The organism is Cysteiniphilum sp. JM-1, assembly GCF_008711525.1.
GTDB lineage: Bacteria > Pseudomonadota > Gammaproteobacteria > Francisellales > Francisellaceae > Caedibacter.
In genome coordinates, this window is record NZ_VXKS01000002.1 from 115,343 (window position 1) to 162,737 (window position 47,395).

At 35.9% G+C, this 47,395-nt stretch carries 29 protein-coding genes and 1 pseudogene (1 of these 30 only partly in view); 7 read left to right on the forward strand and 23 right to left on the reverse strand.

Features of this window, described 5'->3' with window-relative positions; all coding sequences use genetic code 11:
- Positions 1-2,239: the 5' portion of a hypothetical protein gene (locus tag F3D68_RS01265; RefSeq protein WP_151192721.1), read on the reverse strand. It extends 389 nt beyond the left edge of the window; 2,239 of the gene's 2,628 nt are visible here — the first part of the coding sequence; the start codon lies at positions 2,237-2,239; the stop codon falls past the left edge of the window.
- Positions 2,240-2,354: 115 nt separating this feature from the next.
- Positions 2,355-3,479: a lipase family protein gene (locus F3D68_RS01270; protein WP_151192722.1), complete on the reverse strand. Its 1,125-nt coding sequence runs from the start codon at positions 3,477-3,479 to the stop codon at positions 2,355-2,357.
- Between the two features lie 326 nt (positions 3,480-3,805).
- Between F3D68_RS01270 and F3D68_RS01275 the strand changes: the two genes are divergently transcribed.
- Positions 3,806-5,377: an ATP-binding protein gene (locus F3D68_RS01275; protein WP_151192723.1), complete on the forward strand. Its 1,572-nt coding sequence runs from the start codon at positions 3,806-3,808 to the stop codon at positions 5,375-5,377.
- An 18-nt stretch (positions 5,378-5,395) separates the two neighbouring features.
- Here the strand turns inward: F3D68_RS01275 and F3D68_RS01280 are convergent, their stop codons facing one another.
- From F3D68_RS01280 to F3D68_RS01295, 4 genes are all read right to left on the reverse strand, one after another.
- The gene (locus tag F3D68_RS01280) at positions 5,396-6,697 is read right to left on the reverse strand and encodes a hypothetical protein (protein WP_151192724.1); all 1,302 of its coding nucleotides are present in this window, start codon (positions 6,695-6,697) and stop codon (positions 5,396-5,398) included.
- Between the two features lie 135 nt (positions 6,698-6,832).
- Complete coding sequence (locus F3D68_RS01285; RefSeq protein ID WP_151192725.1) at positions 6,833-7,918, reverse strand: hypothetical protein; 1,086 nt, start codon at positions 7,916-7,918, stop codon at positions 6,833-6,835.
- Positions 7,919-7,940: 22 nt separating this feature from the next.
- Positions 7,941-9,017, reverse strand: coding sequence for a hypothetical protein (locus tag F3D68_RS01290; RefSeq protein ID WP_151192726.1), 1,077 nt, complete (start codon positions 9,015-9,017; stop codon positions 7,941-7,943).
- A gap of 222 nt (positions 9,018-9,239) precedes the next feature.
- Positions 9,240-13,271 (reverse strand): hypothetical protein, encoded by a 4,032-nt coding sequence (locus F3D68_RS01295; protein WP_151192727.1) that lies wholly within the window; start codon positions 13,269-13,271, stop codon positions 9,240-9,242.
- Positions 13,272-13,734: 463 nt separating this feature from the next.
- Between F3D68_RS01295 and F3D68_RS01300 the strand changes: the two genes are divergently transcribed.
- Positions 13,735-16,491, forward strand: coding sequence for a hypothetical protein (locus F3D68_RS01300; RefSeq protein WP_151192728.1), 2,757 nt, complete (start codon positions 13,735-13,737; stop codon positions 16,489-16,491).
- Positions 16,492-16,723: 232 nt separating this feature from the next.
- Positions 16,724-18,280 carry an ATP-binding protein gene (locus F3D68_RS01305; protein WP_151192729.1) on the forward strand — a complete coding sequence of 519 codons (1,557 nt, stop codon included), beginning with the start codon at positions 16,724-16,726 and terminating at the stop codon, positions 18,278-18,280.
- Positions 18,281-18,290: 10 nt separating this feature from the next.
- Here F3D68_RS01305 and F3D68_RS01310 read toward each other — a convergent pair whose 3' ends face one another.
- The 4 genes from F3D68_RS01310 to F3D68_RS11505 form a co-directional block, all read right to left on the reverse strand.
- Positions 18,291-20,195, reverse strand: coding sequence for a hypothetical protein (locus F3D68_RS01310; RefSeq protein WP_151192730.1), 1,905 nt, complete (start codon positions 20,193-20,195; stop codon positions 18,291-18,293).
- Positions 20,196-20,391: 196 nt separating this feature from the next.
- Positions 20,392-22,005 carry a PAS domain-containing sensor histidine kinase gene (locus tag F3D68_RS01315; protein WP_151192731.1) on the reverse strand — a complete coding sequence of 538 codons (1,614 nt, stop codon included), beginning with the start codon at positions 22,003-22,005 and terminating at the stop codon, positions 20,392-20,394.
- A gap of 126 nt (positions 22,006-22,131) precedes the next feature.
- The gene (locus tag F3D68_RS01320) at positions 22,132-28,002 is read right to left on the reverse strand and encodes a non-ribosomal peptide synthetase (RefSeq protein WP_151192732.1); all 5,871 of its coding nucleotides are present in this window, start codon (positions 28,000-28,002) and stop codon (positions 22,132-22,134) included.
- 50 nt (positions 28,003-28,052) lie between these two features.
- On the reverse strand, positions 28,053-28,319 hold the full coding sequence (locus F3D68_RS11505) for a PQ-loop domain-containing transporter (protein ID WP_224728199.1): 267 nt from the start codon (positions 28,317-28,319) through the stop codon (positions 28,053-28,055).
- A 269-nt stretch (positions 28,320-28,588) separates the two neighbouring features.
- Between F3D68_RS11505 and F3D68_RS01330 the strand changes: the two genes are divergently transcribed.
- Positions 28,589-28,768, forward strand: coding sequence for a hypothetical protein (locus F3D68_RS01330; RefSeq protein WP_151192733.1), 180 nt, complete (start codon positions 28,589-28,591; stop codon positions 28,766-28,768).
- Between the two features lie 34 nt (positions 28,769-28,802).
- On the opposite strand, the gene F3D68_RS01335 is transcribed toward F3D68_RS01330, so the two are convergent.
- Entirely contained in the window at positions 28,803-30,224 is a 1,422-nt protein-coding gene (locus tag F3D68_RS01335; RefSeq protein WP_151192734.1) for a response regulator, read from the reverse strand.
- Between the two features lie 438 nt (positions 30,225-30,662).
- Here F3D68_RS01335 and F3D68_RS01340 point away from each other — a divergent pair, with 438 nt between their 5' ends.
- Positions 30,663-31,856: a sensor histidine kinase gene (locus F3D68_RS01340; protein ID WP_191092651.1), complete on the forward strand. Its 1,194-nt coding sequence runs from the start codon at positions 30,663-30,665 to the stop codon at positions 31,854-31,856.
- Positions 31,857-32,018: 162 nt separating this feature from the next.
- On the opposite strand, the gene F3D68_RS01345 is transcribed toward F3D68_RS01340, so the two are convergent.
- The 10 genes from F3D68_RS01345 to F3D68_RS01390 all read right to left on the reverse strand — a co-directional run bounded on the left by F3D68_RS01345 (position 32,019) and on the right by F3D68_RS01390 (position 43,147).
- Complete coding sequence (locus F3D68_RS01345) at positions 32,019-32,555, reverse strand: hypothetical protein (RefSeq protein WP_151192736.1); 537 nt, start codon at positions 32,553-32,555, stop codon at positions 32,019-32,021.
- A complete protein-coding gene (locus F3D68_RS01350) occupies positions 32,545-33,930 on the reverse strand; it encodes a glycoside hydrolase family 26 protein (RefSeq protein WP_191092652.1) in 1,386 nt (461 codons plus the stop codon). Before F3D68_RS01350 ends, F3D68_RS01345 begins: the two co-directional genes overlap by 11 nt.
- 15 nt (positions 33,931-33,945) lie before the next feature.
- Positions 33,946-35,058, reverse strand: coding sequence for a hypothetical protein (locus F3D68_RS01355; RefSeq protein WP_151192738.1), 1,113 nt, complete (start codon positions 35,056-35,058; stop codon positions 33,946-33,948).
- Between the two features lie 72 nt (positions 35,059-35,130).
- The gene (locus F3D68_RS01360; RefSeq protein WP_151192739.1) at positions 35,131-35,574 is read right to left on the reverse strand and encodes a hypothetical protein; all 444 of its coding nucleotides are present in this window, start codon (positions 35,572-35,574) and stop codon (positions 35,131-35,133) included.
- A 96-nt stretch (positions 35,575-35,670) separates the two neighbouring features.
- Complete coding sequence (locus F3D68_RS01365) at positions 35,671-36,288, reverse strand: DotI/IcmL family type IV secretion protein (protein ID WP_151192740.1); 618 nt, start codon at positions 36,286-36,288, stop codon at positions 35,671-35,673.
- Between the two features lie 11 nt (positions 36,289-36,299).
- A complete protein-coding gene (locus F3D68_RS01370) occupies positions 36,300-36,722 on the reverse strand; it encodes a hypothetical protein (RefSeq protein ID WP_151192741.1) in 423 nt (140 codons plus the stop codon).
- Positions 36,712-39,702, reverse strand: a complete 2,991-nt coding sequence (locus tag F3D68_RS01375; protein ID WP_151192742.1) for a hypothetical protein — start codon at positions 39,700-39,702, stop codon at positions 36,712-36,714. Before F3D68_RS01375 ends, F3D68_RS01370 begins: the two co-directional genes overlap by 11 nt.
- A 115-nt stretch (positions 39,703-39,817) precedes the next feature.
- Positions 39,818-41,038, reverse strand: coding sequence for a hypothetical protein (locus F3D68_RS11180; RefSeq protein WP_191092653.1), 1,221 nt, complete (start codon positions 41,036-41,038; stop codon positions 39,818-39,820).
- A 28-nt stretch (positions 41,039-41,066) separates the two neighbouring features.
- On the reverse strand, positions 41,067-42,323 hold the full coding sequence (locus F3D68_RS01385; RefSeq protein ID WP_151192743.1) for a TrbI/VirB10 family protein: 1,257 nt from the start codon (positions 42,321-42,323) through the stop codon (positions 41,067-41,069).
- The gene (locus F3D68_RS01390; RefSeq protein ID WP_191092654.1) at positions 42,320-43,147 is read right to left on the reverse strand and encodes a DotH/IcmK family type IV secretion protein; all 828 of its coding nucleotides are present in this window, start codon (positions 43,145-43,147) and stop codon (positions 42,320-42,322) included. Before F3D68_RS01390 ends, F3D68_RS01385 begins: the two co-directional genes overlap by 4 nt.
- A 366-nt stretch (positions 43,148-43,513) precedes the next feature.
- On the opposite strand from F3D68_RS01390, the gene F3D68_RS01395 reads away from it, so the two are divergent.
- Positions 43,514-44,011 carry a universal stress protein gene (locus F3D68_RS01395; RefSeq protein ID WP_151192745.1) on the forward strand — a complete coding sequence of 166 codons (498 nt, stop codon included), beginning with the start codon at positions 43,514-43,516 and terminating at the stop codon, positions 44,009-44,011.
- Here F3D68_RS01395 and F3D68_RS01400 read toward each other — a convergent pair.
- Positions 44,008-44,775, reverse strand: a complete 768-nt coding sequence (locus F3D68_RS01400; RefSeq protein WP_151192746.1) for a response regulator transcription factor — start codon at positions 44,773-44,775, stop codon at positions 44,008-44,010. The genes F3D68_RS01395 and F3D68_RS01400 overlap by 4 nt on opposite strands.
- A 145-nt stretch (positions 44,776-44,920) precedes the next feature.
- Positions 44,921-46,345: an SGNH/GDSL hydrolase family protein gene (locus F3D68_RS01405; protein WP_151192747.1), complete on the reverse strand. Its 1,425-nt coding sequence runs from the start codon at positions 46,343-46,345 to the stop codon at positions 44,921-44,923.
- A gap of 528 nt (positions 46,346-46,873) precedes the next feature.
- On the opposite strand from F3D68_RS01405, the pseudogene F3D68_RS01410 reads away from it, so the two are divergent.
- Positions 46,874-47,395, forward strand: a pseudogene (locus F3D68_RS01410) (ISNCY family transposase); the annotation flags it as partial.

The following is a 47,395-nucleotide window of genomic DNA, read 5'->3' on the forward strand; positions in this document are numbered from 1 at the left end:
AGAGAATATCATTACTTTTAACGTATTTTTGAACAGCATACGCTAACATCTTCTGTGGTGTATATAATGGTGAAGTATATGCAATATGCTGACGAATGAGATCAGAGATATTATCTAAACTCGCAGTGTCTCCGATTACTAATCTATTTGCAAAAGACTCAGTGAGCAATATCTCAGGGTCGATAAGCAGTCGCTCTTTAAGAAATATACGAATTTTTAATTTTGTCTCCTTATCAATCATTTGATTATTGGGGCCGATACAGTCTGCTAATTGCTTAAGTAATAAGACATGATAAATAGTAAATTCATTGTTATGCTTTATTGATCCTTTGCCCTGACTATTATCATCACCCGAATGAATAACTGGCTTTTGCAATAATGAAAATAGAAAATCAAATGAGTTATTTAAATACTTATCAATATTGTGCTGATTCAACATAGGTGTGTTACCATCTGCGGGCAAGCCCAACGTATCACGAAATTGGCTATCTCCTCTTAGGATAAAAATCTGATCTTCTTTTGATACTTTGGCAAAGGCTATATTAACTTTTCTTGCCTCTGTTTTTAGATTATCGCATCTTAGTACTTTTATTTGTGTTAAATCATTTTCAACCCCACCAAGCTCAACATAAAAATCAATAAGTGCTTGTGGCGCTTGCTTATCCCGAGGTAACCTTGCTGCGATCTCTAATAGTTGATCTTTAATTTTTTCTTTAATATGAAATTTTTGGATAAAGTCATGCTGTTTTGTATCATTTAAGTAAGCTTTCGTCTTAGCAATACACTCTTCAAACGCTTTATTATTAGCCTTTTTGATTAACATCAAAACAAAATCATTCGTCTGTCTTTGTGATGTTTTAGCAATAGGCGCTACAGCATTCTTACCTAAATCAGTCTCAATTCGCTTACTGTGGCGATATCGAGCGGCATATTCTTGCAGCCATGATTGACTTGATCCCACAAAAATATAGGCATTATAAACCATCCCATCACAATGATCCTTATTGTATTTTTCTAGTTCAGCAATATCTACAACAGATGTTGGCTTATTGATATTGATTTGTCCCTTTAACCGTATCGCTTCTTGATCAATCCTTTGTGCGATCTTATCTAAGCCTTGGCGATTATCTTTGCCACGCTTATACTTAATTGACTCAATATTGGACACTGAAAAATAGCTTGTAATAGCAGTAACTGCAGTTGCAACTAAGGCAATAGCCGCAACACCTGCAGTGATTGGTGCACCAATGATTGCTGCCGCACCAAGCGCTATAGCGCCTGCAGTCAACCCTGCAACACTTGCTGTTAAATATGGATGTCTTGCTACAGCTGTCGGTTCATCCATTTGTTTAACGAGGAATCCATTAAATTGCTTTAAAAAATCCACTTGCATTTTTTGAGTATAAGACTCGACTTCAACCTCAACCTTACTGAAATATTGCTGAAATAAGGATGTCCATGAGCAATTGTTTTTTTTCTTTTCAATTTTTTGATCATTATATTTATAGATAGCAGCAAATGCTTCATTAAACAAGTTATCAAGCGCTTCTAGAAAGTACGTTTCAACGGCAATGTTATAGTCTAGCGCGCTTAAATTGTGTTTGTTTTTAAACGTTGCCAACATATCGATATTGACATCGTTACTTCTCCCAAATAGCAAAGACTCTCGGTAATAAAAAAGCTTAATAAACTTTTCAATCAAACTCTCACTAATTGCTAAAAACCCAGATGATTCAAGTGCCTCTTGAAACTTTTTCGAGTCCATTGCTGGCTTATTTTGCTGAGCGAAGATCTCAGACCAAATCTCATAAAAAGTCTTCGCCATAATACTACCAATAGCAAGGCTTATATGAGTTACTGCAAGGTCTTTTCCAGGAATTGAGTCAGGAATAGGCAACGTATTATCAAGCGCATATTTTACTAGGAAGCTTATAGTCAACCCAACCCCTTCAACATCCTTATTTTGGATTTTGATTACAGGCGTTAAATCTTCCATCATATGTTCAATATGATTATCAAATTCATTTTTTAATTGCTTGATTTGCTCAACACTATTTTTTATGCGCTTAAATCTTTCAGACTCATCGACTTCGCCATTGACAAAATTGCCCCCGCTGTGATTTGTCTGCAAATAACTAATCATCACCTTGTCACAATAGTTTCGATGATTGTTGCTTACGGTATTCATCACATCAGCAACTGTTGGTTTGTGTTGACTCGCACTTTTATTAGCTGTCATGTCATGCTCCTTATCAGTCTTACTTATCTGCTTGAATTGCATGATAATAATTTATCTAACAAGGAGTGATCGTTACGATTTTATCACTGCTAAAATGATATAAAAAAAGACTTTATCACTTCCACCATGATGCTGCGTAATTATACATACTGGTTGCTGCAGTTGATGCTTTACCAATATATCCCTGATGATCTAATTGATAACTTACGTTTTCTTGTGAGAATACATCTTGTAACATATATCCTAGTTTATGATTGGTCGATGGTCGATAGGTTTTACTTGATAACTTCAACGATTGACCAACATGCTTATACCCTTGACGCCCCAAAGGAACGGTTGATACCGGATCTTTGTAGCGCCACAGACGAATGATATCATGCCCATATAACTCATTGACTTGTTGCGCAGTATGATAGTCAAAAACACGTGGTGAGTTAAATGTAATAAGGATTACCGTAATATTTTTGCTTGCGGCACTCATTTGCTTAATCGCATCCACTTTATCGGCAAAAGCCAGAGTTGCTGTAGCAGCTCCTAGGCTATGTCCGGTAAATATAACTTTTATCTTTTTACCTTGTTGCAGTAAATTGGTAATCGCTGTTTGCAATTGTGTCCAAAGCTCATTTTTACTATTATCATAATGTTGTTTAAATCCCCTATGCGTTTTGGCGTTTTGAAACTGACCAAGTTCAACATCATCCATAAAAAATTTCATATCCTGGATTACATCAGCACGAAATTGCGTCCCGTGAAAGGCAACAATAATTTCAGCCTGATGACTTTGCGCACTATGATTAATGACCAACATACCATCGCGCTTTTCTTCTTGTTTCTGCGCAGCAGAATAGAAGTATGGGTTAGAATAACCAAAATATTTAAGCTCATAACCATAAATACCTGTTAACACATGATAGTAACTGTCTTGATCAACTTTATAACCCTGTGCATGCTCATTTTCAATACAACCCTTTGCATCGTCTTCCATAATACAATGATGCATTACCGCCTCAACATACGTCGCTTTTTCAGCCATTTCAATATTGTATCCATTATAACTCTGATCAACATACTTAATTTTATCAATTTTATATGATGCATCCGCAACTAGAGCTGCTTTTTTTATATCATTAAGTCTGGAATCCCCTCTTTGCTGATAATTAATTTGCGCATAAGATAACGTTTGTAACCCAATCACCGATAATGTTATTAATGATGTTTTTCTAACAACTTGTCTTAACATTATTTATTCTCCTTACAGAATAGTTTAACTAAACACTCAAGATGAAATCTATCTATCAAACCAATAACTTACCTTGATTAAATCCCCGATAAATTAAGTAATATGATCAACATAGACACCACCCACCTTTGCATGCTGCAATACAGCATACTGTGGAAATTCTAGATAAAATCAGCTGCATAAAATATTTAACCAATGTATTAACATGTATCGTTTTGCCGCATATTTACACTAGCAGACATAAGTAAAGATCCTAATATTAGCCATCGCCTTTATGGGTATACTTTGCTAAACTTCAAGCAAATATCAGTGACTGGCACCAACAAATGATAACAAAACGCAAAAACCTGCCCATCGGTGACTCTACCCTTAGTCAGATTAGAACGAGAGATGCCATTTATGTCGATAAAACTCGACATCTATTACAAATGATTAACTCAGGACGGTATTTCTTTTTATCGCGCCCCAGACGCTTTGGCAAAAGCTTAACCCTCGATACGTTAAAACAGCTTTTTCTAGGCAATAAATCGTTATTTAAAGACACCTTTGCTAAGACCAATTGGGATTGGAATGTCACTTATCCTGTTATTCATCTAAGCTTTGGTGGATCAAGTGCTTACAATAGTGAAAAAACAACATTAGATATTATTGAATTCACGCTAGAAGAGCATGCCAAGGCACATGGTCTGTCACTTCCCAAAAGAGACTATGGCGCCCAACTTCATTATCTGATTAGAGCATTACATGACAAATATAATCAGCCTATTGCCTTACTTGTCGATGAATATGACAAACCGATTTTAGATGTCATCACCGATGAAAACAAAGCAACGCGCAATCGTGAAATATTAAAAGGACTCTATAGTGTTATCAAAGACAATGATGCGCACTTAAAATTTGTTTTTCTTACAGGTGTAACCAAGTTCTCCAAAGTTAGCTTATTTTCAGGGTTGAATAATTTAACAGACATTAGCCTTGATCAGCGCTATACCGATATCTGCGGTTATACACAAACCGAACTTGAATCCTCATTCCAAGATTATTTAATCGATGTTGACAAAGATAAACTTAAAAAATGGTATAACGGCTATAACTTTGCCGGCCTTGAGCAACAAAAGGTTTATAACCCTTATGATATATTGCTGTTTATCGATCAAGGTTATAAATACCGTGATTATTGGTTTCAAACGGGCACGCCTTCATTTTTAATTGAGCTATTACAAAAATATCGCTATCGAGTCCCTGACTTTGAGAACTATCAGGTGCAAGCGAGCTTTATCGATAGCATCGATGTAAAAAATATCCCACTTGAAGCATTACTATTCCAAGCAGGCTACTTGACCATCAAAGAAGAAATATCAATTGGTATGCGAATCGGTTATCGCTTGAGTTATCCCAATCTTGAGGTCAAAGCCGCTTTTAATAATTGTGTCTCGCTCATTGGCACGAACTCACACGCCAACGCCGTCAATAATAGTCGCCTAAGTGACAGCTTACTGTCTGATGACTGGCAAGTGTTTTATGATTGCGTGGTAGCCCTTTACGCCTCTATCCCCAATGAGTGGTATCGCAATAATCCCATTCAAGATTATGAAGGTTTTTATTGCACTGTGATCTATAGTTATCTAACCGCACTTGGTTACGATGTGGTTGCTGAGGACTCGACCGCAATTGGACGCATCCATATATCCATTGTCATTCCTGATTACAAAGTGATTATTCTTGAGCTTAAAGTCGCTAATGATAAAGATGTCTCTAAAGAGGCTTTACAACAAATCATCGATAGAAACTATGCCCATAAATTTCTGAATATAGGTTTACCGATTTATCAAGTCGGACTTTCCTTTGATCAGAATACACGCGCAGTCAATGGTTTTATGGTTGAGTTATTTAGCTGATGCTAAAATGGAAAATTGTTAAGTTGTTTGTATATAACATGCTTTTGTCACTTCCCTTAGATAGAGTCCCAATGCATTTAAAAGCTCATCCTCATCCGCTGATGCTGTACCTGAATCAATGGCATTTGCAATATCCATAACTGAGTCACCAGCATCCAAGGCATTGCGCAATTTATCAGCCGAAGCAGTATTAAGCAAACTGTGCACTGTGATAATTTTATCAACCCCAACATTATCTGGATCAATAAACGGATCACCGTTTAGCTGGTCCAGTACTGAAATAATCGTGCTATTACCAGAGGTTGAATTCGTAGTAATCAATTCTCTTAAGCGATCAACATTTTCAGGTCCTGACCAAGTACCATCATGAGCATTGATCTGTGTTGACTGAATAATCGGTGTCGGTCCCTCTTCACGTAACGTGAGCTCACCATTAAGCACTTTTGGATTGCCCGCGACGCCACTTGTAACGCCATCAGCAATCAAGGGATGATATTTAACCGTAACATTGTCGTCATTGTAGGTAGTAGCTAACGCTCGATCTAGCTTTTGTTGAGCAACAAAATAAATCAGCGTATTGCCACAGCGCGTCGCCATCGCAAGAGGTATTTCGATTTTTTCAGTACCATCATAGGTATATATCAGCGGCACATTAAATGGGAAGATGAATCCGTAGTAGTGACTTATGCCGCTATGTGTAAGGCTATTAATCCAAGAGGAACTTATATTCTCCTCACTAATATTTGCAGTATGATAGGCATTATTCAAGAGTGAACCAATATTTGTACTGGTTGCTAATGATACTTGCGTGATCGCAGGTAGACTAATGAGTGAAACTGGAATGGTTTTACTTAGCTTTTGCCCTGTCGCTGTATTGATTGCCTCAATATTCACATTCATTGTCTCAGGTTGGTAATGATTGCTAACATTTGGTGCAGGTCTCGATGCATTATTCGCTTCAACACTAAACTCGCACGTTGCACCATAGTGCAGTGTACTGCCATGGCACGTATTAGTCACAATGGTTAAATCTGACGGTGCTGTGATATTAACCGTATAGCCATCACCTCCAGTCTCCATAACACCTGGTCTGCGAATATCTAAGGTGTATGTGTTTTGATTAATACTAGGGGCTAGCAATGCTGCTTGATTATTAGTATCCGTTGCAATATGAATGATTGCTGCAATCGCTGACGGATCAGCTGCTGGTGAATTATCCTTATTATTAGTGCTACCTCCACCGCCACCACAACCGACCAGCAATAGTAATGGTGTAACAATCACTGATATTTTTTTAATTTTAGTCTTTAAAATAAACACGCTTTGATCTCCTGTATATTGTTTTTTTACAATGCTTAGCTGCACATAAAATTTTAACCTTAATACAAAGCAGAGATCTATTCTGAATAACTGCACAAATGACATAATTTTGACCCGTTTTAACAAATCAATTTTTTAATTCATATTGATGTTATCATCTTGTAGCTGGTTGATATAATGCGCTGAGGTGGTATACGGCGTTATCTGTTTATTTTCAAGATCAATGACCAAACAGCCATTATTATTATACTTAATATTACTTCCGTCACCATAGTAGCCTGCTTGTTTCTTATAGTCATTATAGTATCGTGTATATAGATAGCTTAACGTATGCCCAGTCATATCTTTGTAAGTATTCATACCAAAAGATTCAGGCTTTACCCTAAAATAATACTTCACCTTTTTTTTATCTTTACTATCTTGGTTAGACACGCTACTTTGGAATAAATCAACCGTCTCATCAGTATCTGAAAATAGTGTATCAAGATAATCAAGCTTGCGTTCAGGCTGACCAGAGTTTAAATCATGGTAACTCATATAAGGTTTCGGATATGAAAATACCACATGCCTAAAAGTCTCATGTTGACTTGATATATAATCTTTGGGGTCTAAATAATATCCCCACGTAAGATCTCCATGCGTTGATTTGCGCCCATATACTTTTTTCTCACCACGCAATTTCTCAATATAATCGTAAATAGCTTTTGCCTGACCATAGCTCAATCCCATAATAATCGCAACACCACGTTCAAAGCGACCATACTTCGGCGTGTCAACTCTAGAAACACCTTCAGTTAAATCACTGGCATTAATCACCTCGCTCTCAATACTCTCAATACTCTCAATATCTGTATCTTTATCAATAACATGATCATCAGTTTGCTGACTGAGAGGTTCAACTTCGCGATTAACTAGCTCTTTTATAAAATTTTCAAAGGTATATGCACTTGCATTTCCAATTTGTTTAATAAAATGTTTATCATTTTTCTTAGGTTGATTAATCTCTTCCTTCGCAATATTTTTATCTAAATTAGCGGCTTCAATATGCCAACTATCCCTGCCTTTGATAAATACAAAAGCATCTGGCTCAGAAGCATTATCAACATATGCCATGACGGGAGAAGGCTCTGCACCATCAATAAATACCGCAGCTTCTTGGACATAATCGTATTCTTGCTTGTTAAGTTTTTCTAAAACATCCTTCATACATTGATCACTCATGACAGGAGTGATTCCTAATTGATTATCTTTCTCTAATCGTAATCGACATGACAAATTTATCTTGCGTATCTGCCGCCTTTAGAATTATCGTCTCTTTAACGATCAACGGCTTCGTTTTTGACTGATCTCTTGTTGGTATTGCATTATTATTTGCAGAATAGCCATAGTAGTAGTCATAGTGATCATCAAACTCACTTTGACGCTCAATCATTTTATCTTTACTGCTTACTTTTCTGACGCAGTGACACTCTTGATCATATTCGAGCTTAAGTTGAGCATCATTGCTACAATCACGCTTTTCAGCACATGATCTAGATACATCCTCTATATATTCGTACTCAACAGGCTTTATCTGAGCTAAATCTTTTGAATGATGCACATAACTATACTCATGCTTATTTGCCAAATCCTCTATGCTTCTATAATCAAAGCCAGAAGAAAACTTCTGTTGCTTATCTGTATATATTGGAGATGAATATAGACCCTTATAAACTTTCTTTGCTTCAAAATCCGTGATTTGATTTTTATCCAACTTTATTGGCGTATGGATTTGATACTCCTCACGATTGATAATGAATTTGTCTGGCGTGTTTGATATAGCAACATCTTTCATTGTCACAAGCTCCGTAGCTACCTCACGATCACGAACTTGGGCTTTTTTAGTTTTATTCGCATAATTTTTTGCATAATTTAAGTGATTTTTGCCTGATCCTAGACGATGATCTAGGTTATTAATAAACCGTTTATCTGCTGTCACCACCGCTGGATCTTTTTGAACTTGTTTGTTTTCAACGATATATTCATAACTGAAACGGTGATCTGATACATCATCAGGCGCCTTATATGAGTGTTCATAAATATAAATATTTTTATTCGATTGGTATGCTTTTCCATTATCAACCGTCTGTAGCCTAGGTTGAGTGACAACCGGTGATTTACCTTTATCAGAATCATCTTTTGTATTGTCACTAACAACGTTATCCTCAGTCTCACCATTGGCTGGCTTAGGTAACTCTATAACGCCATTAGATGAATTATTTCCTTTGCAACCCGAGAGTAACAAACAGAAAATGATTAAATATATTGTGTGAAATTTCATATAGTTAAACCAAGTTGAATTTTAAGTTTTGATTTAATTACTAATAACAACCGACGACCACGTGATTGAATGAAGATAAAAATTGCCATAGCAAATTTGAGTTTTTAAAGCAGGTCAATGGGTCGCAATGTTTGAGTGTAAAGAGTTTGCGTAGCATCTGATTTAAAAGCGTTAGGAACTAACGCTCAAAATTAGAGCCGCGCCCCGTTTTACTTTTGTTCATCACTTTTTATCAGATGACATATCTTTTGGCTTAAAAGAATTATTACTATCTTTATTCCCGCTAGATTTAGCTAATACACTTGATGAACTATTATTTCTTGTAACGTATTTCTTTTCATTACCTTGATTAGGATTAAAATCTATAAACTTATGTTTTTTTCCGTCATTGATTTGTAAAACTTCTTTTGGCGAACTTGATCTACTATTTCTTGCTGACAACTTATTAATACTCTGATTTATAATGATATTATTTGTTAGATCAGTTTTATTTTTCATGCTTGCACTATCATTATCTGGACTTAGCTTGGCGTTAGATAAGTTCTGATTGTTATAGGTATTATCATTTTTACCGAAACTAAATTCTGGATTTACAATATTTTTATCATCAGAGTTTTTTCGCGAACTTGTTTTACTACTTCTTTTGTCTCTGATAGCACTTAGCGTTTTAGAAATGTTATTATTTTTTTGGTTTTTATTATCATCGACGAGGTTTCTACTAATAGAATCGTTTATATTTGAATCAAAAGGAAGCTCGCTATTCTGTTTATTATTAGTTTCAGATAAAAGAATCCCCTTCTTATCGTCAATATTGGTTAAATTATCATTACTATGATCTGCATTATTCATACCGGTAGTATCAGTTATTATTTTTTCATCAGCGTTTTTAAAACTAGTTCGATACTTGCTATTCAGACCATCAATCTTTCCATATATTTCTTCTATTGAATAATTATCAAGCACAAATTTAACAACATAATTTACTGCTTTGTCGCCATTATCAATACCAAATGACTTCAATTGATCAGTGAAGTGAGTTTTCCACTTACTAAGCATACTATCAATATCTTTACTGGCATTATCCAAAAGTTTCATAAAATCTGATTGATATTCCTCGTTTTCGATATCCTTCTTATTGTCTGTTATTTGTGCAATTATTCTTTTTTTTGCCTCTTCCAATATATTGTTTATTTTATCACCAGGTGATTCATGAGTAGAAGTTTTATTTTTTAGTGAATGATTGCCATCACTCTTATCAATATTCTCTTCTATTTGATTTCTATCGACAAGCTCATGATTTAGATTATCTGATGAAATTACGCGATTATGTGATCTTTCAATTGAACGTATAAGTGTTTTATTGTTAACTTGATTTTCACGCTCCAATATTCTTGGCTCGAGTAGGCTATTGCTTATGTCCTCAGCCTTTTTTCTCTTTTCAGCTATTTGACTCTTTTTAGCTTCTTCTCTCTCTTTAGCTTTTTTTATCTTTTCAGCTTTTTTGCTCTTTTCAGCAACAAGACGTTTATTTACAGAAATAAAATCATAAATATCTTTGTTTTCCTCAGCATTCGTTATTTTGTTTCGTTTCTCTAATAAAATCGCTTGATTTTTTTGATATTCTTGCGTTAACTGTGATCTATATTCGCCTTTTTCTTTTGAACTTTGACCATTACTCTCGACTAGAAAGTGAGGCTTTTTGTGTGATTTGCTTAATAATTGAGTATCGATACGAGATAATTCTTCAGCAACAGCCTTTCTGCGATTCAATACATCATTAATTTTAGCAATATCTTTATTACGTAAACAGTCTAAATTATTCTGTTGAATTTCATCTCCCATCTTGAGTAGATTATTTCTTTGTACAAAAAGCTGATCAATAGTAGAAGCTTTTTCATTATGACCTAGGTCAGCTAAACTAGCTATAATTTCTTGCTTTTTCTCTGAATAAAGATGCTCTAAATGCCTAACATCTTTAGTGGCTTTATCAAGCGAGTGCTGTATTTGTGAAACTAAAGACTTAATTTCGACAATTGAATTCAGTAATGCATTTTTTTCATCCTTTTTTTCATCCTTGTCTTTGATTCTTTTCAAAGAGCCTCTCTTATCATTTAATTCACGAGCTAATTCCCCTTCACGGAGCTTAAAATTCTTTACAGAACAACTAGTATCTTTCAATTTTTCTTCAATGATCCAAAAGCTTTCAGCTAGTGATCGAAGACTTTTATAATCTTGAAATATATTTTTGATTTCAGAAGTATTATTATTATATTCTTCTTTAAAAAATATGCTATTTTTTTCTTGATTTCGATATTTTGGATCATTCATAGATGATGATAATTCTGATTTCACATATTCTCTGATATAAATATTACCTTTATCAACTTCAGCCTCATTTAGAACAGAGTCAATCATTTTCTCAACATCAGCTAGTTTAGACTCTTCAACCTTATGTTGATGTTTTTTAGATGCTTCTGCCCTGTTTTTATAAGATTCTAAAATACGCTTAGATTTGTTTTCTTTATTCTCTTTAATACCTTTTTTCTCTGCTTTTATCCTATTCGTAAAGATATCAACGCCGCCCTCAGCTGCAATCATTTTCTCAAAAGCATTTATTGCAATACTCATGCTTTTATTCTTTTCGATTAATCTCTTTAAAATAACATTAAGTTTTACGCTATCATCATTATCATGCTGCTGAAAATTCTCCATTTTTTCTCTGCTACTTTTATTTTCATAGATTGAGCTAAAGGCTTTGCCATCCTCTAGCTCAGCATTCTCCGCGTCTCTTAGAATTTTTTTGAGCTTTTCAGCATGCTGACGTTGTAAACCTAACAACTGATATCGTAATTCATCAAAATCATTTCTCTCTAAAAGCATTCCAATAAAATATACACGACCAGAAATGCTGCTACCATTAACTTTTATATTTTGAAGCTCAGCAGCAATTAGATTATCTTTATCTAACTGCACTTTATTATCTTCTTGCTGGTCTTTAGTTATACTGACTAGTTTCAGTGAGCTGCTTTCTTCACCATGAAAGTTTACTTGCGATTTTTGAGTGTATTGAATCTCGTCAATAGTTGGAATGCCTTGATCTTTCAAAATTGAGTCTAAGGCATATTCAAATTTAAGATTAAACTTATTATCATCACTTACTTTTTGTTGTACTGCAAAATAGTAATCAGATTCATCAACACTCAGTTTAAAAAGCAATGGCTGATCTAAATTACCTTTTATACTGTCTTTCATGCCATATGCATCACCATACTCTGGAATCAACAAAGGCGCATAAAAAGGAGAATCCATCTTGTAACCAAGGATGGTAGTTTTATATTCTAACTTCTCTTCTACCTGATACTTTTGATTTTTTTTATCATCAACACCATCTGGGACTAATTTTTTTGAAATTGGTAGTTCAAGGTTAATCGAATGTGAAAAGATATTGCCACTATACATCTTGCTAAAACCATTTAAATCAAACTGATTGCTGTATTGACTAATATCTGTCAGCTTAATCAGTTGATTCTCTAGTGAAACTGCATTTAATAAATGAACCTGTTCCGCTCCAATTTTTTCCCCCTTATACAACACACTAACAGATACCAATACTTTAAATAATCCTGGCGTCTTAATCAGCTCAGGGTTCAAATGTAATTCAAAGCCTGCTTCATAACTTGCTTGATCACGCTCATCAACACTAAGCCTGTATAACCCGCCACCCAATTTAAAGACCTTATCACTATGAACTTGTACGGCAGAAACATTGTCGCCCGCTTCAATCTTAATAACCAATTGTAAATCTTCTGCTTTAATAGATTTATCTAAGTCAAATTCAACAGCATATCGCTTGCCGAAGTTATCAGTTAGTACTTTTACATCATTTGTATCAGTCACAAAGTTCTGAATACTTGGCAAATTGATCGAAGGGCTTTTTTCATTTACACTTTTATTTCCTTCACTTCGAGGCATAACTATAGTATTAGCATCGTTAACATTAACATCGCCATTATCTTTCAACTCAGATTGACCTTTTTGACCTTTTTCAAGTTGTTCAGAGACACTACCTGTACCGGGCTGTGATATCGATGGCGAGTGCTGTGCTGGTAACTGTACGCCATTGCCACTACTACCCCCTCCGCATGCACCTAGCAACATACTCATCGTAACGATGCTGATTGTTTTATATTTCTTGGCAATAGTGACTAGCATTTGTTGTTTCTCCTTTATCATATAGATTGTTTTTTCTTTCATTTTGGTTTATTTAACTTTGCTAAAAGCTTGCTCTTTATAAGGGATGCCCCACGAATCAAACCTGCGTCCATATTAGCGATCAATGAATGCAGTTTTATATGCATTAAATGAATGAACAAGAATCGAAAAATAAACAAAATGTATCACAGTGTTTCAGTAAATATATGGCTTCGACTAGCGCTCAGCCAACGGGTTAATCGTTCCCTAAGCTAAGTCGAAGGGAAGTGGTGCAAAACTTTAATGGGCACCAAGACGGTAATTCAAGAAATCTATTTCGTGATTTTGGGGATGAAATCACATCAAAAATCACTTTGAGCGCTTTTAAATTATTGATATAGCAATGCTTTGAATGACATATATTAAGCAGTCACAATTTTCAATTCATTTGTATTTTTTTGCTCTAATAGCAAAGAAGCTTAATCCTAACGAGTTAGGCTAAAATGTAATAATAAGGAGCTTAATAATGACAACAAGAAACACCCCTAAAAAATCAAGAAAACACGCCATAAAAAGCATACTATTATTAACATTAGGTATGTCAGGTTGTGGCGGCAGTGGTAGCGATGCAATTACACCCACCTCAGAAACTGGACGCAAATCATATAACATGGTTTCTACGAGCTTAACGAACACCATGAAAATTATTCCTTTTGACTATGAAGATCAGGTTGATGTTGTGGTTGAGTCTAGTCAGCGTATTGGCGTTGCGGCTTTGGCAACACCATGGCAGTATCGTGTAACAGGTGATCTTGAAGCTGTTTCAATCACTAAAGATGGCAATAAATTACGCATCAAAAATACCAATAAAACTGGAACTAACCAGCAATGTCGTATTGGCATTACCGTTGCTGGCGAGGAAGTCAGCTCTTTCAAGTTTATCTCATTGGCTGACAAACCTTATGATTATCTGATTAAATCTAGCAGTGGAGATACCAATTACTTTTTAGTTGTAGATCCTTTGTATCAGTTAGAAGCAGATCTACAACACTCATTAGAAAAATCGCTTTATCTAGGCATTGCATCAACACTTAAACAAAGTAATCAAGCAAATCAAAATCGTCTATATCACACTGTTGAAGCCTACCTCACATCACAACACTTTAACCATTTTATTGACTTTGATGGCAATGCCAGTAAACAACAAAGACATCAATTGATTCAATATCTTGCTCATGAGGCTGGCATTGCTAATATTTCAAGTGAGCTTGATACTTTTATGAATCACTACGATATAAAGTATAAGACATTGAAGTTTACAACCAATGCCCCACTTAGATTGGATAAAACCTTTCATCGTGATATCTACTTTAGTGATCAACTAAATGTCACAACGGATATTTCACATCAATCGCCTGACTTTATCATTGGCACATATGAGTATAATAGTAATCCAACTAGGTATTTTTTAATCCAACCGCACGATAGTAGCAATATGGTATCAGAAGACGTAATTGAGCATTATACAGACAGTAGTGATCATAGCATCACTTCGCATAACCCATCTTTAGATGGCGCTTCTTATATTACCTCAAGCCTTAATACACCTAACCCAAGTACTTCTAATAATCACACTGCATTTTCTTATGATACAGTCAATTATGGTCATAGAAAAATGTCAGAAAACAGCAATCATGTTAGTCATCTCGATCAAATCGACACTGATTCACTCCATGCGCTTTCAAATAACTCAAATATTAATCTGCAAAACACTGAAATTAATCACATCGATCCACGTCAAAATCATACACCACGATCCATTGAAACTAATATATCAAATAATATCAGGTCTCAAAATACTCAGATAGATTCAAGGATTTCTGAGACCTCAAATACACAAGCTACTACTACCAAGCTACCTAATATTCCTAATATTCCAAGTACACAAGCTAATACCAACATACCGAAGATTCCTAACATCCCCAATATTCATAATACTGCTAATATACCCAAAATTCCTAACATGCCCAAGATTTCAAATAATACTAATATACCGAAGATTCCTAACATATCTAATAACCAAAGCACTGCAGATATTAGCCAGCAAAAAGCTAATCTGAACAACAATAATCAAGCTGTCAATATTGTTTCTGAGGCTTTTATTGATGTCATATCAAAAGGTGGCAACAATGCTTTTATTAAAAATGCAAAAGGTTTTTATGCAAACCACACCATCAATTTCGAGGAAATGTTAAAAGCTTCTTTCTTAAAGGGTTTGCGTGATGCTTTACATCAGACATCAACTGCTTATTTGCCTATTACAAAGTCAGTCTACAACAAGCTGATTGGTAACCTTAAGTTAGACTCGCTAAATAGCTTTGATAATACACGACTATTCGATAAATTTGTGGATGCTTATATGGTTTTATATAAAGATAGCTCGATCGTGCTACCACGCATGTCAGAAGTCGGCAGTAATGATGCCATTAAATTATCAAGCTATTACGGTGTTGCTAATATGGTTCTTAGCATATATAACAACTTTAGAGTTACTGTTAATAACACAATTACCAATTTAGATTTAATTAATCATCTGGCATTTTATGATGAGTCAAAGCTTTCAGACTATAAGCGCTATGTTTTGCTGCAAATGATCAATAAATTATCACCCGCTAGATTGGCAACGATGGGTATTAAAATGGACATCTCAGAGGATAAACAAAATGATACTTCATTTAATAAGGCACTTGCTGATTTCATCTTTGCCTTAAAGGACGAAAAGTATCTCAACTCGTTAAAAATAAAAGCGCAACAAAATGAATTAAGTCGAGTAGACCAAGAGCGTGAAATTGTCAAAGATATCGTGCGTAAAGCAGACATTCTGAAAAATTATTTACAGCGTAATCTTCTTCAACATATTAAAGATACTGCTTCAATGACAAATTGGCAAAGTCAACTATTTGACGCAATTGATAAGCAGAGCAATGATGCAAGTAAACGCCAAAATTTATTGATTTTAATTGATCGAAACCTAAAAGAAGGTAAAGAAAACAACGCAAATATCTTTGATTTTATTAAAAAGACAATGGATCAAAAAACTCAAGCATCAAAACTTAATCAACTTGCCCAACAGCTTGATAAGCAAAGCCCATTTTATGACTTAGTAAGTAATGTCATACAAGACTACACTAATGAAAAGCGAACTGTTTCACCTGAGCGGATCAAAAATGGTCAGATTACCATTACATCTCTCGATGATATTAAGAAGGAACTAAATTTTTAGATAACAACTAAATACTCAGCCAACAGCCCCAATCGTTCCCTGAGCTAAGTCGAAAGGAAATAGGGAAATATAGCGATAATATATGGATGGCTTCGACTGACGCTCAGCCAACAGCCCCAGTCGTTACTTGAGCCCAATCGAAGAGAAATGCAGTTCATCACTATTTCTAAACACCCTATTCTTTGCTAGACTTTAAAGCAATTATACTTTGACCTAAAGCACCCGTGACCTCATGAAAAATTTACCGATAGGTTATTCAAGCTTAACCGAAATGATCAGCGGCAACACGCTTTATGTTGATAAGACAAAACATCTTTATGACATCACCGCTGAAGGCAAATACTATTTTCTATCACGTCCACGACGATTTGGCAAAACACTGACGCTTGATACGTTGAAGCAATTATTTCTTGGTAAGCGTGAACTTTTTAAAGGCCTATATATTGCAGATAAATGGAATTTTGACGAGACATTTCCAGTGATTCATCTGAGCTTTGGGCGTTCTAAAGCGGTGTTTTCTGAGGAGTCATTGTTACAATGGATCGCGCGCGAGTTAAGTGATCATGCCAAACACTATGGCATTGAGCTGGATACCAGTGCGCATTATGACCTACAACTTGATCAACTGATTAAAGCCCTCTATCAACAACATAAACAACGCGTTGTATTTTTGGTGGATGAATATGACAAACCCATTCTTGATGTGATTACTGACCCTGATCAGGCAATCAGAAATCGTGAGATCTTAAAAGGGCTTTATAGTGTAATTAAAGACAATGACCATTGTTTGCGTTTTGTGTTCCTAACCGGTGTTTCTAAGTTTTCTAAGGTCAGTTTATTTAGTGGTTTAAATAATCTCGAGGATATTTCCTTTCATCAGCGCTACGCAGATTTATGTGGTTACACCCAAAAGGAACTTGAAACAACTTTTGCTGATTATCTCAAAGATGTTGATTTGCTAAAGCTCAAAACCTGGTATAACGGCTACAACTTCGCAGGCAATGAAACACAGAAAGTGTATAACCCCTTTGATATTCTGTTGTTTTTCAGAAATAAGCAATACCAAAGCTATTGGTTTGAAACCGGCACACCCAGCTTTCTCGTGAATCTTATCAGTCAGCGTCGTGATATTATTCCTGATCTTGAGCAGTATAAGGCAACACCTGATGCATTAAACAGCATTGACGTTAATAATATGCCAATTGCTGCCTTGATGTTACAAAGCGGTTATTTAACGATTAAAGAGCAATTCTACTTTGGTCAAGATCTCTGGTATCGCTTGGGTTATCCTAACTTTGAAGTCAAAACGGCTTTAAATAGACAGCTTACTAAAATCGGCATCACACAAGAAGACGCTACCGCTAATCAGCTCGCGATTAATCGCGCTTTATTAACCGATGACTGGCAGCAATTTAAAAAAGCCATTCAAAGCTTTTATAGCAGCATCCCTTATGATTATTATGCTAATACGCCACTAAGCCGTTATGAAGGGTATTATTGCGCGATTATTTATAGCTATTTCGCAGCACTTGGCTATGAGGTTAAACTCGAAGATCACACCTCTGAAGGACGTATTGATATGTCGATTATCATTCCAAACAACAAGGTGATTATTTTTGAGTTTAAAGTGAGCAATGGTGAAGATCTCTCACAAAAAGCTTTGCAGCAAATCATGGATAAAAACTATGCCCTGAAATTCACTCATCTTAAGCTGCCGATATATCAAGTTGGTATTTCATTTGATCATCATCAACGTACCGTTAATGGCTTTGAGGTTGTTAAGGTTTAACTGTTGAGTGTTATTCATAACTTAATCGTTTCTTAGGATTTGATAAACTACGATCATTGATGATCATGCTTTCGGAACGATTACGCTGTTTATATAAGGACTCATAAATACTATTGCGATAGCAAGAGCTAAAAATACTATCTTTAAATCTGTTACTATCACTAAGCATTATTTGCTGAGGTGACTGCTGTGATAGTTGTTTGATTTTTTCATTATATTCGATTTCCTTATAGGCAAATGCTTCTAGTTCGTCTTGATAGACTTGTTTTGTGATGCTAAGTTCATCTTTTAATAAAGAAACTTTACTTTCAAGTTTTATAATTTTATATAGCGCATTCTCAAGATTTTGCTCAATAATGCGACTAGCCTTTTTCACAGCGTCAGCATTTTGTTTCAAGGCATCATATCTGGTTTCGAGACCTTCTAACTCATTATCTTTTCTTTCAAATAGTTGCTCATTATCACTCAATTTTGTTGATAAATTGTTCACATTGGTTATCAGATCATTATTATAAGTTATTAACTCATCATTAAGCTGCTTATAATTGCTATTGTCTTGCTTTAACCGTCTATTTTCATCGCTGATTTGTTGCTCCCTTTCTATGTATTTAGTCTTTTGAAAAGATAACAACTCTAACTTCTTGTTTAACTCAATAATATAGTCATCCGTTGTCTGTACTTGAACATCTGCCACCTCAACTTGAAGCTCTTCTTGATCGATATAAGACGCTTGAGTATTTCTATCACTTGCAAAACTATTATTGTGCGATGAAAAATAATCAACATACTCAATATGATCGTTTGCTGATTGATGATTTTGCTGGATATATTGATAAAATATCTTAAGCTCATCAACTATCTTTGTGCGTAAGTCATTTAGTTGTGATGGCGTCTCCATCACATCAGGCTCTGCTGAATTTGCTATTGATGATCGCTCTTGAAGTTGACCGTTATCTGAACTGGTTAATTGAAAATACAACTCAATCATTTGTAAGATCTTATCCGAAAATTCTTTAACATTAATATTTTCGATCATTATCTGATCTGTCATCTGCTCATTAGGTGCAAATAGCTGTTGTGACTGGTGCAATATCTGTTCCTGTTTTCTTTGCAACTGACGATCCATTTCAAGCAAATCTTTCCTTTTAACTATCGTTTGAGTGTCAAGTTCATCGATTCTATTATTTTTAAGCGTTATGCTGTCATCATACTCTGAAAGCAAGGTATTTTTTTGAGCTAATAACTGACGATTTGAAATAATATCATCGTTTATGTTTGAAAGTTCGCATTGCTTTAAGTCTATCTCCTCATTTATAGCAATATACGACTGTTGTTTGGTATCCAACGCTCTGGTTAACTCAACTAGCGTTGTTTGATATTGACTTAACTGATTATTTTTTTGCTCAAGCTCCTGCTGTTTCAGACTAATCTGATCCATTATTGTTTGTAACCTTTGCTGCTTTGTATCAACTTCGAGCATGACGTCTGCAAGATTTACTTCATATTGGTTTAGCTGATTGGCTTTGTCTTCAAGTTTCTCGCTGTACGCCAATACCGACTCTTCTTTTTGCCGTAAGTCGATATTTAAAAGAGCTAATGAAATATTTTGTTGATTCAAGCGAACATTCTGTTGTTGAGCTAATTGATCAAGTATTTCCAATTGTGATTGCTTATGATGCATTTGCTCGTCCATCTCATTGAGTCTGTTATAAGCTGCTGCAATTTTATACTCAACATGCTGAAGTTCACGCTCTTTTTGTTTCAATGACGGGTTATTACTGCCCTGAGACTCGGGGTTAAAGTCAATACCATTACCAGAAGACTTACAACCTAGTAGCAATGGTGCTAATATCATTAAAGCTGATAGCTTGAAAATAATGGCACTACTGGATGACAGTTTACTTATGGCAGACATTTTAACCACACTTTGTTATGATTTTGACTATCCAAAACACTAATCAATTTAGGGCTTTAAAAATATAGTCACTATGTATAAGAGTGTGTCAAATGCATCATTTATGGGCTAGGCTTAGCTATCTTTAGCCCAAAGCGTAAAAGAAGCAAAGGAAAAAGCGCTATAAATGATTTACGATGGATATATATTTATTTGATCACGCAAGTTTAAGGGGAATATCTACCCATATTTCTGTGCCCTGCCCCAATACGCTCGTTACGCCAAACGTGCCATTTAAAGCTTCAAGATTTTGCTTGACTAAAGCTAAGCCAAACCCTGTACCATGTACAGCACTCTTGCGATGCTTTTCAGCACGAAAACCTATCTCAAATATGCGTTCTTTATCCTCTTTGGCAATGCCCGCTCCCGTATCAGCAACTGTAATTCTTAGCAAAACACCTTCCTTAAGCGGTTTAAGTATTTGAACAATAACCTCAATTTTACCTTCAAACGTATATTTGACTGAGTTTGACAACAGATTACGTAATATTTGCATTAGCCGTATATAGTCCCCCTTGAGTCTAGGGATATGCTTGGGCATGAAGAAATGATCCAGTACAATGTGACGGCTCCCAATCGATACCATCGCGAGATTTAACTCTTGTTGTACTAATTTCTCAATATCAATCGTTACACCGTCACAAGCATTGACCTGAGTAAGGTCTTTGGAGTAGCGATATAGCTGCTCTGTCATCTCAGAAACAGCATATATCCCTTCTGATACAAGCGCTAAACTCCGATGAAACTGATCATCTTTGATCTTAGCAGAGTGGGTTTTCAAAAGTGCTAAATTAGACAATACACCAGTAATAGGCGTCCGCAAATCATGATGAAAGTTATGTATAAACTCTTGAATCCTTACTTTTTCAGCCTCTAACTCAACCGTTTTAGTTGCTAAAGCTTCTTCTTTTTGTTTGCGATCGGTGATATCAATTGCGATCCCTATAACACCACAACAGCCACCATCCGTACTCTTCAATGGAGATTTTGAACTTAAATAAATAAACTCTTTCTGATCTTGTTCTTGTCTGATTATTGTTTCCTCTATCTGTAGAACTCCATAAGAAAACAACGCTTTTTTATCATTTATAGCAAGAGACTCACCATACATACCCCAGTTGATTTCAGTATCTTTTTTACCAATAATCTCACTTACCGACATACCCACCACTGCTGCCATTGATGCATTACAACCTAGATAATACCCATCAAGATCTTTCCAGAAAACATTTGCAGGAATCTGATCAATCAACTGCTGAAGTATGTTATTTGATTGACTCAGTTCCATACCAAGCTTTTCATTTCCATATTTGAGTTGCGCTTCTGCATGTTTTTGCTTAGTAATATCAACAGATACAGCTACCACTCCAATGACTTTGCCGGCATAATCTTTTAAGCAGCTTTTTTTTGATAAAAATACTAAGACATTCCCCGCTGAATCAGGATATTCTTCCTCAAATTCTATTACGCCACCACTTTGTAATACTTTTTTGTCGTTTTCTATAATCTCTGAAGTATACTTATTCGTATGCTCAAAATCCATTTCAGACTTGCCAATAATCGACTCTGCAGAACATTCTTGTCCCAATAATATTTCAACATTTTTCCTATTAGTTCCCAGAATATCTCCATCGGCACTTTTCCAGTAGATGCGCACATCCACTTGATCAATAACCTGTCTTAATAGGGAACTCTCCGCCATCAATTTGGCATTATCTTCTTCCAGTTGTTGGATCCTATTTCTTAGCGAACTATCTATTTCTGTAGTCATATATCAACCTCAATGGCAAATATGGCTTCGACTATGCTCAGCCAACATTCATACAACTAGATAATCTCTCGTCAAGCAATACTTATAAAAAGAATATCTAGAGAACGAATTATACTCATCTTGTCTTTAAACGGTTGCAATAAGATATTCATCAGCACCAATTAAATAAGCTGCAACGGCAACCGCCCCCAATACAAAAATAAGTGTCGGGATTTCTCTTTTTATTTTCTTTATCCAATCCTGTAACTTAGGCGCAAACTTTGTACTCTTATAGCTAAATTCCACCTCATACTTCGACCAATGCTTGTTAACCTCCTCGATAATATTCATATGATTTGCCGCAACCTTAACGAGCTTTAAATATTTTGCATACTTACGCGTATTATTATCTCTAATCTTATAACCAATCTGCTTGGTTGCTTTAAAAAGAACCGTAGTTATATGCTCTAATTTTCCTGTCGGTTTACAATTCCCAATCGCTATGTCATAATCTTTATTCATTAAAATTTTTTGTGCATAATTTGGTTCCAAATTAGCAATCCTTTCATTAATATAATTATCAATTTTTTGACCACCTTTCTCCGGATTAAAATGCGGATGATACCTTAGTGAACGACCATAAGGAATGTGTGAATCCAGAATAATTAATCTGACATTAGTTTGCCCTTGCTGCTCAAGCCAATATGCCATTTCTAAAGCAATAAGCCCCCCTAATGACCAACCAACTAAAGTCAATTTATGGGCATCTTTCACATTAGGACTTAATCTCAGATAACATAAATACTGCTGTGCTATCTCTGACAAAGTTGTGATTTTATTATCATTCCCAAAGTTATAGTTCTCAATACCTAAACAAAGATATGATAACGAAAGTTTATCCACTAATGTTTGATAAACCTCACAACCCGCAAAAGCAGGATGGATAAAACAAAATACATGATCACTCGCTTTTGTTTGAGATAAGACCTTAAGGTGATGTTGCGCATCGGGCGTACAATCCTTAATAATAGTCGATATTGTTTTTAGCCTAAAAACATCTGCAACTCTTATCTCACTTTGCAAAATTTTCGACATTCGATACGCAATCGTAATCGCTAAGACAGAGTTACCCCCTAAGTCAAAAAAGTTATCGTCTACTCCAACTACTTTGATATTTAAAACGCTCTGCCACAACTCACAAAGTGCTTTTTCTATCTTTGAAAGAGGCTCCACATATTGTTGATTAACGAAATGAGGCTCCGGTAGAGCAGATCGATCAAGTTTACCATTAATCGTCAATGGCAAGCTTGGCAATTCTATAAGCATTGATGGTAACATATAATCAGGTAGAAAGAGCTTAAGTTCATTGTGTATAGCCTCATGACTCAAGTCTCTTTGATTGTCCCTATCCAAGACATAATAGCCAACAAGGTAGCAATTGTCTTGATGACTATTCTTTGCTATAACGCAACTTTGCTTAATCCCTACAATTTGAGACAATCTACTTTCAATCTCGCCAAGCTCGACTCGATAACCTCGAATTTTGATTTGAAAATCTGAACGCCCGATATATTCAATACAGCCATCTGCCTGATATCGGCAAATATCACCTGTTTTATATAATCTTTGGCTTACTAGGCTTTTGGATGGCGTTACTTGATTAACTAAGTAATTCTGAAAAAAAGATTTGTCTGTTAGCTCTGGTTTATTTAAATAGCCACGAGCTAATCCAACACCACCAATATAAAGCTCTCCTAATCCTCCCTGTATGACAGGTTTAAGATTGTGATCCAATAAATAGAGTTGCTCATTATCCAAAGGACGACCTATAACTGCATAATCAGACGATTGATTGATTTTATAAATTGCACTCCAAATCACAGTCTCTGTTGGACCATAAACATTATAGACCGCCATAAAACTTGATAATAGCGACTCTATAATCTTTTCATTTGCAAGTTCACCGCCAACTAAGCATATTTTGTTTTTTAATTTATGTTGGTGTTGTTGGCATAACTCATATAAAACTCTTGGCGTTTGCTGCACAATATTGCATCTATCTAAATCTTGATCATTAACATCATGTATTGATGACAAAACAACTGTACCACCATGAGCGATCGCTAGAGCATATTCAAGTCCAAATATATCAAATACATAATTAGTTAGACTGAGTATGTTTATAGTTCCAACGCCCACTAGCTTATGATTGAATCGGGATATAAAAGATACATAAGCTTCATGCTCAATCATGACACCTTTGGGTTTTCCCGTTGTGCCTGAAGTATAAATAACATAGGCAAGATCACTTGAGCTACTATAGCCAATCAAATTATGTGAATCTCCTTTATAACAGTCGCTTTTATCAACTAAAATACACTTAATATCTTCTTTTATTGCGATGTAAAATGGGCAATTGTTCAAAACGTTTGACTGTGTTAATAAAAGCTTGCTCTTAGTGTCTTTAAGGATATACACAATACGCTCTTGTGGAAAATTAGGATCAATTGGAACATAGGCAGCTCCTGCTTTTAATACAGCAAAAATAGAGATGATCATTTCCAGTGAGCGCTCAAGAAATAATGCAATCAATGTATCTGGCATTAATTCATTACCCGTCATCAATAAAAAAGATTCTCTTATATGACGCGCCAATTGATTGCTTTTTATATTGAGTTCTTGATATGTCAACTCCTTTCCCTCATAAACAATCGCAATATTATTCGGTGTTTTCGCGACTTGTTCCTCAAAAAGCTGATATATGGTTTTGTCTTTTGGAAAAGGTGCTTCTGTGCTATTCCAATCATAAACCACCTTCTGATAATCTTTAGCACTTAAAAGGCTGATTTCTGAAATTTTGTGATCAAGTGACTTTTCTAAGCCTTCTAATAATATAGAGTAACTATCCAAAAGTGACTCAACAAAATACCGAGGATATCTGGCAGATTCAAATTCAACTCGACATAAAAGCTGATCTTGCTTTAAATCAAGTTCAAAATACAATCCATGCTTGACATAACCTGAATGTGAATTAATTTGAGTTTGCATATAAGGATAATGCAGTACTTCTTCAGGTTGTAAGTTAAACTGGATATCCGATAACTGCAGTACCTGCTCACGATCGATTGCTAGCAAGCTTTCATAAGGCAATGCCTGTTCAATCGATTCAATGACTTTTTTATGAGTATTTACAAGATGCTCTTTTAGCGTTTTATTTTGTGTGATGTTAGCATCAATAATGACATTATTGATAAAGCATCCTGCTACCGATTGACATTGAGGAACATACATTCGCTCATCAATATTCGTAATCACAGCAAAATGTGTTTGCTGAGATATCTTGGCTAACATCAGTGTAAACAAACCATACAATACAGAATATTCACTGATCTTAAGTGAATTGGCAACATACTTAATTTGATGCCTTAGCTGTGTTGCCCAATTGCAACTTAATTGTTGACCTTTGACATCCTCTGTGGTTTTTGAAAAACCAAGATCAAGCGCTTCGTAGCTATCTAATTTTTGCTGCCAATATTTTATTTTTTGCTGCATATTTCGCTGATAGTGATCATTGATTGACATTGATAATGCAGTAAAATCTGCAATTGGTTGTTTAACCGATGACCTTTTGTCCTCTTGTAAGCAAAGATACAAATCAGGCAATATAATATTAGTTATTGATGTTGCATCTAAAAGTGCGTGAAAAAATGAAATAAATACATATTGTCTAGCATCGACATCAATCAGATAGAAGCGAATGAGCTTATCTTTTTCAATATCAAAAGGTGTTTGATCTATTTGTCTGCAAAACAACTCAAGTTTACTGCCTTTATTAAGTTTAACATGCTGACATACCACAGATTGATCTAAATTTAAACGCCGATATAATTTTCCTTCTTGCTTTTCTTCATAGTAAGAACTATTCAGCAATTCATACTTCATCATCAAATAATCAATTGCAACTTTAAATACCTTAAAACTAATGTGCTCAGCATATTCAATAGTAAAACTTTCGTTATAAATCAAAGGGTTATTTGTTGCTAAGACATGACTTAATATACTTTTTTCAAAGTGATGTAAATCATCTGACTGCATTTGAGCTTGCGATGGATACTGTTCATATTGATTCTCGATGTATTCTAAAGATAACAGCTCCTTGATTGTTTTGCCTTTGATTAAGTCTAAAGCATCAAAATGGCAACCAACTAATTGCTTCATTCGTACAACCACATCAACCGCTAGTACTGAATTGCCGCCAAGGGCTAAAAAGTTATCCATCACACCAACTTTATCGACACTTAAAGCACCTTGCCATATTTGGCAAACTTTATTCTCTCTTTCTGTTGAGGGTGCAACATAGCCAGAAACGTCAACACTTACTTCAGGCAATGCTTTTTTATCTAATTTACCATTTGCCGTTAATGGAAAATCCTCAAGTTTAACAATAAAGTTTGGCACCATATACTCAGGCAAGAAGTTTTGTAAATGTTCTAAAATGGCTGAATGACTCAAATTTATTGCTTTATCCAAAGTGTAATAAGCTACTAATACCTGATGCTGGCTATCTGCCAGACAGGCTTTACTTTTTTCACTCGAGCTATTTACATGATATGTTTTGTTATTTAGCACTCTAACAACAACACAACACTGTCTAATGCCGTTTATTTTAGACAACACCTGCTCAATTTCACTTGTTTCAATTCTAAACCCTCTTATTTTGACCTGTGAATCATTACGTCCTACATATTCAATCTCGCCATTATCAAGTTCGCGTACTAAATCACCTGTTTTATACAAACGATCATATCCTAAGGTTTTCTCTATTGCGCTAGCAAAAGGATTAATAATAAATGCACTATCACTTAGCTTGGTTAAATTTAAATAGCCCCTTGCAAGCCCTATACCAGAAATGCATAATTCACCAACCTGACCTTTTTTACGTGGTTTTAAATCATCATCTAGCACATATAGTTTCATGTTATCAATTGGCTTGCCTATAGTCACTTTCTTATCTTTAGCACAATCATGAAAGCTCACTTCAATCGAGGCCTCAGTTGGTCCATAGAAATTATGTAGCGTACACATGACTCGATGCTCAAAAACTTCATAAAACTGATCTTTTATGCCATCTGAAAGAGCCTCTCCACTACAAAAAATACGCTTTAACTGATATTTAGTAATTGTCTTAGAAGCAATTGAGGATAAAAACACAGATAACATTGAAGGAACAAAATGTAGGACAGTAACCGCTTGATCAATGATTAACTGATGTAAATAATTGGCATCTTTATGACCATCAGGCTTTGCTATAACAATTGCCGCACCGTACCAGTTCGCCCACAATAGCTCCCAAACTGATACATCAAAACTGTAAGGTGTTTTTTGTAATACCCTATCTTCTGGACAAAGTGGATATTGCTTCTGCATGCATTGAATACGATTGACCACACCCTTTTGTGGCACCATCACTCCCTTAGGATGACCGGTTGTACCTGAAGTATAAATGACATAAGCTAAATCATCACCATTAGTGTCAACGTCGAGATTTCGTTTACTGTAGCTCTCAATCTCATGCATTTCATCAGCTTGCACAATCCCATCTTCATAACCCAACTTCTTCAGATTTTCCTTGTGCCATGACTGCGTGACAACCACTTTTGCATTAGTATCTTTCAAAATATAACGCACACGCTCATCTGGAAAAGTTGGGTCAATCGGAACATAAGCACCGCCAAGCTTCAAAACAGCTAATATAGCAATAACCATTTCAAATGATCTATCAAGATAAAGCGGTATCAAAACACCTTTACTGAAACTTTTCCCGACTTGACTTTCATAGTGTACTCTTATTTTTCTTGCCAACTGATTAGATCGACTGTTAAGCATCTCATAGTTGATACTTTTATCGCCAAATATTAATGCTTGTGACGTTGGTGATTTTTCTACTTGACGCTCAAACAACTGGTGAATGACTCTGCGATCATCTACTGACACATTATTTTCTTGACTACTTATCAAAACTTGACTTCCTTTGAAAACTTGAAATTAATACTGATGCGTTATTGGGCTTATACAAATCGATAGTAGATTGCTGTGATAACAACTGTCACACACGTTACCATGCCAAAAATAAATCCCGATGTTAAAATCCAATCTTTGATTAAAAGCCCATACAACACACAAACAAACTGAATCAACAAAAACCCAGCAAATGTTATAATCGATATGTTTTCCGAAGATTTAAGCTTTACTACCTTAATTGTCTGCGGCAAGAAAAGTAACGCATTAACGAATAAACTTAGCGCGAACATGACCTGAATAGTATAGGCATACATTTATTTAATCCTCCATAATAACGCTTTGTTACCACTGTAAATCTAGCACCGAACTGCATGGCATTATATTAAGAGGGAATCAGCAGCTCGGCTGTTTCTCATTATGATCACAGCACCTCATGTTTTATATCCATTTATCATCTCAAAATGAATCAATCTTGATACTATATGATTCAATATTTGGCTTTTTACGCTAGTTTTTCCACGCTACAGTTGCTGCAGCAAAATAACAAGTAACATCACGCAAGATAAAAGGAGATAACAAGATCATGCTAAAGTCCTTGGTTGAATACATAAAAAAAAATCGCAACACACCACTAAGACACTGTAGTAAAAAGACGGTGCAAGAAATTATTGATGCCGACATGCCAGAATCTGTAAAAGTTGACTTGTTAAATAAACTCCCCAAAGAAAATGCAAATTATGTAGTTCGCAAACCAAATATTTAGTTATACCCCTAGCGAAGTGATTTACCAGAGTTCATCAAATCAACATCTCTTCTGGCACAAAATCTCTAATCACCCTATTAATATCAATAGCGAGTTCAGGTTTGAGAAAAACCCAATCAACGCCACAAGCTTGGTAGTTTAATTCCTCAGCCTCAATCAAATGCCCAGTGTAGCCATAGATAGGGCAAGCGATATTGTTCTGCTGCCACTGTAACTGGCGTATTTGTACTGCTAATTCGAAGCCATCCATTTCAGGTAAGCCTATATCAACGACAATAATATCAAAAACATTATGCTTCACAGCAGTAAGTGCTTCTACAGGCGTGCTGACACTAATGCACTCTCCTTTTTGTGCATCACCAACATAAGGGCAAATTGAAATCAATCTTTCAAAACTCACTCTTGAATTTTCATCATCTTCTACATATAGAATTTTTAAATACTTTTCTTTGGCAATCCGCGCTTTAATCATCTGAACAATATATTCACGCCACGGCTTAAATACATTGTCATCAATACTACTAACCAACTCGTCCATACGTAATTTTTTGACAATTTCAATCTCTTTTGTTGTTGCCAAGCTAGGATGTATTGCGTTTGATTCTGTTCTTATACCAAAGTAACAAGACGATGTGTTCTTTGTTAATAACGCTAGCTTTGGATCGATAATATTAGTGATAATTATTTGATATTCACCATTCTCCAACGACAGAAGCATATCATCTTGTTTCATCAAGTCTTTATGCGTTGTTATATCAAATTGAAGGTAATAGCTTGACTGTAAAGCAACCATAAGATCACTACTTATCTCATCATATATAATTAATGCCTTATAGAAAAAGTATCTTGCAATATCATTTGCTTTTGTTCTTTTATATACCCGCTCCCAAAACGGCAGAGATTGCCTGCCCAATAATTGCATACTAATCGATGCCATGCTATCGCTAATCGCCTTAGCCCCTTCTATCGCATCAAGCTGACCCAAAAAGCAATCTTCCTTCATCAGAAACTGAACGTATCCTTTCAATGCGTTAAGACATTCTTTAAGTTGTAGCTCTAACTTATTATTGCCTTCTGTTAATTTAACGCGACAAAGCATACCAATAACTTTTCGATCACCATCATATATCAGCATTTTATGTGATTGTAAGACAAGATCTCCTAAGCGCCCACTGGGGTCATAATAACTTTCCAACTCAAATTTATAATCCGTTTTCCCTTGCGCCATAAATTGCAGATTACCTTGTTCTATTTTATGATTGAAATACAGTTTAGTATCAGAAATTTTCCTGCCAACCAAATCCGATTTTTCTGCACCAATCAACTCAGCATAGGCATCGTTGTAGTCAACTATTTTTGCCTCCTTATCAACGATATAACAAGGATCATCAAATCCATTCACTGTTAGTTTTATAGATGTTTGCATTTCTACGTTATCTTCTGCACTATCTTTCATTGCTATTTACATCCTTAAATATATCTACTCCACTACAGATACAGCTTTTCCATTTCAAAAACCTAAAAAATGCAAAGAGATGATTGGCTGTATCACACATTTCTCGTCGTAACGACTTCCATATTATAATTTTTTCATCACTTTATATTATTATATTTCCGTAATATAACGTTATCTTAAAGTATTTTCTTGATACATAATGCAGCATTAAATTGATATAGTTGACAATAGCAACATAAATTGCGCTAATTTGATGTCATTTCTGCCATATCCTTTACTAGTCTTCAGTCACAAAAGAGATTTAACTAATCAGTCAGAGTAACAAATATAAATGAACATAAGACACTCATGCACAAGTACTATATAAAATTTTGGCTTTTCCCTGCTATATTCACCTGCTTTTTGATCATTAATTTCAGTCTAGTTGTCTTGTCACTTTTGAGTTATTGCAACACACAATATCATAAAACCGTTCACCTAATCACAGACAATGCCACTGCACTTGTCAGCACGCACAGTAGCCTAAACAAAGAGCATTCGCCACAGCCAATATCAAACCATATCAGGATTGATTTCTCTAGTTATCCTATCTATAGCAAAACCATCTATCTTGATCTTAATACGCTGCAAAGCCAACAAACACTGCTGCATAAATCGATTCGCAAAAGTATTATGTCAAAGATCTCAAGTATTAGTTTTCATTCACAGCATTTATCCGTTTGTTATGATAATGATTTTTGTGCCAATTTTGTCGTCGATACTTCTGAAAGATTTTATTTTTATTTGATCATTGCAATGTTTGCCATGAGTCTTATTGTCATTGTTCCTTGGTATTTTTTCTATACACAAAAACTGATTAATCCTTTTATAAAAATGAAGAAAATTGCAGATGATCTTGCTATCGATCAGCAATTAATTACTTACAAAAGTGCATTCAACTTTAAAAACATGGCAGAGCTTATTTCAATTGTTAGCGAAAAACTTGACAAAATCAATGACGAAAAATTGCGTATTTTTGCTGCGATTTCACATGATCTTAAAACACCGATTACCAAAGCAACCCTTTATAGCAAAAGCCATCTTAACCCCAAAGATCAGCAAGCCCTGCAGAAATACTTCAGTGATATGGATTATCTTATTAATCAAATACAGGTTTTTGCTAAAAAGAGCTACTTTGAAGAAGACTTTAATCAAGTTAATCTTAGTGATCTTGTGGAGTCGATGTATCATGAATACCATGACGCGGGCTTTAATGTACAGTTTATATCATCCGATATCAAACCATGTATTATAAAGCTTCAACGTAAGGCATTTAAACGCGTATTACAAAACCTTATTGATAATGCCCTGAAGTATGCCGGAGATGCTCAAATCAAGCTTATCAACGATGCGCTTAATAACACGATTTCTCTAGAAATTATTGATTCAGGATCTGGTATTGCCGAGGATAAATTATCTCAGATTTTTGAGCCTTTTTATCGCGTTGATCTCGCGCGCAATCATCGTATTCCTGGTTCAGGCTTAGGACTTGCCATCGCCAAAGAAATTATCATCAAAAATAAAGGGCATATAAGCATTAAAAACCGCACGGATAGCCACGGGCTTATTGTTAGCATTTATTGGAAGCTATAGTAATGAATCAAGAATAAGTTGCATCAGCTAACACCTCTCCCCTTGTGGGAGAGGTCGTGCAACTTAAGCTGCGCGGGTGAGGGGGATAATTGAAGCTCAACTTATTTTTTCATTATTACATAGCTATACGAAGTCCTAGTCGCACACAGTGGATCACTTCAATTAGTCACATCCTACATTAGGTAAAAAGCAAGTTTTGTCAAACCAATGTTTTGTTGTATCCATATGCTGCTGATAAAACAGTTTAAAGTAAAAAGGATCACTAATATCCACACCACAGACATCTAGCCAACGACTTTGGCACGCCTTAAGCTCAGCATAAAAGCTTTTTTTATCAAGCACTGATAGATCATCACCATGCTGTAGCCAGTTTATAAAAAAATTAAGCTTCGCTTGACTAACTTCAGGTAGATAGATAAAACAACCGTTTGTTGGCTTATTATTTAAACTATCGCACACAAAAATACTATGAATACACAACTGACATATCCAAGTAGATTCATTGTCAACCACATCAAAAGCATAATTGATAGGAAATGGCTGCAACGCCAACGAGTATTGCATAACATCGGTATTGCATAAGCCACACCTTTTCACCTCACACGCTAACATATCCTTATTGATCGTTTTCAACCATGCTTGATATGTTTCAAATTGACCTCTTTCAAAAAACCATTGATGCTTTAGATTATTCACCATGTAATCGCCCCCAATCATAATTTGGCTTAAATTGACTGTCATATGCACCACCGGTATAAACCTTAGCATTATTATAGGTGTCATCAACATCTTGCGCTGAATTTTGACTCGTCAGCCCCTGTCCCCATACACTCCATATAACCCAAGGACTAGCTGATAGCTCATCACGATCATTTTCGCCAATGGGTACGCTATAAGTTTCTGCCATCATCCGCGGTTTATTATATTTTTGAAGATAGTCATAATAGTATTGCGGTGGTGGTGAAGTAACATAATCATCAACCGCAACAATATCAACATATTGACTGCCTGGATAATACGCATCAGGATCTGTAGCATAGCCATCACCCCATGCTAAAGGCGCCCATACAAAGATTAGGTTATGAAGTCCTCTGGTTTTAACCAAATAATCGTAGGCTATTATCCATAGCGCTTTATAATCAGAAGGATCTCCTGCCCACCAAAATGGATTGGACTGACTTTTGGGCACATTCATTTCATGATAGAGCCGTAATAAAACAGGAACATTAAATTTAGCTAAATAGCTTAATTGATCAGCAAGATAACTTAAGTCCTTTAACAAAGACTCATACTCTGGTGTTTTATCTTGCCAATCAACAACTTTCTTAAGAAAATCATTGTTGTTGCCTTGACCATACTCTGTCGGCAGGCTTTTTAATTGTGTATTTTGAAAGCTTTTTTTTGGCGCACCTGGATAGGGTTCATGAAAAGAAAAACCAATCAATCCAGCAGCAGTACCTCCATTATGCGGATAATCAAACTGTGGTGTAACACAACTTTCTGATTGACAGTAAAAGCTTGGATCAGCCTGCTGCATATAATTATAAGAGTAATCACGTCCACGCGGATAACCTTTCCATACATTCATCGCTAGATCCAACACATAATCAACATATTTCCAATTATATATGCCAGACTGCCATTTTTGATCATATGTTCTAGGTTGAAACGCTCCCCAGTCTGACTGATACCAGCCAGGTCCCATATCTAATTCTAAAAATGCCGGCAGTTTTTTGCTTAAATAATACGATTTATTATAGTAATACCCTGGGGGATAGGATGAGTTCGTCGCCATCATATGTAAGGCTTGATCACCATAATTTGCCGCATTATAAACTTCTTGCTGCAATTCTTCATGCTCACCGATAACGGTTTTATGATTACAATAATCATCACGAGCACAGCTCTCTAAACTAGCTAAAAAATCATATACATGCTGCGTATTAAGCGAAGCATTTGCATCAGTCAAACGATTCAAAATCGGATTACTTACTGCATATATTGATGTGCTCGATAGCATCATAGTGGACAAAGTTGTTATACCAATTATTTTTTTTATTTTTCTTCTTATCATTATCATTTTTCTTTCTTAACAAGTTGACATGAATTTATCAGCTAATCCTAGGATGTTTTTTTTTACTGCCTCAATCAACTGTTCCAATAGTGGCGTTTCCACCTTAAAGCCAACAGCATTTTCAGTTTGCCAATGGCTATACGCTGCAGCCCCTTCAATAAAAACCGCTTGCCTGCCAACATTATTTAAGGTATACCACAACGTGCGATCTTTTGTTTTAAGCCATAAAAAGCTTGCTGTTGCCAAAATACCAGTTGATCTGGCTTTCACTAAAAGTCCGCATAACAGTGTTCGCACATAGGCATGCTTTTGACATATTAAAGTGACTTCTGGATGCTCTAAGACTGATTGAGCCATCGATTTCAACTCATTGGCATTGACTTTGTCGGTAGAAGCTTTCTCTAATAAAGCTTGCGTCTGACGATCATTGCCCGCAATTCTTAAGGCAAATGCCGTAAATAAAATCTGCTCATTGATTGATAAGGTCGAAAATCCATTAAACTTCGATCCTAATTGATTTAACAATTCTTGCTCAAGCTTAATATCATTTATTTTATTTATTTTACTTGTTTGACTCACATATTCTGCCTTGTCCGTTGACACTGCTTTATTGTCATGACTTTCATACAAATCATATTGTTTAAGAAAATCTTTAACGCTAAGCGCTGAAGCCCATGCGCCTTGACAAGATGATGTTTTCTCTAAGGATTGATCTAATGTTGGCTGAATATGCTTAAAATGAGCAACCATTCGTTTTGCTAATTTTGCCATATCATAGTAAACATTAAATAGTCTTTTAGGATGTAGTAACACCACAGCAAAAATTAAGACACCTAAAAGAACCGCCACCGATAGGCGCAATGCAAGTCCAACCTGATTATTAAGTGCCATTAATTCACTAAAGGATATCGTGCTTGGATTAATGCGCATCAATTGGTTTTTTAACAAACTTGCGCTATGTGAGAAAAATCCAAAAAAACTCAACTCAAAATGCATTATCGCAACATACGCCATATTGATATATGTCGCAAAAAAATAATAACCAACGAAGCCTAAAAAAATGATGCTTCCGGCAATAAAAATATGTGTCACGCTATTGTCTTCAGACATGCCTTGTTGTCTTGCCACATTGTTGTCCTTTAAATACTTATAAATCCTTCGGCTACGCTCAGGGTACGATTGATAATATTAGATAAACAGTTATTCATAATCATTGTTTGTTGTATTTGCCTTATCACCTGCAAGGTAAGTTTCAATATTGCTCCCTGTTGGCGTTGAATTCTTTGAATTCATTGCGTCCTGTACCTCATCACTTTGATCAAACTCAAGTCTCTCTTCTTGCTGATAGGCTTTATTCATATAGTCATAAGCATCATCTTCCGACTGTATCTTTGATAAATTGTTCAACCTAGTTTCAAATCCTTCCTCAACGCCATTAAATACCTCATTAGCAAGTAGTCTAATTTTATTATCTTGTGTTGCTGCTATCGGAAAATCATGCGCTTGTAAACACGCAGCATAACGGTCAATTTGAGCTTGTCGCTTGTCACTTAACTGTTGGTACAGCGCGTTAATCGCCGCTACTTTAGGATGAGATTGACTCCCTAATTGCTCAAGCTTTACTTCTTTGGTTGTTTTATTCATTACGTATTACCCCTAATATTGCATTACCTCTCATGATAAACATTTGTTAATTACAATAAAAATTTTATTATGACCATTTTGACACAAAGTTTTTGATTATTGCTTTGTCATCGCTAATACTTGAACGATTTCAAAACTACGCAAATCGCGTAAATTTGGCTCAATACCTTTGATCGTCAACGTTAAAATATATTGCGTATCTTGTGTTTGATTATCTTTTTGAAAATTCAAATCAATTGGCACTTGCACCTTCCAGCTTGGCTGACCATCTAAATACCCTGTTGCCACAATCATCGGCAAGCCTGTCACCACCGCTTGAGCCACCAGCTTTTGCGATTGAATTTGCGCTAGCACCGATGTAAAAGCAGCGATATAACTCTGCCAACCATCATCGCTAAATAAAGGACGCATTGATTGCATTTGCACTTTGTAGTTTAAAAAATCCAGCTGATAAAGCTTCGGCGCATTATTTGCCACCCATTGCACGAGATTGTCACTATTGAGTTTTAATGTCGGTGTTGACTGCAACTGTACGACTTGCCCATCTGCCAAGACATAAACATAACGCAATTCAGTACGATTATGATTGAATAACAACACACATAAAACCACCACATTAATCAGCAGACTAATACTAAATAAATGCAATATTTTTTGATAATGCTTACGATAAAAACTATTTTTCTCAATGACTTCTTGCAGTACTTCTGACATATTTCCCTCATTTACATTGCTTGTAGAATGTGTGTAACTCGCTCAACTCTTTCATCACTAAAAATACGTGCCAAAGTTTGCAGCTTCTCAACAACGCCAGCACGCTCTAATACCGCTTTGCGCGCATGAGAAGAAGGCAAGCCCACCACATGATCTAAAGTTGCTTTAAAAAAATCGCCATTATGCTTTGCTAATTGCGCTAAGAAATACGACAAATAAGCACTGGGAAGTTGTGATAAAACATCGGTTAAAAGATCGGCATATTGCGCTTGGAACTGTGTGTGACACAAATGCTCTAATAAGACTTCAAGCTTCTCTCTCACCTCATCATTTAAGGTCAATGTCAGTGTTTTTTCATGTGCTTCTAAGTTCACTAACAAGTTATTAATCACCGGATTTTCATAACTTTTCCAATAAGCTAGTTCATTCTGCATAATCGTCCTCTTTGAGTATATTCTCTTCAACTAATGGGATAAGCTCATCAATCATTAATGTTAAAATGTCATCGACTGACTTGTATTGATATCTTTGTTTATATAGCCTAAATTTTTGCTGTAATGTCCCCTTGGGAAAAATATCAGCTAATGTTTTTAACACAGCGATCACATCATATTTCTTCCAAAGATGATTGCGCACATACATATCTTCACTGGTTGTCGTATACGTCCACAAATCAATCGCTGGTAAGATCAGATTCAGCGCATGACCAACAGTACCTTTTTTCGTTATAAACTTAGCTAAGAAGGTCACCCCCTGATGGCTTGGACCATGCGCATGAGACTTCAAAACATTGATTTCATCTTGTGTTAATTGAAAATGCCCAAGCGTTTCTTCTGAGCTACTAGTCTGCATATTACCCATAATAAACATCGAGGTAGCAAAGCTGATCATTTGTGGCGAGAAATCCTCCAAAGATTGTGATGCTAAGGCAATTTGTGTTTTATATTTTCTGGCTTCACGCATATCACGTTGAACTTGATATTGCACTATTTTAGCACTGCTTGTACGATGGAATTCATCAAATACAATTCTTTTACTTGTATGCAATGATTGCTCAAACTCAGTTTGATGGTACGAATGATATATATCAGGTGCATTGAGCATATCATTTTCATCTGGTAGATAGATATTTAATCCAAGCACATACCTTGCCAACATATAACCAATCGTCGTTTGTTTGAAATGTTTATCCGCTGCACTACTATCTAGTGACTTAAGATCAAGTGCTAAGATACGTGCCACTGAAAAATCAACTTCAGATGCCATAGACAAACTTGGATATTGGCGAATCGCTGCCGAAATCAGACGATTATAGTTCTGTGTATAGGTCTCATTAGTACTCGCAATCACTTTATAATATATATCTTTAATCTGTGAAAACTGACATGCACTTACCGTATCCTTTAAAGTAGGCATGGCATATACTTGTGCCTTTTTAGCAAGCGTATATTCTCCCTGACCAAACAAATAATCAACCACCTGCCACCAATGATCAAATGTTTGATCTGAGGTTTGTTGATTTAAATATTGATCGATCTTAGAACATCTGCCTAGAATATATTGTTTTGGCTGATGATCATCACTTACCATCTGATAACTAACATCAATAATCAATAATAACATCGCTGTCATCCCTTCAGGTAAATCACGATCTAATGCATCTTGTAGCAAGATAGCAATAAAGTTGATTAAAAACTGCTTTTGGTGCGCACTAGGTTTTCTCATCCCCAACGGCGTATCAAAGACATTAATTGCCATATCATCACTTAAGCTTAAACGATGATATTGAATATAATCTGCATGTTTAGGTACCATCGCCTGTAAACGTCTCATCATACCAAAAGAAGACTCACCAATATCAATGATTCCTATGATCGGTAACTGTTTCGACTGAGCATACATCGCCACCGCATCGTTTAGTGTATTAAGCAATACTGATTTTCCCGAGCCACTTCTGGCGTAAATCATCTCAACCCAACTGACTTGCTCACTGGAGCCTGATTGATAATGCCACAGCTTGCGCTCAAGTGTACGAAAATGAACACCTCCATCAGCAAAAACTTGCGCTGGAATCTGCAATGGCAGCATATAAAGTGACGCTTTTATTGGCATTGCGGTTGCCGGATCAATCGGGGCATGTGTCATCGCCATAATACTATCAACATAAGCCTTGCAAGGATCACCGTGATGCGCTTTGATCTGCGCACTGCCCCAAGCATTCACCGCTTTAGTTAGCGCGCGCGTTTGTTTCTTAAGCTGCAATACATCCTGATTGGTCACATAAGTGCATAATAGCATCGTCATTTTAACAATCGCTTGAGACTCTGAACGCTCAAGATCAGCCAATAAATCACGTGCATTTAGAATAAGCTTATTATCGGCATGACTAAAAGCTAAAAATTTTGCCAAAATCGATTTGATTTTTAACAGCGCTTGTCCGCCCGGGCGAATACAGTAACTGATCCGAAATGGTGCATTAATAGCGGTTAATTGATTAAACAAGGCATAGAACCCTACTTTTTCAAGTGGAAAAAACTCAAGCCCAATGACGCTTGCCAATAGATCATCACATGCAATCGTCTCTGATTTCTCAATGGTTAATGTATCGGTTAATAATTGACGATCTAACGCAATATTACCAAGCGTGGCTTCTTTGGTTTGCTCATGCGTTTGTAGTGCCCACGAATCACTTCTTACTCTTGGCTGCCAATTGGAGAGATCCTTATGCGGATAAATTTGTGTTTTTATCAAACGTATCGCCTCAGTGCCATCAAGCAAGGTTATAGCTAATTGTAACTGTTTAAAAACCTCACAAAGGCTCTCAATAAACCCTGCATGTAACGCGCATAGCATATCAGCGCTTTGTACCAAATAATCAGACATATGCTCCAAAACCATTTTATCTTTGATCGTTGCTTGTGATTTAAAGCGTTTAATATCCTCTTTATCTAAAAGGGTTAGATGTGATGAGACCACAATAAAAACCCGTAAATCACAACAGTTCTGTATCAGATGTTGCCGCTTTAACGCGACTAGCTCTTTAGGAATATCTGCTTGTAATAAGGTTAAATTATTCTGCCAATTTTGTGTTATATCATAAGCTTTGTCTGCTGCCATAGCCGGTTTATAATCCACCACAAACTGCAAACTATGTCCAAGCTTTGATAAATAAGGTTGTAAAACTTGTGATAGTTTATCGGATAAAGCTTGCAACTGCATAATCGATGAAACCTGTGAAAAGCCCTCTAACTCAAAAACACTCATAATTGAGCCATCTTTACTAACCAATATTGACTGCTCATTATCCAGCGCATATAGATCGCAATACGCATGTAAATCTTGCTTTAAATAATGCGACAGCCAGCTAACCAATGCCCGACTACCACCATGTATAAATTCAAACCAGCTTTTCATATTTTCTTATAATATTATTTATCATTTATCTTAAATTAAAGTAAGGGCAATTCATGAATTGCCCTTACATGAATTGCCCCTACTGTTTTGATGGGAATATCTTCATAACCGCTATTTATTGAAAAACATATCCAGAGCTCATCAACACTTCATTTTTCTGATCATCAATCTTTAACACCTTACCGTAACCATCGATATTATCGCCAAGTGTTATTGATTGCGTAACGCCTTTGTCATTTTGTAACCATGCATATTTACCAACGACTGCAACCAGTGATAATGGGTTTTTAATCAAGGTATTTTTCATCGTTAATGCATGCAACATCTCGTACATCTGTTGTACTTTCTGTGCAGTGATATCATTACCATTAATCAGCGAGTCCATCGACACTTTCTGTCTTTGCTGAGCTTCTTGCGCTGCCTGCTGTTGTTGACTTTCTTGCATTTTTTGCTCATTTTTAAGCAGTTCAATCAACGCCTTTTGTTGCTCAGAAAATGATTTCACCTGTTGCTCAAGTGCTGACATTCTATGATTGAATACTTTTGTATGTGTTGCTACTTGTGAACTTGCTTCCATATGTCTATTTATTTGATCTTGCTCAACAGCTAATTGCTCAGGATCGCTCTGAGTCCTTGGATCATAATGAATATTCGCATTATCAGCTGCCGATAAATCTTGACGAATATCAGACTGAAAAGGCTTAACCCTTGTCGTATTTTGACCAGAAGAACGCAGAGTATCATTGTTTATCTTATGGTTTACGGTAATTTCATTTGTATCATGTGCTTTAAGCATCGATTGACCAACATCAGCGTTATTTACCTTATTTACCTTATTTACCTTATTTTCATTATCGATTGTTTCTATCAAACCACTCTGATTAGTCATCGAATTATCCGAATGAACCATATCATTTGCTTTATTCTCTGGCATGCTCTTAGTATTAGCCTGTGGTAATTTTTTGGTTGCATTTGATGGCAACGACGATATATTGCTTTGACTATCAGCTGCCTGACTTGTCTTGTTGTTCTGTTCTAGATGATTGGAATTGACCGCTTGAAAATCATCAAACCCTTGATTAATTGCTGCAGTCACTGGTTTAGCGTGATAAGGCACGACTATTCGATAGCCTAAATACACACCAAAACCAATAACTACAACAACCCCCGCCATAACGACATGTGCAAACTGCAAACGAAAGCCGTTCATATCTTTTAACTTTTCAAATAACTTGATTGACCGCCAATTAATAACGAATGTTTTTAGGCGCTTAAGTGCTTTTAAATGCTTCAAGTTTTTTAGTTTTTCAACTATTGCCAATAGCTTGTGTTTCATATCTTTTCTTTTCCTTTCATTCGTACACTTATGCACTCACATCATTGGTAAATAAAATCCCAACACCAGTACCTTGATATAACTTAACGGTTGGCGGTCGGTTAAAGATCGATGCCATATTGGCACTTAATGCCGTACCAACCTGCCCAAGACCAGAAAATGCAGCACTTCTCACTGTCGGTTGATTATTGTTGTTGACATTAAAACACGGTAGTAGTCCACCACTTTGCCCACTTAAACATATCTGTTGATTTTGATTTTGGTTGGAGAAATACGTACCAAACCCTTGTAAAAATGCTGCAGCAAATAAACTACCATAACGCTCGATATAGTGATGATTAACGTCACTAGCCAATGCAATTTGCGCGGTTGAACCATCTACCGCATAAGCATTGATAGCAATACTTTGATTTCTGCCTGGCATTGACATCAGATTAAATTTAACCACAACATAATCCCCTTCACGCGTAAAACCACCTAAGAGCTTCGCTCCCTTTAATGGTCCTTCAACAATGTGTGCCAACACAGGTGTCCCAATCTGATCACTATTGACCGAAGTATCAATCACGGCAAAACCAATATATCCTGCTTTAACCAGTACTGACTTATCTAATTGGCTCGTATTATCACCCATATTACCTGAGTTATCCTTAGGCGATTGTGTCATTGCCATTTGCGATTTATTTGCCCATACAGAAACAACGCCTTGTACATCTTTTTGATAAAGCTGTTCTGCTTGCTCATTACTAAGTGGCTTGTTATATACCGCATTCAAATCTTCTTGTGATCTTTGCTCAATTGCCGCTGCCTGATTTTCATCACTAGTATGATTTAACTGCTGATTTCTTTGTAATAACGCGCTTTGTTTTGGATCTACTTTTATCGACTCATCTACAGGAGTTTCTTCTGGTATATTCTTTTTGTCAGCCTTATCTGTGTGACTTTTGTCATGATGATCCATTAATTGACTTTGCGCGCGAGCCATATTATTCACTCGACCATCTGGGCGTTGAAAATAGCTTCTCCCCGTTATGGCTGCTTGATTGTACTGATCGCTATTATAGCGCTGTAATTTTTGTTGATAATTACTCACCGAAATGCTGTTATTTTGCTGCAGATTAAGTGGTGTATTCTCAATAGACGAATTCATCGGTTGTCCTTTGTTGATTTCACTTGAACTTGAACAGCTATTCATAAGAAATCCAGCAATAAACAAAATACACATAACGGCAATAACAATCCGTGATTTTGGCATACTTAATAGTTTTTTAATTACCCCTTTCATGACTGTTCCTCACCGCTTACCTGAATCGTTTGCGTAGATCCATTTTTATCCGTTAACAAAATATAAGGCGCTTTAGTTAAACTATAGGCATGCATATGACTCATCGTATTATAAGCCTGTGCATCAAAGCCTGGAGAAGATAAAGTTGAACTAGTTAACAAAAGATACTTTCCTTGATAATCCCACATTCTGGCATCTGAATCTGTTTCAATAGTCAGCGCCTTTGCACCAGCTAAGCTAATCCCTGCCAGTAGTTCTTGAAGGTATTTAGGCGCTTGATCTAAGTTTTCCTGATTTTGATCTCCTGCTTGTGCGGCTTGCACTTGGATATAGTCTTGTGAATCATAACTATCTTGCCCTGAGATCACATTGATCATTAATGGCACGGCAACCCCTGAAAGCATTAATGCCATATTGGTATGACTATAACTTTTGAGTGCTTGAATCAATAACACACTTTTGCCTGATTGCTTGACATTAAAATCATCAGGATTTCCCACTGTAAAGGAATCCAACGGCCATGGACTGCCATTTTGATCAGTAATAACTACTGAGGTCACCATCCCCTTTGTTACAATCACTAAAGGTGCATCTTTAGTATTTCCTGGTTTAATACTCGCACTTAATGTGCGATTTTGGGCACTTAAAGTCTCCCCTGGTGATAGCTCAGTTGCCTGCTGATGCGCACTGATGATTGTTTTTAACTTCTCAATTTGTGTCGGTGACATTGCAAAGTCTTGCCTTAATACGTTATTAAACGCCTGTTCATCATTTGCGTCTAAAGATTTAGAAGCTGTAGCTGCATAAAGAGAATTTTGTAACAAAAGCATAGCCATCACAGCACAAAGCATACATGCAACTGATCGCCTTACTATTTTTGCTGTGTTCAATCGTTTTAACATCCGTTTCATCATCACTGATACAATATGCTGCAAATATACTTAAATTGCTTAATTTGTAACAATGAACTGATGCGCAAAATGACATATTTATCGGTAAAATTAATCTAAAGCAGATAACTCAATGCATAGATATCAATAGCATAAGCATATGATTTTTATGTTACACATTATTACTTTCCATGCATACTTCTGCTATTAAATAAAGCATAAGATCGGGGCGCGATAATAAGCGATAATAAGCGATAATAAGCGATAATAAGCGATAATAAACATCTAAGGATATATTTTATGGATAATTTACGAAATAAACCATTGAGAGTACTCTACGCATTAGATATCTATGAGAAGCATAAATGCGTTATAGATGAAACAAGCCTTAATCTTTTTCCTCAAAATACTGAATTTCATATTATGACAGTAATACCTAAAGTGCTTGATACAACAGGTTTTTTAATTGGTGTCATTAATACACTTAATGAGGAGCAATTAACTGAGGCTAAAGCAAAGCTCACTCAACTTATATCTTCCTTAGATGCCAATTATAACATCCTATCGGAAGTCATCATTGACAACTCTATTGTTAATGCAATTATTGAATATGTTGATCATAAGCATATAGATTGCGTTATTATTAATGGACAAAAACATGGTCTGTGGGAGCGCCATGTAACAGGCAATCAGGAAAAAATTATTGGCATGCTAGACTGTGATGTGATTATTTCCAAAAAATCCTATCTCAATCGCGTTAACAAGGAAACGCAACAAAAAAGGGAATTGATTCATTAAAATTGTTTTACTTCAGTTGAATCCGAGTGCTCCGTATAATGGATTTCATCTGTTAGGCTATCGGTGTGGTACACGTCTGTTGTTAGGATGTATCCGCTGCTGTGAACGGTTTTTACAAGGCGTGGATGTGAGGTGTCTTGCTCCACTTTTTTACGTAAGCGCCCGATAGTAATGTCAACTGAACGATCCATACCATCATAATTTCTATTGTGCATGGTTTTGGTGATCTGATCTCTTGAAACAACTCTACGCGCATTTTCAATCAAAAGCATCAACAGGTCATACTCAGCTCTAGAGAGCTCAACGGTAACCATGTCTCGATCAAACAATGTTCTTTCATAAATATCAAGCCGCCAAGGCCCAAAACAAATATAACGTGAGTTCACTTTTTTTGGCGTGCGTTTAATATTAAATACACTCTTTACTTGTGCCACCAGCAAATCTGGATTAAATGGTTTGGTAATATACTGACATGCCCCAAATTCATAACCTAAGATTCTTTTAATATCACTATCAACTGCGGTGATCATAATCACTGGAATATCACATTGACTACGAATTTGACGACACAGATCGACACCATCACCATCGGGTAACATAATATCTAATAGTATCAAATCAGGCTTCAATCTTAGCTTTTTCATACCTTGCTCTGCAGTTTCTGCACAATCTGTACTATAGCCATGTTTTTTTAATAAATCTGACACAAGTGTTACTATTTCATTATCATCATCGATAATTAGAATTTTATTGCTTGGTTTCATTGTATCTCCTTCTTATTAACTCAATACAAATTTCTATAACTCGTTACAATATCTAGCGTATGCAACAAGGGTGAATCAGTCAATATCAGTATAATATTTGATTCACTCAGATATATTCTGATACTTAATGAATGAAGTTGATTCCTTAGCTTTTGATTGCTTTTAGCAATAATTGTTGGTAAATGATTTCATGAATCTGCGCCGTAGGATGAACATAATCGTAAAAAAGATAATTCTCAGGATTGCTACAAACATTAAAATATTGATAACTGTTATAAATCATATCTTTCAAACTCATTAGTCCTGGTAAGACCTGCTCAGTATAGGCACTATAAGCTGCTTTGAGCAAATCTATATTAACCCAAGAATACCCACCACGATAGCAAGGCAAATCGGTTACTTCGATCATCATGTGATATTGATCATTCATAGCTTTGCACTGTGATTTATCCGTAAATTGTTGAAATAAACTAGACACATCAACCTCTTTAAAGACATAATCACTTGGATAATCTTGACCAAGTAATGCAATCATCTGTTTTAATTTTTCATTATGCTGATGAGTGAGTTTTTCGGTCACCTGAGTATTTTTATTTATCATAATCGATGATGGTACACGTGATAAATCTGGTAAATTGAAGATGATAAACTTCTTCATACCGGAGCCAATCAGCTCATCAATTGTTGCCTTGATCGCTCTAACCACCTCAGTAGTTAACTGTTGCTGCGCCTTTTCATCCAAAGTTGCTGGTTGCATTAAATAATCATTGCCACCGATCCAAATAATAGCCAATGTTGACGCTGCATCATGCCAATTTTCATATAATGCATTGCTTTGATACATATACGTTTCATAGGTTAGATTATAAGATAACTGATTCGTAGTATTGTGATCGATCGAGGTTGCTCCACCAACGGCATAATTACTAAGCTTAATATCCGCTGTGGATAATGCATTTCTTAACATCGCTGACCACGTATTGCCGTTGCTAAACATGCCATTGTAATAATTTCGAGTGCTTGGAATGGCTCCTTGGGTTAAACTAAATAAATTGCCTTCGTCAGATAAACTATCACCAAAGACAACCACTCGTTTAACGCCATCAAGTAATGAATCCTTTGCAATATCCAGTGTTTGATGTGGGCATAACTCTAGCGTAATATTAGGCGTGCCTATCCAGTTCTGCCAAGAACGCTCAGGTATATCAATCGCAATATTTTGATTGTCTGTCTGCGCCAGATATTGATTTTTGCTCCAGTAATTATCTAGATTAATTTCAACACGCCCAAGCTTATTTTCCTTTAGCTCATCTTGATAAACCTGATACTGAGCCTTTATGTTATCAGACAAATAACCGGTATCAATATACCCTAAAAGCAAACGCTGATGAGATACGACTGCTTCAACTGGCATCTTTTGATTATCCACCAGTGACTCCACGTACTGAGTGGTTTCACAGTTATTTTTCACATAAACATTAACTCCCGCTTTGCCATAGCTGCAAGATGCAAGCAAGGACAAACCAAAAATAGAAGTGATTGTGCTTAATTTCTTATTTATTTTCATCATAGTGATTTCCCTTGTGATTGCTGTACTTCATTATAATTTAACCAGAAATCAGCTCATTTATGCATAAATCCAACTGCTTAAGATATATCGATATAAACACTGATATTTTCAGGCTTTTAACCACTCAAAAAGTCAATTTTAATGTCTTTTTGTATCTACTTTTCCCTGTGTCATTAAACACCGTAACATGATCTACGATAGGTATATCTGCTTTAAAAGCTAAAATTTGTTATGGCAAGCTTTATGCCTAGCAGGGATATAGCTATTTATTCAAATCACATACCGTAAGATTTAAACCATCGTTACTTTCATTATATTCTTCGATATAACTAGTGCCTGACCGGAAATGACTGGAGATCATATAAAATAAGGCTTTGACGCCAGAGATTTCAAATGAAGTTTTTTAACTCTATTCTCACATAAGCTTATTTCACGTTGTTTCTTGATGATTTGAGTACTATTTCTGTCACACTTCCCTTATTTTTTTGAGAAAATAGACGACAAGAAAAAATCTTCGCTTAACTTTCTATGCGCAACATACTTTTATCTCCCCAATTAAGTTTTGGTCAAACATACATTGGTGACATTAAGATTAACCTTGATTCAAGAGATGATATCCCTCGTATTCTTTTAGGTTTGCAATCTGTTTATCAAGACAAGCAAGCACGTCAAGAACTTGAAATCGTCTTGGCAAGTGTGTTAAGTGACAAACAAATAAACACAGGTCGTCAGGGGATGGATATGTGGCGAGTGTTTGTGCTTGGCATTGTGCGTTTAAATCTCAACTGTGATTATGATCGTTTGCAAGAGCTAGCCAATGAACATAGGACGTTACGACAAATGCTTGGTCATGGTTTTCTAGATGAGAATAAACGCTATGCTTTGCAAACCATTAAAGATAATGTTGGCTTGCTGACTGAGGAGGTTCTATCTCAATTAAATGTCATCATGATTAACCATGGTCATGGTTTATTGAATGCTACAGACAAGCCCTTATTGGCGCGTTGTGATTCTTTTGTTGTTGAGCGTAACGTGCATTTTCCAACGGAT

What these genes read in the sequence shown, in the direction of transcription:
- F3D68_RS01270 (WP_151192722.1), bottom strand. Translation starts at nt 3,479, where the DNA reads ATGTTAAGACAAGTTGTTAGAAAAACATCATTAATAACATTATCGGTG.
- F3D68_RS01275 (WP_151192723.1), top strand. Translation starts at nt 3,806, where the DNA reads ATGATAACAAAACGCAAAAACCTGCCCATCGGTGACTCTACCCTTAGT.
- F3D68_RS01285 (WP_151192725.1), bottom strand. Translation starts at nt 7,918, where the DNA reads ATGAGTGATCAATGTATGAAGGATGTTTTAGAAAAACTTAACAAGCAA.
- F3D68_RS01290 (WP_151192726.1), bottom strand. Translation starts at nt 9,017, where the DNA reads ATGAAATTTCACACAATATATTTAATCATTTTCTGTTTGTTACTCTCG.
- F3D68_RS01295 (WP_151192727.1), bottom strand. Translation starts at nt 13,271, where the DNA reads ATGAAAGAAAAAACAATCTATATGATAAAGGAGAAACAACAAATGCTA.
- F3D68_RS01300 (WP_151192728.1), top strand. Translation starts at nt 13,735, where the DNA reads ATGACAACAAGAAACACCCCTAAAAAATCAAGAAAACACGCCATAAAA.
- F3D68_RS01305 (WP_151192729.1), top strand. Translation starts at nt 16,724, where the DNA reads ATGAAAAATTTACCGATAGGTTATTCAAGCTTAACCGAAATGATCAGC.
- F3D68_RS01310 (WP_151192730.1), bottom strand. Translation starts at nt 20,195, where the DNA reads ATGTCTGCCATAAGTAAACTGTCATCCAGTAGTGCCATTATTTTCAAG.
- F3D68_RS01315 (WP_151192731.1), bottom strand. Translation starts at nt 22,005, where the DNA reads ATGACTACAGAAATAGATAGTTCGCTAAGAAATAGGATCCAACAACTG.
- F3D68_RS11505 (WP_224728199.1), bottom strand. Translation starts at nt 28,319, where the DNA reads ATGTATGCCTATACTATTCAGGTCATGTTCGCGCTAAGTTTATTCGTT.
- F3D68_RS01330 (WP_151192733.1), top strand. Translation starts at nt 28,589, where the DNA reads ATGCTAAAGTCCTTGGTTGAATACATAAAAAAAAATCGCAACACACCA.
- F3D68_RS01335 (WP_151192734.1), bottom strand. Translation starts at nt 30,224, where the DNA reads ATGAAAGATAGTGCAGAAGATAACGTAGAAATGCAAACATCTATAAAA.
- F3D68_RS01345 (WP_151192736.1), bottom strand. Translation starts at nt 32,555, where the DNA reads ATGGTGAATAATCTAAAGCATCAATGGTTTTTTGAAAGAGGTCAATTT.
- F3D68_RS01350 (WP_191092652.1), bottom strand. Translation starts at nt 33,930, where the DNA reads ATGATAAGAAGAAAAATAAAAAAAATAATTGGTATAACAACTTTGTCC.
- F3D68_RS01360 (WP_151192739.1), bottom strand. Translation starts at nt 35,574, where the DNA reads ATGAATAAAACAACCAAAGAAGTAAAGCTTGAGCAATTAGGGAGTCAA.
- F3D68_RS01365 (WP_151192740.1), bottom strand. Translation starts at nt 36,288, where the DNA reads ATGTCAGAAGTACTGCAAGAAGTCATTGAGAAAAATAGTTTTTATCGT.
- F3D68_RS01370 (WP_151192741.1), bottom strand. Translation starts at nt 36,722, where the DNA reads ATGCAGAATGAACTAGCTTATTGGAAAAGTTATGAAAATCCGGTGATT.
- F3D68_RS01375 (WP_151192742.1), bottom strand. Translation starts at nt 39,702, where the DNA reads ATGAAAAGCTGGTTTGAATTTATACATGGTGGTAGTCGGGCATTGGTT.
- F3D68_RS11180 (WP_191092653.1), bottom strand. Translation starts at nt 41,038, where the DNA reads ATGAAACACAAGCTATTGGCAATAGTTGAAAAACTAAAAAACTTGAAG.
- F3D68_RS01385 (WP_151192743.1), bottom strand. Translation starts at nt 42,323, where the DNA reads ATGAAAGGGGTAATTAAAAAACTATTAAGTATGCCAAAATCACGGATT.
- F3D68_RS01395 (WP_151192745.1), top strand. Translation starts at nt 43,514, where the DNA reads ATGGATAATTTACGAAATAAACCATTGAGAGTACTCTACGCATTAGAT.
- F3D68_RS01400 (WP_151192746.1), bottom strand. Translation starts at nt 44,775, where the DNA reads ATGAAACCAAGCAATAAAATTCTAATTATCGATGATGATAATGAAATA.
- F3D68_RS01405 (WP_151192747.1), bottom strand. Translation starts at nt 46,345, where the DNA reads ATGATGAAAATAAATAAGAAATTAAGCACAATCACTTCTATTTTTGGT.